The organism is Colwellia asteriadis, assembly GCF_039523295.1.
Lineage (GTDB): Bacteria > Pseudomonadota > Gammaproteobacteria > Enterobacterales > Alteromonadaceae > Colwellia > Colwellia asteriadis.
In genome coordinates, this window is sequence record NZ_BAAAFA010000007.1 from 1 (window position 1) to 57671 (window position 57671).

Consider the following 57671-nt stretch of genomic DNA (forward strand, 5'->3'; position numbering starts at 1 on the left):
GCTGTTTCGAGCCTAAACTCTGCGCTATAAGTTGGTCGTTTCTTCTTTGTCATTTGTATCACCTAAGTAGTTATGAGATGCATGATAACATCTCTAATTAGGTGGCCAAATTAACTATGCCACTTCAAGGTAAAAAGTGCTGTGGACGAACTCCGTTAGAAACATTACTTGATGGGAAATTGAGTTGGGCTGAAAAGAATTTAGCTCAAATCTAAGCTGACAAAGCACCCTAAAAATCGGGTAACTGTCAGATCAGGTCTGAGCTACTACAAGTAAGCTATTTTAAACTTCCTTTTACGTTATTTACAATCTTCTTTATAAACTACGTTAGTTAATATTAAAAAGATCAAGTTTATATTCTTGAGCCGCGAAAGTCTTTTTTAAATCCGCGGATCTAACATCAGAGAACATAAACCAGCCAAGTGCCGCCTGTTTACCATCGTTTGATAGGGTAGAGCTTAAGTGGACGATTCTTTTTGTATCGAAGCTATCAGCGTTTGAACTGTCAGAAGATCTATAACTTCTCGCCAGCTTAGCGCTTAGTGTTAGGCTATTCGTCGAAGCATCTAATTTATAGATAAACGCTTTAGCAAATATAGTATCACGTTGCTCTTTTGCATCAATGCCGGTTAATAAGGTATCACCGGCTTGATTTAGTTTAAAACCTCTATTTAAGCCTAATCCATTGAAGAGTTTAGAGTTTCGCATAAATGACATCTGTGCTTTAGCGTTACTAATACTTGCCGGTACTTTAACTAATACTTTTGTTGGTTTTCTTTGTTTTGGTGTGATTCGCATAGTTTTTCCGTTAGGAGTGCTTATTGGCTGCCATCCCAACGTGGTTTTTTTCCACAAGCTGATCATCGGGTAGGCTAGCGCCACTTCAACAGGGTCACCAAAAAAGGTATATTTATCATTATTTATTTCTTCTTCTGCGTATTCTCCTATCGCTAAAATATCACCAGATAAGTTCGTCGCAATATCTACGCCCGACATTGAGTTAGCATTAGGTAAGGTCGAAAAGTCAGTTGTTACCTGATATGAACCATCAGTTAACGTGAGTTCAACCACAAATCCTTGGTAGTTTACACCGTATTTTTCGCTTTTTGCCAAAGACAGTAGTAATCGTTGACCTCCATCAATCGTTAACAACCGTGTAATATGCCAATCTTGCCACTTGGTTGGTAATTTTTGCTTTAATAAAGGCTCTTTAGGATTATTAACATCATAAACCACTAACTCGAAATTGCTCGCCATTATTAATTTTTTGCCCGAAGACGTTAAACTAAATCGCCAAGGACGATAACTATGCTCTGTTTTTTCTGTCGTATTATCCATTAATATTCTTTCAGCACTGAAGGAGTTAAACGTATAGGTAACTTCTTCACCCATACCTACTTGGCTAACTCCAGTACAAATACTCGGATTGTATTTACATTTATAAACATAGGCAGTTTCAGTATTATTATCGTATTGCCAATCGTTTAATCGGTATAGTCTATCATTTTGCTTTTTAAGTTGGCCTAGCTCCTTTCCCATCATTTCAAAATTAATCGTTTTTAAGCTGATCTCAGCTGAGCTACTTGGAGATATCACTCCAAAAGGAAAGTAATTTAGTAATGGAAAATTAGATGATGAGTCAAAACGAGTGAATTGATGAAAAGGTATTTCAGCTAATTTATTAGCTTTAGATTGAAACCCTCTTTTTATTTCACGGTAAGTTATATTACCTGATAATGAATTAGCCACTGCTATGGTAGGTGCTTTGCTCAAGGTAGATATTTCTGAGCTGACAGCCGAAATTTCGCGTTGTTTAACTTCTTTTTTAGGTACATTTACGCTAGTGGGGGCAGAGTTAAAATCTATCGAGGTAAAGATAACCACAATAAAAATAATGGTGAAAATTACAAATAATAATGTTGAGGGTGCCATTTTTGAAGGAGCACTTGCCACTACATTACCGGTTGATAAGTTTTGCCTATTAATTGTTTGGTGTTTTCTTTTTGTTGCCTTCTTCTGAGTTTTTGCCTGTTGTTGTATGTTGGCTCTGGTTTGACCTAGCTTACAATGCGGGCAATTTTTTTGCCAATAACTATGGCTGGTATCTTGTTGACAGACCTTAAGGTTGAGGCTCTGCTTTGCTAGTAACTGCTGCCATGCACTGGCTTTTATGCGGTGAGTGCTGGTTAAACTTTGGCTGAACGCTTGTAGTAAAGCATCAGGAAAATCGTCATGTATACTCCACGGAGACGGCTTTATTTTTTTATGTGGCATTTTAGCGTAAGCATAAAGGCCTGCGGTAATTTTTGCTTGGTTATCGGTAGGAAGTGGCTTACCGTCTTTTGAAACGCCTTGAAAAGGGTGCAAGCCATTATTTAACAGTTGAAACAATATCGCAGCTAAAGCAAATAAGTCTTGTGCTTCACCTAACTTTTCAGGAGCAAGTTGGGCAGCAAAGGCTTCTGGGGCAATATAACCTGCGGTGTATTGATGCCCTAGAAATTGCTTGTTGTTACCTTGTATAGAAAAGCCGTCACAGTCGAGAACGACTACTTCTGCGTTGCGTTGATCAAATGACAAGTTAGCTGGCTTTAAATCAATAATATGATGACCAAGTTGATGCAATTCAGCTACTTTTTGGGCTAAATTAACCGCAACTTTTACTCTAAATTGATAGCTTTCGCTGATACCTAAAGAAGAGCGTAAGCGCTTTGAGAGTAATATTTCAAGCGTATGGCAGTGGCTCAAATCAAGTAATGGCATCGCGTAGCCGATGAAATTACTCTTCTGATCACTAAGTATGGCTACTGGCCAACAAAAGCCGTTGCCTTTGGGAGCATGAGATAACATTTGCCACAATTTATCTTGCCGTTGCTTATCTTTAAGCGGATCATGATAAATTTTTAAAGCTAATTTTTTATCAACACTCGCATAAATAGTGCCATCAGCACCACTGCTAATTGCCTTCTTGTTGTAGCGTATTTTTTGGGTCTTGCCATCAAGGTAGATCAGGTTTACGTTATTACTCATTAAACAGCCAAACTAAGGTTTTATCATCGCTGGTAATAACGTCAGTACGAGGATCTTTTAAGGTATTAGCTAAGGCCTGTTCGCCAGTCATGCTATCAACACTTTTTAAGTATTGGTGTACAGGTAATAAAAAATTTTCTGTTGGACGATAAGGGTTGGTTAACGCGGAAAAACTAGCAGCACCATCAGACATTAAAAACCAAAGTTTGTAACGCTCAGGGGCACAAATATAGCGCAAATGTGATTGCCAGTCAGGTAGCGTAAAAAAGTAAGTTGTTTCGGCAAACTCGCCATTTTCAGGCTCACTCACCACAAAGTCAGACCAATCATCGGGATTGACACCAATAATTAAACCATCGCCAATATGAAAAACTAAACTGCCATTATTATTAGTGACTATGCCACATAAGGTTGCGTGATAATCAGATAATGGTCCTTGTTTGCTCACCTCATCTCTGACTTGACTAATAGCGCCTTCAATACGGCTTAGCGTATTTTCATCCGTTGATATTGTTTGAGCTAACGCTTGGCAAACGGTATCGACTAATAGTCTAGAGCCAATGTGAGAGTGTACTGCAGAGCCCGCACCATCAGACAAGCAAGCCACAACACCGCTTGATTTTTTGGTTACTTGCCAAGCGTCTTGGCAAGGAATATCCTTAGAAAGATGAGACGTTCCGGTAATTGCGCTACCTAAAAAACGTGTAGACATTAAATTTCAACCTCTGCCCATTCATCAGGAGCAGGTAAGCGAACTTTTTGCCCAGGAACACTAGCAGAAACCGTCGCCATAGAACGACTTAACCACACAAACAACTCACTAAAGTTTAAACCTTTTAATTTTTTAGCTGACTTATTTGAAAATTGGCTTAAGGCTTCAAAGTCTGCACCATCAGTACCAATTGGAAAAACAACAACTTGTTTATTTGACTCAGCCTGACGGCATGCTTTTGCTGAACTTTCCCAGTCAATATCGGTTGGACAGCCATCAGATAAGAGAATTATCCAAGGTCTAGTGCTGGAAATGCCATTGCTATCATACACCGACTTTTGTTGTTGTACTTCAGTCAATGCAGCGTCCATACCGGCACCTAAAGGTGTTAAGCCACCAGCTTTAATGGTTGGCGCTTTAAAATCGACGGCATCTACCCAAGGTTGTAAAACTTCAACATCGTCATGACCGCCAACAGCTAACACCAATACTTGTATTCTTAATGCGGTTGAGAGGTCGCTCTTTAATTGCTCTTCAAAAATTTTAAGACCAAGATTAAGCTGTTTAAGTGGCTCACCAGACATAGAGCCTGAGGCATCTAAAACGAGTACACAAGGAGTTCTTTGATTGGCGTTATCGATAAATTCAACACCAGGAATAGCATTATTAGACATTTGAAATTAAATCCATTTAGAGTAAAAGCTTATTAAATCAAAAAAAGTTAATGAATTCTAACGATATTTTAAAAAACCTTTTGATGTCTCAATGCTATAGCAAGTAATGTCGTCAATTAGCTTTATTGCTTCCATATTATTTTTTTATTACTACTAAATGCTTAGAAGATTGATGATGGTCGATAGGTAAAACCCTAAGCCAGCTTTCGATGTGTAATAAAACTACGTATACGGGCGATGTTAGGTTTAGGCTTTTTTTGTCGCAGCTCCTAAACCTAAGCAAGGCTGTAGTAGCAAGTCAGGAAAAATAGCCGTAGCTATTCAAAAGCAATATGCTACGCCTTGCCCGCAGTTTAATAAAATGTTGCGAGTTGCTAGCTGAAAAATTAGAAAAGCGCCTTAATAAAAGGGTTTGTTAACATCCCTCCCTGATTAACTGACGGACTATTGGTAAACATTTTAATCCGGCAGTAACATCGCCTTCGACCGAGGCTGAAACTATTGCGCCTTCTTTAAGTAAGCAAATAGTTTGTGTTAACTGCTGACACAGCTCTTCATTTTTAATAAACAAAGACAGTTTTGCTTGTATCAATACCTTAATTTTATTTTTGTGTGCTTTACATAGTTGGCGTGCAGGGGCGTTATGATCCCCATATTCGGCAGCGGTATTGATAAAAAAACAACCTTTAAATTCGTCAAGCTCGATCACTCTGTTATTAAACCAATCATCTAGAGCATAAAATATTGCAAGCATTGCATCAGTGCCTGTGCTTTGATCATTAAATATAGACTCAAACCATTGACAAAAAATCATATCGCGGTAATGGAGTGTTGCCAAAACCAACTCCTCTTTACTGGCAAAGTGGTTATACAGGGTTTTTTTAGCGACTCCAGATTGCTTTAATATTTCATTGATACCAATAGAATTAATGCCGCGAGCGTAAAAGAGTTTCAAGGCCTCGTTAATTAACAGCAGTTTTTTATCATTCATATTACTTTCTCCAATTGAGATATATGTTGACAGAAGTAGAACGACTTGTCTACCATGGCTAAGTAGACAAGTCGTTCTACTTTTTTTGGAGGTCTTATGAAAAAAACAGTATTTGCTTTTACCGCAGGAGTTGCGGCCACTTTGGCGATAGGTGTACTAACTTACCTTGATAGTTTTTCAGTACATTCAGGGCTTTGGCTTATGGCTCCCTTTGGCGCTAGTGTAGTATTAGTTTTTGGTGTGCCAACTAGCCCCTTAGCACAAGCTAAAAATGTAATTTTGGGGCATTTTATAACGGCGCTTATTGGTGTTGTTTTTATTAACTATATTGGAGTAACGCCATGGTCTTTGGCATTAGCGACAGGGGTAGGGGTTAGCACAATGTTATTGACTAACACCACTCATCCGCCAGCAGGCGCAAATCCGTTATTAATTATGCTATCAGGACAGAGCTGGTCGTTTTTATTTACACCAGTACTACTTGGCTCATGTGTGATTGTACTGCTCGGTTTGTTGTTTAATAAGTGGCGTGCTTCACCTTTTGAAACCGCTAAACCTTAATTCGTGATATTTAAAATATAATAAAGCCAAGGGTAAATTTACTTTTCATTCCCAAGCTTATCATGATAAAAACACCACTATTCTTAGCAACTGAGACATTGACCTTGCAAACTATTTTAAATGAAATTGCTGACACGATGAATGCAAGTACAGAGCGCGGTACCGTTGCTAACTATATTCCTGAGCTAGCTGCTGTTGACCCCAATCAATTTGGTATATCAGTTGCTTTACCTACGGGAGAGGTTTTCAATGCGGGCTGTGCGCAACAGTTGTTCTCAATTCAAAGCATCTCTAAGGTTTTTAGTTTAACGTTAGCGTTAGGGAAAATTGGTGATGCTGTTTGGAACAAAGTAGGTCGAGAGCCTTCTGGCGATCCTTTTAACTCAATAGTACAACTTGAACATGAGCATGGTAAGCCACGTAACCCATTTATTAATGCCGGTGCAATTGCCGTTGTAGATTCCATTATGATGGGGCATGAGCCTAAAGAAGTCCTCGCAGAAATATTACAGTTTGTTCGCTATATTGCTAACGATAACAGCGTAGCAATTGATGAAAAAGTTGCTTTGTCGGAGTTAGCTACCGGACATCGTAATGCATCATTGGCCCACTTTATGGCGTCATTTGGCCGTATTGAGCATGATATTAATAAACTGTTAGGCGCTTATTATCATCAATGCTCTATTTCTATGAGTTGTGAACAACTGGCAAAGTCAGGACTTTTTTTGGTTTCTGATGGCGTTAACAGGGTTACAGGGAAACAAATTGTATCGTCGCAACGAGCAAGGCGAATAAACTCATTAATGTTAATGTGTGGACATTATGATGGCTCGGGTGAATTTGCTTATCGTGTCGGGCTACCAGGTAAAAGTGGTGTTGGTGGTGGTATTTTAGCAATTGCACCTGGTAAAGCATCTATTGCGGTTTGGTCTCCAGGACTTGATACTATTGGTAATAGTAAGTTAGGTACATTAGCCTTAGAGTTACTGGTTCAACGTACAGGTTGGTCAGTTTTTTAACATTCACGATTTAGCATTGAAGTTAAAGCCAAACCAAGTAACAAACTGTGACCACTACTTTTAAAGAATAAAGCTATAGTGGTTCCTTCAGTTGATGAGCTGAAAGCCTAACGACGTTCATTATATAAGGACAATTATGATCGATTATGTCTCAACCTTTATTTTCTTTTTTGCTGTTATCGACCCTATTGGTACCGTACCTGTATTTATCGCCGCGACAGGGCATTTCGATGAAAAAACTAAAAGAAAAATTGCAATTAAATCAACACTTTTTTCAGCGCTGATCTTATTATTTTTTGTTGTCGCGGGTGAAGTTATTTTAACATCGATGGCAATTCCTTTATCTGCATTTCAAATTGCAGGCGGTATTGTTCTGTTTATTTTTGCATTATCTATGATTTTTGGTGAAAGCAAACCAGAGCAAGAAGTGAAGCTCGCTACAAACAGCAACGAAACAGCTATTTTTCCGCTTGCGGTTCCTTCAATTGCCGGACCTGGTGCTATGCTGGCCGCAGTATTAATGACAGAAAATGCTCGTTATAATTTGATCGAACAAACTCAAACGGCAGCGATGATGCTAGCGGTATTAGTTATTGTACTCATCTTACTATTATGCGCGAGTTGGACACATCGCATTATAGGTAATAGCGGCGCAAGTATTATAAGTCGAATTATGGGGCTTATCTTAGCATCAGTAGCAACGGCTAATGTGCTATCAGGTATTAAAGAGTATTTTACTTTATAATTCACTTATCGTTGAGAGACTATCGCTTTTAGCGAGCATAAAAGCATGACAATAACAATTGCCATTAAAGATATTGTGTTTAAATGCAAAACAGATGAGCAAATTTTCTACGAGCGTTTAACAAAAACCACAGGACTAACAAAAATAACCTTAGATGGAGAGGTTATATACCTTTTTGTTGCCTGTGAATATCAGCATAGTGCCATTGAAGAGCTTACCGCTTTATGTGACATGTGGCATGGAACATATGCAGTAATGCCGAATATTGTGTGAAATAAAAACAAGCTGACTATTTTTTTATCAAACAAACCTAAAATCAACAAAATTCGTAAAATAGTGCTTTACAACATATCAGAGAGACTTTAATATTCGCCCCGTCTTCAGGCAAGCATTGATTTACAAGGTTTGTTTAAAGCAACTCGGTGAGATGGCTGAGTGGTCGAAAGCACCGGTCTTGAAAACCGGCATGGGTTTGTAGCCCATCTAGGGTTCAAATCCCTATCTCACCGCCACATTAAGAAAAAGCCCTAACAGAAATGTTAGGGCTTTTTTTTGCTTGAAATTTAGGCTTGAGATTATCAACTTTTTCTAAGCACTATTTTTCCTGAGTACTATTTCAAATTGTGTACCTGTACCTAATTGGCTGCGCACCTCAATATCGCTATGAAGTAGTTTTAGTAGTTGTTTGCAAATAGCCAACCCTAAACCGCCATGAGTTTTTTTGCAGCCTTTGGCATTACTGGCGCGGTAGCGGGCATCAAAAATATAGTTAATTTCATCGGCATTAATGCCAGTACCCGTGTCACATACTTGTAAGTTTATTGCATGTTCTTGGTTGCTTACTTTAATGATTATATTACCTCCAGAGGGAGTGTGACGCAGTGCATTGTCAATTAAGTTGCTCAAAATACGTTCTAGTTTAGCAATATCGCTAGAGATCATAAAATCACAAATTTTAGGTTCAACGTTAAACGTCACGCCTGACTGCGTTGCTTTTAAAGTAAACTTAGCTAGACAGTCGTAGATTAATTCACCTAGGTTAAAGCGTTCATTGTTCACTTCAACATGACCTGACTCAAGGTGAGCTAATTCAAAAATTTGGTCAATTAAGCCTTTAAGCTGTTTAGTATTATTTAAGCTAATAGCAAGGTAGTCAGCTTTTTGCTCTGGGGTGTCAGTTACTTTCGCATGTGTTAATAGTTCTAAATACCCTTGTAAAGATGCAAGAGGCGTTCTTAAGTCATGAGAAAGATGGGTGAGTAATTCGCGGCGTTGGCTGTCGTTTTGTTTGAGTTGTTTAAATTGACTATCAATACGTAACACCATGTTATTTATGCTATTTCCGAGTTGATGAACCTCGTTACGGGTATTACTTGGCCACTGGGGAAGAGTTATATTGGTTAAGTCAAAGCGAGCTGATTCAATAGCGGTTAACTGTTGTACAAGTTGCTGCATAGGCTGGGTGAAATAGCGAAATAATGCCAATAAAAAGAGTAATAAAAAAATAAAACCAGCAATAAACCACATAGCGGTAACACTGAGTGTTTCACTGGCTTTGATACGATTAAAAATAGTATCGTAAGCCTCACCACCAATAATGACATACAAGTAGCCTTGTAGATTTTTTTGTGTCTTATCTTTTGTGTTTTCATGGTTATAGACTGGTGCGACCGAGAATATTTTTGTTTTATCAATATTGCGTGGATCTTGACCATAAATAGGGAGTTTGTTGTTTTGTTCAATAAGAGATAACAAAGGAGCTAAATTAATTTTTTTACGTTTCACCTTACCTTTAGGGGCTGAATAAGTCAGAATTTCGCCATGAGGATCTACAAAGTAAAACTCAAATGCTGGGCCCAGTAACATCAAGGTATGAAATAGGTTTTTAAGCGCGTCGTAATCGTATACCCCTTGTTGCAATAATGGGTTGTCTTGTACTAAGTGCGTGGCAAGTTGTAAATGAAGCTTTTGCTGTGCTTGTTGCTGAGACACTTGCTCTAGTTGTTGACTCCAACTGACAATCATCATGATCACTGCGCTAAAAATAACAAAGAGCGAGGCAACAATTTTTTGGTAAAGTGAAAATCGATTAAACAGCATTATCAGTCCATACAAGTTAATGTTGAGGGGTTAAGTTTATAGCCTACGCCCCATACGGTTTCTATTACGTTATCTAGCTGGTAGGGCTCTAACTTAGCGCGCAGCCGATTGATATGTGAATTTACGGTATGCTCGTAACCACTGTGTTGATAGCCCCATACTGAGTCAAGTAATTGCGTACGACTGAATACTTGGTTAGGGTGACTGGCAAAAAATATAAGTAAATCAAACTCGGTTGACGTTAGGTTTAATGTTTCGCGTTGAATAAATACGTCGCGTGACTGTTGGTTTATCAGCAAAGGGCCTAGGGTTACAATGGTTGCAACTTCTTCTATTTGCTGTTTATTACGAAGCAAGTGCACATGACGTAATTGTGCTTTAACGCGTGCTTGTAATTCACGGGTGTTAAAGGGTTTACAAATATAATCATCAGCGCCCATTTCAAGGCCTATCACACGGTCCATTTCAGCGCTTCTTGAGGTTAACAGCACAACGCTTGTTTCGGGGGAGCTATCTTTGAGTTTTCGACACAAGGTTAAGCCATCCATTGTTGGCAGCATAATGTCGAGTAATACTAGCGCACATGCGGTATTTTCAAGGTAACTAAGTGCCGACTCGGCGCACCCTACATGGTGGCTTTCGAGGGATAATTCACTTAAATGTACTTGCACCAATCGTGCGATGTCACGGTCATCCTCAACAATTAAGACCTGATCTCTCATTTTCCTCACCTTACACGAAGTTGAGGAAGTCACCCAATGTGAGCGACCGTAAGAGATTGCTTTAAAAGATTAATACAGGGTTTAGCCTAAGGTATTACTTTCAAAGCAAACTTACAGTCGTTTTCCTCGCTTATTGCATCCGCGTTATAGTGATTGTCATTATCGGGTTATCAAATTTATGATTACCGTTTAATACCGACTGAGTTAAACCGTCATCTTGTCCTACAACACCAGAGTGTGCGGAAACAATTTGGCTATCATTACGTTCACTGTTAAAGCCTTCGCCGCCATCAGCAGGCCCAGGAATGGTTCCAGAGCTTTCGCTATTAGCTTCAGTGCCCGCATCATAGGCCATTGTATTAACGTTTAACGCTTCACCGACTGCTAACTGAGATACGTCTATAGCATTAAGACCTGAGAAACCGTCATTGGTATTCACCATCATGGTAAATAAACTGAGTTTTATGTTATTAAGCTGTTCGCTATCAACCATCAAGTCAATAGTATTTCCAGGGGGCAAAGGCATGCTATCGCTGGTTGAAGTCATCACTATTTCTTGCGCGAGTAGTGCTGAGTTATCACCCGATTCGGCCATTTGCTCAAGTGCCTCAGAAGCTGGCGAGCCAATCTCCCAAAAAGCACCGTCTTGGTGAAGTGCAATGCCAATGGGGGATAATGGTTGTGCGTGGGTAAGGTTAGTAATCGACACAGAAAAGCTATAAACCATTGCAGCAGGCACAGGCGTTTCCATATCATCAACTCTGGTATTATTATCACTACCGCAGCCATAAAGACCTGCTAATAATAGCGGTAAAAAAAGTTTTTTGAACATATTCATGACAATACTCCTATTTTACCGTTACAGTAACTTTCGCTACAGGGTTTAACCATCTGTGCACCGTGTTATGAAGGTCGCTGTTACCACTTTCAGGTTGATCGTCACCTAAACTGCCACGGTGAATATGAACACTTTGATTGGCTTCGGTATTAGTAACACCAGTGCCATTTATGCCAGAGCCTCCAGGGGCAGCAGGAATACCCGGCATACCGACAACACCAGAGCCTGCTAGAATTAGCTCATTGTTAGCTTCAGTGCCTGCATCGTAGGCATTTAGGTAAATATCATAACTACCCGGTGCTGTTGGGATCATCCAACTGTTTAAGCCAACAAAACCATCATTGGTGGGTAACATCATTGCGGTAATTGATAAGTATTGATTACCGTCAGTTGTTTCAAGCATTGCCATGGTAGATTGTGAAGGTGCAAGCAAACCGTCGGCAGGGTTTTCAACTTTGTTGCCTGAAACAGCGTCTACAATACCTGCAAGGCCAGTAATATTACCACCTTCAGCCATTGCCTGTAGTTCAGGTGTCGCTACTGTACCAGACATAAATAGCTGGCTGTCGCCATTATGTGCGGCCACTAAAAGTGGCGTGAAATAAATACCTTGCGTTAAATTAGTGATTTTAATATCAAGTGAAGCTGATGAGGCTTGTTGGCTAGCAAAAGCTAATAGGCTTGTGAGTAATAATGGCGTTACTTTCATGTTGTTTTCCTTTTTAGTGAACGTATAAATCATGGGTACGAAAAAGAGTATGCAAAACAACTATCAAGAAAGGCTCACGGAGTTATCACATTTGTATCACAATTTATCGCTGATTTTGTCACAGTGATAAATTGACAGCCGTATTGATTTTGCCCCGATTAATGTAAAACTAGCGATAAATAGTTAAAATGACCAAACGTTATTTTACACCAACACAAAAGGACTCGTTAATGACAAGGCTTTTAGGGAAAACTATTGTAATTACTGGCGCTGCTCGTGGCATTGGGCAAGCAACAGCAGCACTATTTGCACAAAATGGCGCAACCGTCATCATTACAGATATTAACGATGAACTTGGTCAACAAGTTGCTGCAGATATTGGTGATAAAGCAAAATACTTTCATTTAGATGTTGCCCAAGAAGCGCATTGGGAAAAGCTGTCAGCAATACTCATTGAGGAATATGGGCAAATTGATGGTCTGGTTAATAATGCGGGTATAACGGGATTTTTTGAATCTGAGGGACCACACGACCCTGAAAACTTACACCTTGATAGTTGGCATAAAGTACATCGCACTAACCTTGATGGTGTCGCCTTAGGTTGTAAATATGGTATTCAACTGATGAAGTCAGCCCTAAGTGCTAGCATTGTGAATATTTCATCACGCTCAGGTATGGTCGGTATTCCAGGCGCCTGTGCTTACGCTTCAAGTAAAGCGGCAGTGAGAAATCATACTAAGTCAGTGGCGCTATATTGCGCTGAGCAAGGTTATGCTATTCGTTGTAACTCTATTCATCCAGGAGCCATTTTAACGCCTATGTGGGATGCGATGTTAGGTGAAGGGGTAGCCAGAGAGCAGGCAATTAACCAAGTGGCAAAAGATATACCATTGCAAAAAATGGGGGAGCCAAACGATGTTGCTTATGCCGCATTATATTTGATCTCTAATGAGTCAAATTATGTCACGGGCATTGAGCTTAATATTGATGGTGGAATTTTAGCTGGCAGCAGTGCTACGCCAAGTAAAAACTAATTTACTTGGCGTTAACCAAAATGATTATTGTAAAGCTTATTGCTGTAGCCATTTATCAATTTCAAGTGACATAAAGTCACGAATAATAGGCTGAGCTTTGGCATTAGGGTGTAAGTTATCATCTTGCATTAAACTTGGTTCAATGGCGATATCGAGCATAAAGTAAGGCATTAAATAACTATTGGTTTCATTAGTAACTTTGCCATAACTGTCAGCAAACATTTTGCTATATCGTGGCCCTAAATTAGGAGGTATTTGTATTGCCATTACCGCAACTTTAGCGCCCGCTGCTTGGCTTTTAGTGATAAGCTCGGTTAAATGTTTTTGCAGTATGCTAACAGGAAATCCGCGAATGCCATCATTGCCGCCTAATTCAATTAATACATGACTGGGTTGGTGCGCCTCAAGCCATGCGTCTATTTTCAATATGGCATTGTCAGTGGTTTGACCGCTAATTGCGGTATTAATTAAAGTGATCTGTTTATTCTGGGCATCGTATTCATTTTGTAACAAATGAACCCAGTCTTGGTCTTGCTTAAGCCCGTAACCAGCGCTTAAGCTATCGCCTATCAGTAAAATCTTAGTTGAGGTTTCGCTTGAAAAAGTAGAAAAACTCGAAAAGGTTAGTAATAAAATAAATAAAAATTTTAGGGAAAAATAATTCATGTCAGCTCTTTCTCAGTTAAATGTAATTCAGGTTGCTGGGCTTACTAAACGCGTAAGTACCCTTGAAGGAAGCCTAACTATCCTTAGTGATATTAACTTCGCTGTCAAGTCAGGTGAGTCGGTTGCTATTGTTGGTGCTTCTGGCTCAGGTAAGTCAACCTTGCTTAGCTTACTTGCCGGTTTAGATATTGCAACCGAAGGTGAAATTCACCTTGATGGCGACGCATTAAGCACCTTAGATGAAGAAGCTAGAGCACGAGTAAGGGCTGAAAAAGTTGGCTTTGTGTTTCAATCATTTATGTTAGTGCAAAGCTTAACCGCACTTGAAAACGTGATGTTACCTGCGGAATTAGCAGGGGATCATGATGCTAAACAACAAGCTGTTGATTTACTTAAAAAAGTAGGCTTGTCGCATCGCCTTGAGCATTACCCATCGCAATTATCTGGTGGTGAACAACAACGTGTCGCTATTGCCCGTGCGTTTATTGGCTCTCCTAAAATACTCTTTGCCGATGAGCCATCCGCTAACCTTGATAGTAAAAATGGTCATTTAATTGAAAAGCTGTTATTTGACTTAAACAAGCAAAATGGCACTACACTGATTTTAGTGACACATGACGAGCAACTTGCCCAGCAATGCCAGCGTATTTTACATATAGAAGCTGGCGCACTAGAAAATATTAGCCAAGGGGTAACGGCCAATGTGGGTTAAATTAGCCTTTAAGTTATTTGCTAGAGAATTTCGCCGCGGTGAATTAACCATTATTTTTGCCGCGATTGCGCTGGCGGTATTAACTGTATTTAGTTTGTCGTCAGTCACTGAACGTATCGGTTTAAATATAGAGCAAAAAACCAGTGACTTTATTGCCGCAGACCGACGCCTTTCCAGTAATCACAACTTTGATCCCGCTTTACTTGAAAGCGCCACAGGCTATGGTTTAGAAACCGCGCAATTACTGTTTTTTGATTCAATGCTTTTCGCTAATGATGAGTTAGTGCTAGGGTCAATCAAAGCGGTGACTTCATCATACCCACTCAGAGGGAAAGTCATCGTTAAAGACAGTTTAACTAGCGAGGCTTACGAAGCGCAAAGCGTTCCAGCCTCAGGTAATGTTTGGTTAAGTGAGGGGATGTTTTATACCTTAAATGTTGATGTTGGTAGTAGCGTTGAAGTCGGTGCAGGAGTTTTTACGGTCAGTAAAGTATTAGTAAGCGAACCTGATGCGCCGTTTTTCTCATTGTCGGGTAACAAGCGCGTTTTACTCAACTATCAAGATATTAGCTTAACACAAGCGGTTCAGCCTGCTAGTCGCGTATTTCATCGTTTACTTTTCGCAGGTACTGACCAGCAACTTACCGACTATTACCAATGGTTAAAACCACAGCTAAAAAGTAATCAAAACTGGCAAGGGATCAAAGACAGGCAATCACCATTGGGTGAAAATTTAGAGCGCTCAGAGCGTTTTTTACTCCTTGCTGGTTTATTTGGCATTATGCTCGCAGCGGTTGCCATGGCGGTTTCAGCAAAGCGCTATTGTGAGCGACAGTACGACCCAGTAGCCATGATGAAAACACTCGGTGGTAGTCGTCAGGTTATTCGCAATATATTTTTATTACATTTAACTTTAGTTACCGTCTTTTCAATTGTAGCGGGTTTAGCGATAGGCTTTGTATTACAACATATTGGCGCAAACTACTTAGCGCAATTTATGGGCACTGAGCTACCCGCAGCAGGGCTAAGACCTTGGTTACTCTCTGCATTTATTGGTGTTGTTTGCGCACTCATGTTCTCACTTAAGCCGTTACTCGACTTATTTGATATTCCACCACTTAGGGTATTGCGTCGTAATTTAGGTGATACCTTAGCAATTAGCCGTTTGCATATTGCTTTTTCATTAATCACTATTTTTGTATTAATGTGGCTCTTTAGCGGCGCGTTAGTAACCACGCTGATTTTGTTTGCTTCAACATTACTGGTTATTGTTATTTTATTTGGCTTATCACGCTTGTTATTTGCAGCAGGTAGAAAAATGGGATTACGCCCAGGCTCAAGTTGGTCATTAGCCATTGCTACGTTACAAAAACGCGCTAACGCTAATGCTATTCAATTAATTAGTTTTGCTTTGGCGATTAAATTAATGTTGTTTTTAGTGGTATTGAAAAACGACATGATTTCAGACTGGCAAATGCAAGTGCCTGCAGATGCACCCAATATGTTTATTATTAATATTGCAGAGCAAGAAGTTGCGCCACTACAACAATTTTTTGAAGAAAAAGAAATTCCTCACGAAGCTTTTTACCCTGTATTCACCGGTCGTATTGATGCGGTTAACGATGAAGCGTTTGCGCGCAGAGTATCAAAACAAGAAGGCGAGGAGCAAGATGAAGAAGCGCGCCGTGGCGTTAATCGCGAGCCTAACCTCACTTGGTTAACAACGCTGCCAGAGGGCAATGAAATTATTGAAGGGCAGTGGTTTAGCGATACTAGCAGTGATAACCAAGGTGAAATAGAAGTATCAGTATTTGATGGCTGGCGTGATGCATTAGACTTAAAGTTGGGTGACACTATTACTATTTTGGTTAATGCACAGCAAATTAAAGCTAAAGTAACCAGTTTTAGAACGGTTGACTGGGGCACAATAAAACCTAATTTTGTGATGATATTAAGCCCTAATATGGCGGGTAAAATTCCAGTTACTTACTTTAGTGCCGCGCAATTGCAAGATAAGCACACTAAAGCAGTTAGCCAATTATTACAGCGCTATCCAACTATTAGTATGATAGATATTAAAGCACGACTTGAGCAAGCTCAGTCTATTATTGCGCAAGTATCACTCGCCATAGGTTTTGTATTATCAATTGTTTTGGTCAGTGGTGCTTTGGTGCTTATTTCGCAAGTACAGGCAAGTTTAGCGGAGCGCATGCAAGAAGTGGTTATTTTAAGAACCTTAGGTGCTCGAGGGCGCTTAATTAAGCTAGCCACTTTGTATGAGTTTTTATTATTAGGAGCCATTGCTGGTTTAGTAGCGGCCATTGTTAGCGATATCGCCTTGCTGATTATTCAACAGCAATTGTTTAGTGTTGCAGGGCGACTACATCCTTATATTTGGATTTTAGGACCGATAACGGGGGCATTATTTGTTGCCGCAATAGGTTATTTTATGGTTGCTAATACTATGCGCCAAAATACCCAAGGTTTATTAAGAAAAATAGCGTAAGTAACAGTAATTACACTTATACCATAGAGAATATAGCAATAACCCCTTAAATTTAGCGCCAAAAGAGTTAATCTTGCGGCGCTTTTTTATTGCTGTTATTTATGTTTTTCAGCCCGCCAGTAATTATTTGCTGTGCTACTGGCTTATCAAGCGTATCATTAACGCATAAGTTGTATGAGCTGTATAAGTTATAGGGGATGTTGTGCCAATAAAAGAACAATCAGTTAATAACGAGGCCGTAAAAGAGGTTGTAACGGCCAGTATTGAGCCAGAATTTAATAAAGAAATAGGACCCAATTGGTTTGCCTCGGTTATGGGCACTGGCATTATTGCCAATGCTGCAGTTGGTTTACCCATTATTGGTGACAGCTTAACGATTTTTGGTATTACGGTATGGCTGTTAGCTTCGTTAATGCTCGTTGTTATGTTAGCGATTAAAATCGTCCAAACAATTCGCCAACCGCATATTATTAAACGACAATTTAACGATCCCATTATGGCGCAATTTTTTGGCGCGCCTCCTATGGCGTTATTAACTGTTGCTGGTGGTACCTTGTTGTTCGGACATTTTATTATGCCGCAACCAAGTGCTTTGACTATTGCTTGGGTTTTATGGAGCCTTGGCACTTTAGGCGGTTTAATTACCGCGGTACTTATTCCGTTTCGCCTGTTTACCCATCATCAAGTACGCAGCGATGGCGCATTTGGTGGCTGGCTAATGCCTATTGTGCCACCAATGGTTTCTGCCGCTATTGGCGCTATGTTAATTGAGCACACACAAAGTTTAGTATTACAGCAAAGCTTACTGTATGGCTGTTATGCTATGTTTGGTGTAAGTTTATTAGGGGCGATGATCGTTATTACCCTGATTTGGAGTCGACTGGCACATTCTGGAAGCTCGGGCAGTGCGCGTGTTCCAACACTGTGGATTGTACTTGGCCCGTTAGGGCAATCAATTACCGCAGCAGGCTTGTTAGGTACAGCGGCAATCATGGTGGTTGAACCAACGCTAGCCAGCGCTTTAAATGTTATGGCGGTACTTTATGGTGTGCCAATTTGGGGTTTTGCCGTTTTCTGGTCAGTGTTAGCAACCCTGTTAACAATGCGAGCTTTACGCCAAAAAATGCCTTTTGCCTTAACATGGTGGGCTTTTACCTTTCCTGTTGGTACTTGTGTTACAGGAACCACACAACTAGCGCTACATACTGGGCTTCCTGCCTTTGAATGGGCGGCTATTATTCTTTTTGGTACACTTATCTTTGCGTGGTTTATTGCCGCAATAGGAACCATAAAGGGTATGAAAACCGGTAATATTACTAAAAACCCCTTAACCACACCGATTATTATCGCTAAAAAAGGTCCTTAACTTTTATATGATGTATTGATTCGCACCAAGCATTCGCCAGTAATAAGTACAAGCATTAGTTGTCTTTAGGTTAATCGTGTAAACTAAGCGCTCTTTCAGCGATTAAAGCTATTATATTTATGCTTGTTCTCTCTTTATACGCGCTCAATAATGAGCATTAATATTGTTAATGTTACGCCAGTAACTCCTCAGCTTGAGGTCAGTTGTAGTAATTGTGCCGCCTGCTGTTGTCGCCTAGAAGTTATGCTATTAAGTGAAACCGGTGTACCTAATGCGCATATTCGTGTTGATGAATACGGCGGTGAAACCATGAAACGTCTTGATGACGGTTGGTGTTCAGCACTCGATCGCGATACCATGATGTGCACTATTTATGAAAATCGCCCTTGGGTGTGTCGTATTTTTGAAATGGCATCCCCGGAATGTATTGAAGAGCGTGACGAACATTTATAACTCCCACTCATTATCCTTTGCCTGACTCGGTAATACGATTATTTGCTGTTTACCTTAGTTTACGGTTACTTGGTCTTAAATAACAAAAGACTCGCTGCGCTAGGTCTGCCATTATCTCCTTATTTACTCTATAGTTTGTACTTTGCATAGTATACGTTGATTCAATAGCCATGCTTACAATCAACGTAACAACTAAAATAGTTAACACCAAAAATAACCCAACATTATAGTGGATATCAGCATGTCTAAAATTCATATTAAAAAATCCCTTATCGCTTTATCACTAGCGCTTGCTTTTAATGGCGCTAATGCGATTGCCTCTGAAGATACCAAAGCTGAACCAGCTAAATGGTCTGTTAACGAGCCGCAAGGACAGTTCCTTAATGCCAATATTGATGTAACTTCAGGTACATGGATGAATATTGATATCAGCCCAGACGGTAAAACAATAGTTTTTGATTTACTTGGTGATATTTATACTTTACCAATTAGCGGTGGTGAAGCAACCGCGCTAATGACGGATATTGCGTGGCAAATGCAACCAAAATTTAGCCCCGATGGTAAACATATTGCTTTTACTTCTGATGAAGATGGCGGTGATAACCTCTGGATAATGAATATCGACGGCAGCAATGCCGCCCCCGTAAGTAAAGAAACTTTTCGTTTACTTAATAGCCCTGCATGGTCTCCTGATGGTGATTACTTAGTAGGGCGTAAGCATTTTACAGGCACTCGCTCACTGGGTGCAGGTGAAGTATGGCTTTATCATAAAACAGGTGGCAGTGGCGTTAAGTTAACGACCCGTGCTAATGATCAAAAAGATTTAGGTGAGCCTGCGTATTCTCCCGATGGTAAATATGTTTATTTCTCACAAGATGCAACACCAGGTAAAACTTTCCATTACAGTAAAGATTCGGTCAAAGGTATTTATAAAATTAAACGCCTTGAGTTAGAAACCGGTGAAATTAAAACGATAATTTCAGGTAAGGGCGGCGCTATTAGACCAACACCATCACCAGATGGTAAATACTTAGCATTTATCAGCCGTGACGATTTTGACTCAAACTTATATTTATATAATCTTGAAAGCGGTGAAGAAACCTTAGTTTACCAAGGTTTAGAGCGCGATATGCAAGAGACTTGGGCGATTCATGGTGTTTACCCAACACTGGCTTGGACGCCAAATAATAAAGGCATTGTTTTTTGGGCTGGCGGTAAAATACATCATTTAGATTTAGCGAAAAAAGCGGCGAAAGAAATTCCATTTCATGTCAAAACCACTAAAAAAATTCAACAAGCATTACGCTTTCAACAAGACATAGATCAAAATAACTTTGATGTGAAAATGCTACGAGACGTTGAAATATCGCCTGATGGCAAAAAAGTAGTTTTTGAGTCAATGGGCAATATTTATATTCGCACCTTAAGTAATGGCAAAACTAAGCGCTTAACGAGACAAAAAGACCATGTTGAACTCAACCCAAGTTTCTCTCGTGACGGTAAAAAAATTGTTTATGTTACTTGGGATGATAAAGCGTTAGGAAAAATTAGAACGGTTTCTGCCCGTGGTGGCAAAGGTAAAGTTATTTCGAGCGCACCGGGTAAATATATTGAACCAAGCTTTTCACCTGATGGTAGCAAGGTAGTTTATCGAAAAGTTAGCGGTGGTAGTATTTTAAATCCAAACTGGGGATTAGCGCCGGGTATTTATGTGATGTCAGCAAAAGGTGGGGAGCCTACCTTAGTGACTGACAACGGGTTAAAACCACACTTTGGTAGTGATTCAGATAGAATTTATGTAACGCGTAACGGTGAAAAAACTAACCTAACCCGTATAGACCTTGACGGACAGAATGAAACAACATTGTATCAAGGAAAATTCACCACAGAGTTTAGCGTATCACCTAATGGCAAGTATTTAGCGTTTAGCGAGCGCTTTAAAGTGTTTGTTACGCCACTCGTTGAACGTGGTAGTGTTATAGAAACGGGGCCAAAAGCTAAAAACTTACCCGTAAAACAATTGTCAGTTAGAGCGGGCGAAGGAATTAATTGGAATGGTAACTCGAGTGAAATTTACTGGAGTTTAGGTGCAGATTTATATCAAGCAAGCGCTAAAGATTTATTCGCGCTTAGTGCTTCTGAAAAAGATAACGCTGACAGTGACAACAGCAAAAAAGCTAAAACTGAAGCGGTTAAATCCACTTATTTAGGCTTTACGCAAAAAGCAGATAAACCATCAGGAAAAGTTGCTTTTGTTGGCGGTAAAGTGATCACCATGGAAGGCATGGAGGTTATTGATAACGGTGTCGTTATTGTTGAAGGGAATAAAATAATCAGTGTCGGTAATAGTGACCTTAGTATTCCAAGCGATGCCACTGTTATTGATATTCAGGGTAAAAGCATTATGCCAGGCTTAGTTGACGCCCATGCTCACGGCTCACAAGCAAGTAATGAGATTATTCCACAGCAAAACTGGAAAAACTATGCTGGTTTAGCCTTAGGGGTAACTACTATTCATGATCCGTCGAACGACACGACTGAATTTTTTGCTGCCAGTGAAATGCAAAAAGCGGGTAAAATAGTTGCGCCGCGTCTGTTTTCAACGGGTACGATTTTATACGGTGCAACCGTTGCTGGATATACCGCACATGTTGATAGTTTAGATGACGCAAAATTTCATATTGAGCGTTTACAAAAAGCCGGCGCGTTTAGTGTAAAGAGCTACAACCAACCACGTCGTAACCAACGTCAACAATTTATACAAGCAGCTCGTGAAGCTAAAATGATGGTAGTACCTGAAGGCGGATCATTATTACAACATAACTTAACGATGTTAGTTGATGGCCATACCACGTTAGAGCACTCAATTCCTGCCGCTAATATTTACAGCGACATTAAACAGTTGTGGCAGCAATCAGCGATGGCATATACGCCAACGTTAGGGGTTGCCTATGGTGGTATTTGGGGGGAAAACTACTGGTACGATAAAACACAAGTTTGGCGTCATCCACGTTTAAGTCAATATGTACCGAGCGAAACTTTAGAGCCTCGCTCAATGCGTCGTCCTACTGCGCCGCACAACCACTACAACCATATTAATGTTGCTACTACCGCGAAAGAGTTACAAGACTTAGGCGTACATGTTAATGCGGGTGGTCATGGTCAGCGTGAAGGTTTAGCGATGCACTGGGAAATGTGGATGATGGCACAAGGCGGTATGTCACCGTTGCAAGCGATTAAAACCGCCACCATTTCATCGGCGACCTCGTTAGGACTAGATAACAGCATTGGTTCAATTAAAGCGGGTAAATTGGCTGACTTAATTGTTGTTGATGGTGATGTTAGCCAAGATATTCGCCTAAGTGATAAAGTGAGCTACACCATGATAAATGGTCGCTTATATAATGCTGAAACCATGAATGAAGTAGGTAATTACGATAATAAGCGTGAAAAGTTCTACTTTGAAAAGTAGCACTAAGTAGTACTGCTATTATAAAGCCATTGGTATTATAGTTAGTCAATAAAAGCCGCAAGTATTAATGTACTCGCGGCTTTTTTAGTATTAACCTTTACTCAGTAAAATAGTTATCGGTATAACTGTGTAAGAATTAAGGAGTTAATATGGTTACGGTTAGTCAGTTATGGCAATACCCATTTAAATCAGGCAAGGGAGTATCATTACAAACAGCACGCTTTGATGAGGAAGGGTTATGTGGTGATCGCCGTCTAGTCGCGCTGGATAAAAATGGTTTGTTTATAACTGCGCGTAAATATCCGCAGCTGTTGCAATTATCTTGCACTCAAGTCAGCGATGGCTGGTTACTAAAACACCCACAAGTGAGTAACGACTGTTTTATTTCAGCTAATAGTATGAATTCAGCGACCATAGTTGCCGGAAAGTTATGGCGTGACGAATTACAAGCTATTGATGGCGGACACGAAGCGAGTGCATGGCTCAGTGCTGCTTTAGGTATAACCGTGACCATTGCGCTATGGCAAAAGCACGCACGGGTTTCTGGCAAGTATCAACTTGAAACCAACTTTTCTGACGCAGCGCCATTGCTTATTACCACTGAAGCGAGTTTATTAGCCGCATCAACATTTGCCAACATTGCACCAGACATGCGTCGTTTTCGACCTAATATAGTCCTTAGTGGTTGTGACGCTTTTGCAGAAGAGGGCTGGCAACAACTTAAAATAGGACAGGTAACTTTTACGTTACTAGATACCTGTGTTAGGTGTATTTTAACAACCCGTGATCCTGAAACCGGCACTGCACATCCTGACAAACAACCACTACGTGCATTAAAGCAATATCACACGAATGAACAAAAGCAGCCAATTTTTGGCGTAAACGCTAAGCTTTTAATGCCGATAATAAGTAATGCAGAAATAACTATTGGCGATGAAGTTACACTAGATTAAAGCGCTTACTTTGCGGATAAGCTGATGAACTCGCGACAATAGCCCTCTATTTGAGCGATTTTTGTTGTTGAAATAAACAATTGAATTTAATTTTAATTTTTCTTCATTTATCCCTTTACAAGTTAGCTTTAAGTATTTAATATTCGCCTCGTCTTCAGGCAAGCATTGTTTAACAACGTTAACTGATTACAACTCGGTGAGATGGCTGAGTGGTCGAAAGCACCGGTCTTGAAAACCGGCATGGGTTTGTAGCCCATCTAGGGTTCAAATCCCTATCTCACCGCCACATAATGATAAGCCGCTATATTAATTTATAGCGGCTTTTTCTTATTGGAGCTTATCTAAAAATTAGACTTTACTTAGGACAGCTTGAATTTTAAAGGAAACGACCGTTGATTAAGAATATACATTCACTTAAATTAAAATGCGTATCTCTGACAGTAGCCTTAGCTCTGTTACCCTTTACAGTACAAGCTAACGATATTAGCTCTAATAACGCCTCTGAAATAAAGCTTACCCCAGCAGTAACAGCCGATAATATTGACCATATTTATCGTGAAAGACCAACCAATAGTGTTTGGGAACATTTAACTCCAGCCGAAAATTATTATGACTCGCCATTTCAAGTCGCTTTATTTTCCCCTAAAAGCGGTGAAGATGGTGAGCGTTTATGGTCACAAACCAGTTCCATTTTTGCCTACGGCTTTGGTGTTATTGGTTTAATTGCTTTATTACCCGAAGATATTTCTAACTGGGATAAAGAAGAAGGCATTTTTAACAAGTGGTCAGATAATGTTAAAGACGGCCCCGTATGGGACCGAGACACCGGTATGCTCAACTTTGTTGGCCACCCTTACTTTGGCGGTGTCTATTATCAAGTAGCGCGTAAATCGGGTTATCGACAATGGGATGCTTTTGTTTACTCAACCTTAATGTCGACTTTTTATTGGGAGTATGGCATTGAAGCATTTGCTGAAACTCCTTCGATACAAGATTTAGTCATTACACCAGTATTAGGCTGGGCTTATGGTGAGTGGGCTTATAATACCGAAATGGATATTAGGGAGCAGGGTGGAAGTGTTTGGGGCTCCGACTTTCTAGGTAGCACCGCATTGTTTTTTCTTGATCCCGTTGATTACATGAGTGCTGGTATCAATAATATTTTTGGTAAAGAAATCATTAAAGCGGGTACCGGTTATTTAAGCTTTAATGACGTACCGCTTGGCGATAATGGCCATAGTGAAAACCAAGTAAAGTTCAATATATCGCTTCAACTCGGCGATGGTGGCAGCTACAGCGGCAATAAAGCAAAACATGTAAAACGTACTAAAGACCCAATTCATACTGGAATTATAGGTATTACTTATGGTGTTGGTGCGGTTGACTTTGATGAGCAATGGCAAGCTGACAACGATAAAACCACTGAATACAGCTTAGGTCTATACTTTACCCGCGAATTCTCTAGCCGTGTTACTTACTCAAAAGCAAAAGTTGATAATTTAGCGCTTAATCGCGAAATAAATTATGAAAACTATAGCCTAGATAGCCAGTACTACTTCAACAGCGAACATGATTTTAGACCTTATGTTACTGCAGGTTTCGGTGAAACAATGTGGCAAAAAGAGCAAGAAAGTACAGTATTTCAAGTAAATGCTGGTGTTGGCGCTCATTACAAACTCAATAAAAACTTCGCATTACAGCTTGATTATCGCTACTTTCACAGTACTAGTGCAAAAACCTCTGATCAAAATGTTAGTGCTCGAATCGTCTATTTTTTAGGTCAAGGTGAGCGTTAATCCTGGCTTTAATAAACACCATTAAGCTCCTTATTAATTAAGTCTTCAGCGCTTGTAGTGTTCCGCAATATAGTTGGAAGAATTGCTAGAATTGAATATTTGACATAGTCTTATAATACACCTTATTTTGTCATTTGAGGTTATTATGAACTACTCAAAAATTTTTTATAGCGTACTTCTGCCTTGTTTGTTTGCCTGTCAAACACCTCCTTATCAGCTTGAAAAGCAATCATCCAATCCGCAAATATTATTCCTTGATAGTGCTTTTGAGCCATCAAATGAAAATATGATTTCCATAGAGAGCGAAGTAGATATTTTTTTATTAGACGATGAGATGAAAGCTGTCGTTGATAACAAATTGCGTAATCGCCATAGCTATCAACATAAAGCACGGATATTACTTGACCATCTTTTTAGTGTTGAAAATTTATCTTTACAGTATGAGGGTAATGCGAATATTGTTGCTCGCGAAGCGTTTCATAGTAAAACGGCTAACTGTATGTCGTTAACAATCATGGCTTACGCATTAGCAAAAGAAGCTGGGATGCATGTTCAATTTCAACAAGTTAATGTGCCAGAATACTGGCAGCGCGATAATAGTTATAGTTTTCTTACGGGTCATGTGAACTTACGTATTACGAATAAACCTAACTCTGAAAGTGTTTATACTTGGGGTGATAACGGTATTCAAATAGACTTTGATCCTTATATTGCCAAACAACGATTTTCAATTAAAAAAATCAGTAAAAAAACAGTTGTTGCGATGTTTTATAATAACAAAGGTAGCGATGCTCTTATCAGAAAAAACTATGATTTAGCTTATCAATATTTTAAAGCAGCAATTAAACAAGACCCTAATTTTAGCCCTGCTTGGGGAAACTTAGGGATATTATATCGCTTAAATAACCATTACCAAGTTGCAGAAAAGACCTACCGTTATGCACTTACTATTAATGATAAAAATTTAACGGTATTAAATAATTTGGCACTATTGATGGAAATCCAAGGAAGAGTAACTGAATCTCAACCAATTAGAAATTATCTACAACAACTTAGACAATCAAACCCTTACTACCATGCACTTTTAGCTGACGAAGCTTTTGATGCTGGAGATTTTATAACAGCTGAAAAACTTTATAAGTCAGCAATTGATTTATACCCACAAGGTTATGAATTTTATCATGGCTTAGCGAAAGCTTATTATAAACAAGGAAAAGTAAACTTATCTAAGCGAGCAATGCGAAAGGCGATCAGTTACAACTATGACAAAACAATCCAAAGACTATATGTTGCTAAGTTGCATTTTTTAAATGATATAGAGTGACTTTTAACTGCCTAAGCGATAAATTAGCACTATAAATAACTCTTTAATAAAGAAGCCAATAAATGAGAAATACCTATATAGCTCGACAAGCTATTTTAAATCAAAAATTAGACACCATAGGTTATGAGCTTTTATTTAGAGACAGTCCAGATAATAAATTTCCTGAAATAGAGCAGGATATTGCTAGTTCAAAATTGATTATTCAAAATCATATTCATGGTGATATTCAAACCTTAAGTATGGGAAAGCTTGCATTTATTAACTTTACCGAAAACTGTTTAGTACGAAAGTATCCATTATTATTTGACAAAAATAGCATTGTTATAGAGCTTGTAGGTCATGAAAAGCCAACTAAAGGCTTGTTAAAAATAATTATGTTTTATCGAGAGCATGGTTACAGTATTGCATTAACCGAATATGATTTGGCACCGCATTGGGAAGTACTATTTCCCTATATCGACATTATTAAAATCAATATTGAAAAAATTAACACTAAACGATTACCATCAGTTGTTGATAAAATGAAGCAACATGATATTAAAATATCAGCGGAACGTGTCGAAACCAAATTACAAAAGCAAACCTTAGCTGAGGTTGGTTTTGATTATTTTCAAGGTTACTTTTATCATCAACCTGAAATCATTGAAGGGAGAACATTAACCTCAATTAAAGCGCAAATGCTAGCTTTGCTTAACGAAAGCTTTTCTCATCCGTTAAACTTTACCGCTATATCAGAAATTGTTGGTCATGATGTTAATTTATCTATTGCATTGTTAAAAATGGTCAATAATGTCGCTACGGGTACAAAAATTGAAATAACCTCATTAAAACAAGCCGCATCATATTTAGGTGAAGATAAGTTACGACAATTTGTTTCTATTTTAGCTTTATCAAACTTAACTTCTGATTGCTCTGATGAAATTTGTCGCCAGGCCTTAATTACGGGTAAAGTCATGGCGGCTCTGAGTAACAAAGCAACGTTTACAACAATTAGCGATTATGCATTTATGACTGGCTTATTAAGCTCACTTGAAGTGATGCTATCAATGCCAATGGCTGAAATATTAAAATCGATGCCTGTGGCAAAACCAATAAAGTTAGCCTTAATATCTCGAGAAGGATTGCTTGGTGAATTGTTATCTTTAACAGTTTTTTATGTTTCAGGAAAAGATAACGATGACAATACCAGCAGTAATATGGCGAACTTAATGACTCAGCACGCTTTAACACAACAAGATCTACAGCAAGAGTTTTTATTAGCAAGTCAGTGGTGTAAAGCGTTAAATATTTAAGTTATTGCTTAAACTTTTAGTGGCAGAATTTCTTCAGCTCAAAAAATAAAATTTAAGCAGGGCGCTTCACTATAGATTTTTGAAGTACTCTTTTTACTTTTTTAGCTTTAGCTAAGGCTTATCTATTTAATTACAGATATAACAAGTTTGATACTGAGCGATTAAACTTTTAACCTTGTCGTTAATTGCAAATTTGGAAGTCCAGTTAAGTGAAAAATATAGGTGATGATAAAACACCTTAAAACCTAAAGTAAAAAAACGATAATTCACTCACTTAAAATAATAGCCAATTGAATAAAGTGCACAAACAAAACCTTGTGTGCGTAAAAACAAGAATCCTGCAGAGATATAAAAGGTAAATGAGAATAACGATAATAACAACATAAGCTAAAATGGCTGCTGATTACTTTACTTATTATTATAGTCTTTTAAAATAGTGATTTTAATAAGTAATAAATATCGTTATTTATCAATATATTGCTAAGTTACTTTGATGTGTTTAATGTTATTCCAGTAATTGGCCTATTAACTTATACATTACTGCTTATAAGTAGCTACTTATAATTTAGGCACTTAGCAGGATAAGTACTTTTATTTATGCGCTTTATCGTTTTTATTGGATAATTATTATACTTTTTTGGTAACGCTACGTGGCTAAAATAGTTTTTTGTGACTCCTACTGCGTTATTTTTTACGTAGCGTCACCTTAAAATCACTCCATTTTAATCTGACACTTTTTTTACGTTATTTCAAATGGTGTTTAGAATTACGCGCTAGTGTTTTCTTTATGGCAACTTTACTTTTACATTAGCTCTATGCTTGAGCGTTGTTCATTAAAGTATGTTGATGTTACTTGAATATTGTAATTACCGCTAAGCAACTCGTTATTAAACTCGGATGTGTTTTCTTGACTGGCAATAATATGTGCTTGGTATTTTGCTCGTGTTAAACCAACATAAAGTAAACGACGTTCTTCTGAGTTAGGAAAATCGTCAGCGCTTGGTAATAAAGCTTCAACAAGTACATCATTTTTATTCTTTGCGGGAAAACCGAAATCACTATTATCAAAACTTAATAAAATAACATAATCTGCTTCAAGTCCTTTAGCACTATGATAAGTCCAAAAAAATATTTGGCTTTCTAAAAAGCTATGACTGTTTGAACTTTGCTGTTTAAATTTTTCACGTAAACTCGTTAATTGAAATCGATAACGAGCAATTACCGCAATACTTGCTTGTGGTGATCTCTTCAAAATATTTTTAATTAAGTTAAGCGCTTTATCGTAATAGCTTTTTTTATTGTGATGCTCAATATAATCATCGTGTAGAAAAACTTGTGGCTGACTGACTTGTTCATGAGTAACTATATGCTTTTTATATTGCTCAGGGTTTTTCATGACAAACTGCCCAGCGACTTCTGCAATACTATTATTATAACGAAACGTTTTTTGTAATTTTGACAATGAATATCTGCCCACTAATTTTTCAAATTGAGTTGTTAGTGTTAAGTCTCCACCAGAAAAACGATAGATAGATTGCCAATCATCACCAACGGCCGTTAATTTTACTTGGTTTCCTTGTGTTATTAACGCATCCAATAGTTGATATCGCGCATTAGAAATATCTTGAAATTCATCCACTAATATATGAGACCACTGCGGCATTAACATTTTTTGAGTGACGACATCATAGGCATTATTGATCATGTCATCAAAATCAATAGCCTTTTGTTGGTGTAACTCTTCGCTATAAGCTTTTGTTATTTTTACTAATATATCAGTATGGATCTCACTGTTTATAATATTAGCATGAACAAAACGTGTCTTTATTTCACGAGGTGAAAGTCTTTCAGTACGCTGTGCTTGTAAGCACGGTTGGTAGCGATCAACAGCCAGTTTCATTAAACCGCAATCAGTAAAGTGCTTAATAAGCGTATTTTTGTAACGACTATTTTGTTGATATTGATTAACTAGCTCATCCGTATTTTTTAAGTGAGGAATAATTATTTTAAGTTGCTGTTCAATATTTTTTTGATCGAAACCTTTATTTTGATTAAAGCGGTTTATCATTTTCTTATTCGGATAATCTAAGACTATGATGCGCCCTAACCCTTTATTATTGTCAAATGCTACCTTGATATTTTCTGAGGTTAAATGAAAAGAGCCATGTTGTTGTAGTAACTCATATTTGAAATCAATTTCATTAATAAACAAAAGGTTAGAAATTAAAAACTCCTGGTACGTTCTCATTTTATCCCCGGACAAGGTAAGATAAATAGACGCTGATGAAGTATTGTCAGGTACATATAATGTGCTAAGTAACTGATAAAAAAGCTTTATGTTCTGATTTATTGCTTGGTTAAACCAAAGCGTCAACCAGCTTGTCTGTTTATTTGCATCATCGGCAAAAATCGATAGCGCAGTTGGTAAATTACACTGGGTTAAAATAAAACGCGCTAAACCATGAAAAGTCATAATGTGAGGCGTTAGCGGTGAGTTATTATTAGCGAGCTTATGAGTATTTTTATTAAAACGTGCCGTTAGTTCACTTGCCGCCGCTTTGTTATAAGCCAAAATTAAAATTTTGTCAGCTGAGGTTGTTTTTCTGTCAATTAAGTCGAGCGCTTTTGCTACCATAACCGAGGTTTTTCCAGTGCCTGCAGCGGCTAAAATTAAATTTTTATCGTTATCTCGTATTACAGCTAATCGTTGCTCGATGGTTAATGGGTTTGATTCGATTACATCATAAAATTGTTTTCGAGCTTGTAATGTCGCTTGCTCATAATTATGACGCAATGCAGCAGATAATTTTTCTATCGTGTTGAAGTTTAATAGTTTTTTAAATACATCAATACTTTCACTATAAATGTTTTTATGCCAAACATCTTGATTATTACGATAATTATTGAGTAATGGCAGTAATTGCTCAGCAAGTATATTAAGCGATGAGTCTCGTAAAAACTCATCAAAAGCAAGCTTTTTTAATGTTATTTGGATGGCTTTTAGTTTAGCTAATATAATAGGCTGTATATTTTTTGCTAGTGCTTCACTAAAGGCTTTGGCTTGAGTCGATTTTAAAAAGCGTATTTGCGTATTGTTATAATCGCCTAAATAAATAGTACTATGTAAATAGCTTTGTTGAATTTGTGGAAAGCCAACAAAGGTTGAAAAATGATAGGATTTACTTGCGCCTAACTTAAAGTACGCAACAACAGCATTATCATTCAATTGTGCATACTTTAAATAAGTAAAAAAATTACCAATACTTGATGGGTAAGCCGTTATTACAGACATTGAAATAGAAAAGCCTTGGGGGAAAGAAAAAAGGATGGCTTAACCACCCTACTTTTACCGGTTTATTCCCATCATAAGATTATAAATAAAAATTTATGATGGGTTTTAGATAACGTTTTAAATGAATTATTATTGATTGTATGCTTGAGATATTGCCTCATCGACAAGTTTTACTAACGGCTCATAACCAAAGTTAATCAATGGCTTACCATTAACAAAGAACTGTGGCGTTGCTCTTACTTTTAACATTTTACCATCGTTAATATCCTTAGCTATCGCCTCACTTACTTGCTCGCTTTGTTGGTCAAGTGTTAGTTGAGTAGCGTCTAACTTCAATCGTTGCAAAGCGATTAACGCTAGCTCTGGCTGAGCAACATGATGTTGCACCCAATTATTCTGGTTTTTATATAATAATTCAACAGCTGGCCAAAACTTGCCTTGTAAATGTGCGGCTTCAAGTATTTTAACCACTTGATCTGAGCCTTGGTGTAATGGCGCATAACGCTTTACTAGCTTAATTTTACCAGGGTTATTTTTCATGATGCGATTTACTAAAGGGTAAAACTGGCGGCATGTTTCACAAGCGGGATCAAAAAACTCAACAATAGTGACTTTGGCATCAGCACTGCCTTTAAAAGGTGCATTATCACGCGTTAGCCATTGTGCGTTTTGTGTTGTTTGCGCTTGTATTTTACTTTGCTCATTATTAAATATACTTACCGCGACAATAAAAGCAGTACAAAGAATAATGATAGCGCTAATAAAAAGTGTTTTTTTATTCATGGTTGTTTCTCGATGATTGAAGGTAAGCAATAAACAATAATAAGCCGATTAGCGTAAACGTTAATAAAGACATCAGTGGAATATTTAAAAAACCCAATAAATTAATATGTGTTTCTGAGCAAGGTATTCCTTGTACGCAAGGTTGTGCTGATTTAGGGATAATACCAGCAACTAGCAGCACATGATATAAAGCGACAAGCCAACCAAAAGTAACTAAGCCACTAATATAACGAATAATTTTTACATCATAAGGGAATAATGCCAGTGGCATTACAATCACTAATGGGTAAAGTGCAATACGCTGATACCAACATAATACACAAACAGGTAGCTTAACTATTTCGCTTAAAAATAAGCTGATGAGTGTGGCTGCTGTGGCAATAATCCATACAGAAAACAGCAAATACCAGGCAGTAGCGGCTTGTTTATTTTGTGCTATGTTGTTCATGTTTTCTCAGTGTTTTTTTACAGTGATTTTTCCAAAATATAGCGGCATATGTACTCGCATAATTTTAATATACCTTCTTGATTGATAAAGGCATATTAATTATTTGAACGCTATATTAACATAACTTATTTATGCTGATGTAGCATTTACTGAATTAACTCCTGTTTGAACTAGCACGGGCATATATTAATGATTTCTGTTAACCTATATTTAAAAGTAAGCGGTATAATTCAATAGCTTTTGGCGTTAAACAGCTTGCTTGACCTACTAAAACTTAAGAATATTAACAGCCATGACCTTTACCTCATTATCAAATAAAACAGCCTCTGACATTTACTTGTTATCTCTGCAATCAAAACAAAGTCGGGTCACTATGGCATCTTTATTAAACGTGGTTGCTTATAAGTTTGATAAGAAGAAGAACCATCAATCTGTTGATTGGTCAAAACTTCACTATGAAAAAATTCTGATGTTGCTATCTGACTTGTCAGATGAAGGTAAGTCCCCTGCTACGATTAATGTTTACCTATCAGCCCTTAAAGGCGTTGCTAAAGAAGCTTGGCGTAAAAAGCAACTTGATGTTGAAAGCTATCAGCATATTAAAGAAATTAGACGTATTAAAGGCTCTCGAAGTATTAAAGGTCGCGCTCTTGAGCTTGATGAATTAAATACGTTAATTGATTATTGCATGTCACAAGAAGGCGTTATTGCGATGCGTGATGCTGCCGTTATTGCTTTAGTATATGGCGCAGGTTTGCGACGACATGAGGCTGCTGGTCTAATGTTGTCAGACTTAGATGTTGATCAAGGCACTATTAAAGTACTCGGTAAAGGTAACAAAGAACGAGTTAATGCCTTACATAACCGTAATTTAGATATTATTCATACTTGGTTAGATGAGCGAGGTTTAGAGCCTGGGCCATTATTTTTACGAGCCCGAAAAGGTAATCGTTTAGTCAATGAGCCTATTTCTGGGCAGACTATTTACGATATTATTATTCGTCGTTATAAAGAAGCTGGACTAAAACGGTTAACTCCCCATGATTTGCGTAGAACCTTTGCCACTAAGCTATTAGAGAATGGTGAAGATGTTTTTCTGGTACAAGATTTGATGGGACATTCGTCGGTGGAAACAACAAAAAATTATGATAGACGTGATGAAAAAGCGAAAACAAAGGCAGCAAAAGCGCTACCTTTTTAAGTGATTTGATCAGTTAATCTAGCTTAGGTTAGTTAACCGAGGTGTTAATTGGCTTAATTTTTAATGCCAGTGCAGGGTCTATTTTTACGTCGAACCAATTGATTCGCCAATCTAAATGAGGTCCTGTGGTGCGTCCGCTGTTACCGACGGCAGCAACAACTTGCCCTTGTTCAACCGTATCCCCTTGTTTTACATAAGACTTACTTAAATGTAAAAATGTTGAGCTGATGCCATGACCATGTTCAATAATCATAGTACCACCCGAGTAAAACATATCGGGCACCCAAAGTAGTACTTTACCAGCCGCAGGTGCTTTTACCGGATCGCCAATTTTACCAGCATAATCTAAACCAAAGTGTGGTCTTTTCTTCACGCCGTTAAAAACGCGTTGACTGCCATACACGCCAGTTATGGTGCCATCAATTGGCGCAATAAAACCACCGGCAAAGCTAGTTAAATCGGTACTAATAGTACGCGCTGCTTTTACTTGCTTACTATCTTTGGCTGAGCGCTTTACCGCTTCAGGGTTCGGCTTCATAATACTTTTTTTAATACCTTCAATACGCTGAATGTTATATTCGCGTTTTTTCGGCGTAAGTATTTTTTCTACCCGATCACCATTAACATTACTAATAGCTAAGGTATAACTATCAACATCATCACGAGAAAAACCAAAGGTATAATCTCCATCTGCTGATAGAGGCAATTTCTTATCGTTTAAAGTGACGGTATTACCAACCGATGTTTTACCTACAAGTAAGCCACCTTGCTCAACAACACCTGCGAGCTTAATACTCGGCTTATTATTATCTAATGCAAAAGCACTCGTACTGATAGCTAATGTACTAATACTAAACGTTGCAATATAAGCAGAAAAAGCGATGTTTTTAGCGACTTTTGTTAAACCGTTAAATTTAGCCATTAACAATTGCTCCTTTTGCTACCCCTTCATAAGCAATTACCTTAACTGCTTTATTAGCTAATTCAGGCATTGCTTTTAATTGCCTAACAATAAAGTCAGCAAGTAGCTCGACCGTTGAATCACAATCAACCACATCTAAAATATTACTTGGTACGGCAATATCAAAACGACCTTGCGGCGCATAATAACTAAAGTATTGGTGATCGGGTGTTAAATCATTTTTTGCCTGAGTAGATAACTGAATATCAGCAGCATCAATACGATCAGCCTCACTAGCAATATAGATATCTTGCCAGCGTTGACACCATAGCTTTTCAAGCGCGGTGTCTTTAATACCATCAACAAAAATTTGTATTTTTGAGCGATGACCATGAGCAATACGCTGACAATTACCATCATGAAGCTTTAAACCATGAGTGTAATGGTAATAGTCATTATGCATTACCTCTGGTCGCAACGTTAAAGTTAAGCCTTCAACATTGGTTGGTAATTGCGCTTTAATAATGGCAGTTAAATGGCGAGTTACATCAGTAATATTAATGGTTAAACTATCAACTGGCGCAAATGCACACTGAGGTGATTGCAAATGATAACTACCAACAGCACTGGTAAAGTCAATCACTTGATGGTTCTCATTATGTGGTGACTCAGCCAATATTACTGATTTTTCTTGCATCGGTAATAAAAGTTTATGATCTACGGCATCATCAATAATGGCTTTTATTTGCTTTTTAACAACGGCAAAATCAAGCACCATGCTCATTTCATTAAGTGAGCCGTCAAGTAATACATCAACTATCCAACTTTCACCTACAATACCGCGCTCTACACACAAATATGAAAAATCAATAACGGTAAGATCATCTACAAATAATTGCATTTTTTTCCTTAATTTACGTTTGGCTCTCTACTTAAATATTTTTGCACAAACAGTGGTTAACGATAACGTTAAGTCTATTTTAATTGTTATCGCAAACGTCACTTAACTATTTACTCGACCAAAGTTAGTCTTGTACTTGCCATAATATTTCTTCGTTAGCACGCACAGGGACAACAACATCACTACCAAAGCTCATAGTTTCAGGCACTGACCATGACTTTTTAACGAGGGTTATTTTATCGTTATTTACAGGTAATTGATAAAAGTTTGGTCCATTTAAGCTGGCAAATGCTTCTAATTGATCGAGCGCGTTCTCTTGCTCAAATACTTCAGCATATAACTCAATTGCAGCGTGAGCAGAATAAACACCAGCACAGCCACAAGCTGACTCTTTAGCATGCTGAGCATGTGGCGCAGAATCTGTGCCTAAGAAAAATTTATTGCTACCACTGGTAGCCGCTTTAATTAAAGCGTGTTGATGAATGTTACGCTTTAAAATAGGTAAACAAAAATAATGTGGGCGAATACCGCCAACTAACATATCGTTACGGTTATAAAGTAAATGGTGCACCGTAATTGTTGCGGCAATATTGTCACCGGCACTTTCAACAAAATCGACAGCATTCTTTGTTGTAATGTGCTCTAACACGATACGTAGTAATGGGTATTTTGCGACTAAAGGCTGTAAAATTGTATCAATAAAAACTTGCTCACGATCGAAAATATCAATTTCACAGCTGGTTACTTCGCCATGAATAAGTAATGGCATTCCTACCGATTGCATCGCCGCAAAAACATCGGCTAACTTAGCAACATCAGTTACCCCTGATGATGAGTTAGTTGTAGCACCTGCTGGATATAATTTAGCAGCAAAAACTAAACCTGACTCTTTTGCTTCAATAATATCTTGAGCACTGGTTTGGTCGGTTAAATAAAGTACCATTAGCGGCTTAAAATGGGCGCTAGGGTTTTGTGCCATAATGCGTTTATAATAAGCGGTTGCTGCTTTCACTTCAGTTACTGGAGGCACTAAATTAGGCATAACGATAGCACGTCCAAAGTAACGGCTAATATCGGTAACGGTGTTATTTAGTACTTCGCCATCACGTAAATGTACATGCCAATCATCAGGACGTGTAATAGTTAAAGTTGTTGTACTTGTCATTTTTTGCTCCACTTATCTGTATTCAATTCTTTGGCAGTAAATGAGTGCAAAGCCAAAGAATGTATTTTGTAATGAATGTTTAACGAATATTTTTTACTACTTCAAGGGTATATAATAGTTTAACGCACCACTTCACCGACATTGTTAATAATTTACTTACCCGTTAACGAGAAATAATAATCAATTGATTTTAAAGGTAATAAAAAGTAACGCATAACCTATTGGTAATGTAAAAGCGGTACTATGCACAATAAATGTGCTTAAAAGTCTTCATTATTTTCAGGTGATTTATTACTTTCTAATAATGCCAGTAACTGCTCTTTTAAATTTGGCGGCACTTTATAAATGGTTAATGAGTCATTATGCGGATTATACACTACATCTTCGCCAAAGTGACTACGCTCAAAGCTCAAACTGATGCCATTACCATACCCTGAGTACTTAGTGATTTTATTGACCACAGCTTGCTCGTGCGGAAACGACTCTTCAATAGGATATGACTGCGCTTGACAGAATTGATAAAAGTCTTGTTCGCCATCTCCTGATTCAATCACTTTACCTAATTCTTGTATTGATACATCTTGCGAGCTCGCTTTTTGCTCTTTACAGTAGTTAAGTAAATCTTTACGGGTTTTTTGTTTTTCACCTGCGTCTAATTGATTAACCGCCACATAGTCTTCAACCGCTTGTACTAATGTTTGGGTTTGTTCTTTAGCATTTAAGCCTTCTTCACAACCTAAAAAATCTAAGAAAAAGTCTGAAACTTTACGCCCTGCACGACCTTTAATAAATGAAATATAACGATTACCCGTACTATTTTGTTGGTAGTCAAACAAATCAATACGTGCTGCTAATTGCAGTTTATTGGTATCTAAATGCTGCGCTGCTGAAATATTAAGTTCACCATCAACGCTGTAATGCTCTGAAATAGGAATAACGGCAACCAGTAAATAGCGCCCTCCCATATATTCATAATGACAAACCACTAAATAGCCTGTTTCGGCTAAATCGTATTTCTCAATTTCATTTTTTAAGACATTTGCCGCTTGCGTACTGAAAGTGTAAAAGTCTTGTTGCTCACCTAAGTAACTCTCCATTAAATCGACAAAACGTGCGGCATCACCTTCGCTCGGCATAGCGTTAAAGCTACCATAAGCTTTACTGCCCTTTGCATTATAAATGGCATGTAAACCGTCAACAAAATTACTAATTTTCTGATTATCTTGATTTAACTCACCGTCCCCATTATGCAAACTTTTAGGACCTAAGCGCAGTACCACTTCACCGGTTTCTTCTTTTTTAGTGAGAAAATGTAGTGCAATATTTGAAATAATTAAGCTCATAGTTATATTTTATCTTCAATTTTAGAAAGTATGTGTTGATGTCGACGCTAATGTTTATATTAAATTGTGCAGGCATTTGATAAACTAGGATAATTAAATTTATCATTAGCGAACTACTTATTATGCCTATTGTATCGAAATATTCGAATGAACGTGTAGAAAAAATTATCCAAGAGTTATTAGACGTGTTAGTAAACGAAGAAGCGACACCCGATTTAGCCCTTATGTGTTTAGGTAATACTATTACTAACGTGCTTGCTAACGTACCTGAAGCCAAAAGAGCTGCGGTTGTTGACAACTTTACTCGAGCATTAAAGCAATCTATTTAAACCTCGTTATTTAATAAGCTTTATTTTATAACGTTTAATTAGCGTACTTATTTCACTTACCTAACACAGAGAAAATACAGTTCAATGGTTTCTTTTGACACAAAAAGCTATAGCAAAAAACTATTACAATTAATCAGTTGGAGCCATTGGTTCACTTTTTTCAATATTATCGCCGCAATTGCCCTTTCTTCTTATTATGTTTTCAATGAAACGGCACCAACAACGATTTTAGGTTATTTGTATGTATTAACCACTTGGGTCAGTCATATCGCATTTTTAACCTTTATGAGCTTTGTGTTAATACTGTTTCCGCTTATATTAATTTTTCCTCATACACGCTTTATACGAACAAGCGGCTCCATTATATTTACCATTGGTTTATTGCTGCTAATACTTGATGCCTTTATTTATAGCCGCTTAGGTTATCATTTGAATGCCTCATCAAGTGAACAAATTATTGGATTAATTAAAGATATAGCGCAACAAAGTGTTATGTTTTATGCCATTAGTGGTGCTCTCGCCATTATTATTTTAAGCTTTCAGTTCACGGCCAGTAATTATGCGTGGAAACACTTAAAACAATTACAGAAAACCACCTTTACACATTTTGTAATTTTTGGTTTTGTTGCCTCTTTCTTTTTTAGCCACTTAACCCATGTTTGGGCCGATGCTAATTTAGAATATGATATTTTACGTCAAGATACGGTATTACCCTTATCGTACCCAGCTACCGCTAAAACCTTATTAACCAAGTACGACTTATTTAATATTGATGATTATAACGAGCGAAAAAACAGCCCGTTATCGTTTACAAAAACAATACCTAATTACCCTACGTTAGCCTCAAGCCAATGCAGCGCGGTTGATACCCAGCATTCAGTTTTTCTTATTTTAACTGACGCGCAAATTTCAGCAGAACAAATTCAGCACTTTACTCAACGAGCAACGGCTAACACCTTGGAGCTAAGCCAAAATATAGATACCGGTTTAACTGAAGAGTCTTGGTTTAATTTGCTCTACTCCTTACCGAGTATTTATCAGCAAGATATTCTCAAACAAGGCGAGCAGCCGTTACTGTTTCAACAAATTGCGCAGCAAAAATTAGCAACTAGCTTAACAATTATCAATAAAGATACTCATGAAAGTACTCGAGATAGTGCTAATACCACCAATGAACCGTTATGGTTTAATGCCCTATTTACAGACATATCAAAATTAACGGATGTTTCAAGTTTATTATTTGCCAAAAAACTGAATAATAAACCCGCTGGTTTACACGTTTTTTACTTTAAAAATTCACCGAATAATAACCAGTACCAGTTTGAATTATTTATTGAAGCATTATTACTTGCGCAGAAGCAAAAAACTGATAAAGATACGGTATGGATCAGCGCTATTGGTAATGCTCGTGATGAAATGCGCTTAGCGACTAAGCCTGCTTTACTTATTCAACAAAGCTCTTTAAACACCTCAACACAACATAAAAAGCTTAGCCACAATACAAGTCTTATGGATTTACAACCAACCTTAATGAAAAATTGGTTAGGATGTGATTTACCCGTACCAGCATTTGCTAATGGCAGTGATTTAATAACGTTAAATAAAGATCGCATTATCGCCAATACTACTGCACAAGGTATTATTGTTTTTGATAAGGATAAGTCGGCATTTATAGATCAATTGGGTAATTTTCAAAGTTACTCTACGCAATTATCTGCACCAATTACGATTAATGCAGACTTTCCGTTAATGATTGATGGTGTACATTTTATTAAGCAATTTAGCGCGCAACAATAAAAACGAGCAATACGAATAAAAAGCAAACAAAAAGTAAGTTAAGATGATATTTTTCATTGCATTACCGATGTAAATCATTATGATACCTCTCACAAATGCAGCGACAGTTTTTCTCCCCAGCTTACTGTAGTATTTGTATTTCGGGGTATAGCGCAGCTTGGTAGCGCGTGCGTCTGGGGGACGTGAGGTCGCAAGTTCGAATCTTGCTACTCCGACCATATAAATCAATAGGTTACGTGATTTCACGTAACCTATTCGATACATAAAAATAAATTATATAGCATATTTAGCTTCCATAGAAATTAAAATACAGATAATCAATTAATTCGTTTTATAAATAGATTAAAAAGAATATGTTCAGGTTGTTTGTAAATAACAATGTTTGTATAGATTATTGTGTTAGTTAGTATACCCAACTTAGAAGCTGTTAATAAACCACTGACAGCATGACAGCTTATTAATCTTTAAATTTGTTAAAACTGATATTTAACAAAATGTTAGTTATGACACATAAGATCATTTAGGCACTATGTAGTCATCACTTGAAATCTATTTAGAAAAATCATTTATTGCCTCTCGCATTTCTTGGCTGATTTCTGACATTGATTTTTTAAATTTAAGGAATGCTTTCTCTTTTATGCTTTGAATATGCTCTAACTCAAAATCACTCTCACATACAAAACCAACCCCAACTATAGATACATATTTTTTGATGGATTCAAGATTCAAATAATAAATTCTATTTGTGCCATTCACCTCTATAACTTTTCCAAGGTACTCCCCTATATTAGTTTCACCATATGGATATGTACCAATCAAAGGGATACCCCCTTTTGTTTTATGGAATATATGTTTTCCCAATAATTCTAATTCTGGCTTGTCTTGCCATGTTAGGTAAATCATAACTCTCCTCAAAAAAATACACCCTGTTAAGGCATATCAAATAAAATATAAATACAACAAATATAGTCACCTAGGGTTAACCTTTGCTTTTTTTTACTCTCTTTGTAGCAAATATGTAGCAACGGTGAATATGATTAAAAAGTCAAAATAATGAACTATATCACACGAAAAAAATATAGTTCATTTCATGGCCGACTACGGTTTTTAGTAAAATAGACTTAATAGTGATTTATTCAAAAAGACACATACCCATTCCTGATATAGCTTCCAATCTCAACTTTAAAGCCGCTCATGCATTTTAAGAAACTTATTGCTTTACCTTATTGAATTTATTGTGTTTTTATAAATAATGCCAGTTGGATATTACTGAGAAGTCTCAGTAATATCCACTTCATTTAAAAGGATTAAATTTTTATGTAGTTAAATCATTGAAATTATGGGATATTAATGTCAATTAAATAAGAATATGGGACGGACATTACTGAGAAGTCTCTATAATAAGCTGTTATAACTCTATCAAATTTACGTGTATATTTATTTAGCAAGGAATGAAAATTGAATCCACATATAAAAAACGCATTATTAAATGGAAGATTAGTCCTGTTGTTCGGAGCTGGTGCTTCTATCGGCTGCATAAATAGTCTCCAAAAAGATCCGCCGCTAGGTTGGGATTTGGCTAAAATACTTGCAGAAGAAATAGGTGAAGAATTTTCGGATGAAGACCTATCAGATGTTTATGCTGCAGCTAAAGAAGTATTGGGTGAACAAGTTCATAGGGTTTTTGAAAAACATTATAAACACTGTCGTCCGTCAAATGAATTCAATGACCTACTGAAGTACCCATTTTTTCGAATCTATACACTAAATATAGATGATGCTTTTGAGAAAGCAGCACATCAAGTTTCAGGTCTAAAATTTAATGTAAAAAATAGAGACGACAATATTACTGAAGTCGATCAATTTTACCAAACTCTTGATTACATTAAATTGAATGGTGATGTAAATCATCCTTCAAAGGGGTTTATATTTTCTAGTCAAGAGTATGCAAAAGGCTCTTCATCTGAACCTCTTTGGTATAGTGAACTAGCTAAAGATTATCATAAATATACTTTTATATTTATAGGGACAAAACTTAAAGAATCACTATTCTTCCATCAAATAGAAAAATATAAAGCCAAAACAAAAAGTAACGACTTAAAGAGTTATATATTAATCCCTTCTCTCACAGGCATTCAAAAAAAGAGCCTTGAAACTTCCAATATTGAACATTTAGAAGGTAAGTTGAGTGACTTTACTGACTGGCTTGAAAATGAATTTGAAAAACCTCCAACTGGAATTGATATCGTTTCAAATACCCGACCGGAACTTAACCTAGAATCTCAAGAACAAACAAAACATTTATCTTTATTTTCAGGTGTAACTCCTGTGAATAGATCTTCTTTATCATTAATTGGTGATAACGTTAGCAAGTCAAAAATTAGAAACTTTTATAAAGGGTTTAAACCTACTTGGCTTGATGTGCTAGATAATGTCCCTGCAAACCTTTCAAATATTGAAAATTTTTATAAAGATACCCTCGCAAACAACCAAACATGTGAATTAGAGTTGCATGTGTTATTTGGAACTGCTGGTTGTGGTAAAACTACCGCCTTAAAGCAGCTTGCATTAAGAACCGCTGATCAAGGCATTCGAAATGTATACTTTATTGAAGAATACAAAGATAACTTTCAAGAGCTTATAGTAGAGTTAGATCATAGGCATAATGAACCTTATTATATTTTCATTGAAAGAATTGGTGATGTTGCACCACAAATCGCTGAAATAATAAAATCAGCTAAATCTACAAAAGCGATTTTTATCAGCTCCGAAAACCCCAAAATTTGGACAACAAGAGTAAAGGAACATTTAGGTGAGTATTTGACATCCTCACTAGATATATCTCATATAAGTTCAGATGATGCTGATTTAATATTAAATAAATTAGAAAAGTTCGGTAATTGGACTCGCTTATCGAAGATGTCCGCTAAAAATAGAAAAATCGAGTTAATTAGAAAATCTAAAAGGCAACTTCTAATTGGGTTAATAGAAGCAACTTCTGGTGAGGGTTATAATCAAATTATTCAAAAGGATTATAAAGCTATAACTTGTGAATCAGAAAAAGCATTATTACTTTTAGCGGGGTTAGCCACTACACAAAGAGTTCCTGCAAATGAAGCCACATTAACCAGAGCGTTAGCGTACTTAAACCTTAGCCCTAATGTTCATCAGTTAGCTTCACAAATGGATGGTATTGTTACTTATATTAATGGGAGTATTACCACACGGCACAGGGTATATATCGAGCGATTATTTAATCTTTATGTACCTCAAAAGGAACTATTAAAAATAATAGACTCCTATATACAAGCATTTTCTGTTTATCAATTTCCTATTGTAAAAAACATTTCTAGAAATGAAGCCTCGATTTATAAGCATCTAGTTAATGCTAAATCCTTAAAGCGTATTTTAAAGAATGATAAAGATAGTGTTCTTTCTATTTATGAAGAATATGAAAAAACTTTTGAGAATGAAGGTTTGTTCTTACTTCAATATGGTTTAGCTCTTAGATCTTTTGAGGAGAACCAACAAGCTTTTGAAAAGTTAAGAATTGCTCATGATGCTTTTCCTGACTCTCCACACATTGAGCATGCCCTTGCACAACAAAGAATTATTTTAGCTTGTAATGAGAGTGATGAAACTGTAGCAATGGCTCATTTTTCAGAAGCTGAAACTGTTTTAAATAGGTTGAACTCAGCAAATGTAAGTGCATTTGACAGATATCCGATAATTACTTTATCCGAAGGTCATGTCAAAGTAATGGAGAACTTAGGGTATGTCAAAGAGGCTAAAATCTTAGCTAAACAATACCATGATCGAATAAGTAAGAATAAAAACTTAGATTCTAATTATCGTTTAACTCAAACTGTTGCTAATCTTACAAAGTTTTACCTAACCGGAAAATGGCCTGATAAAGCACAATTAGATTTGGGGAATTAGAGTTATAAGTTGCTCAAACGGACAAAAACAGCTGGCTTTTACTCGTTTCTCGCTAATTTTAGCCAGCTATTTTATTGCCGCTTAGCAAGGCGTTATTTTCAGTGTTAGAATCCTTAATTACTCAGTACAGTTATTTACAGAACTCCAAGTAAAAGCATCTTTGCCACTCTGGCAGTCGACTAACTAAAGCCTCTTTTGAGATGAACTTGTGTAATTCATGTTTGCAGTTTTACGACTTAAATAGGCTAGTGCCTAATTTTGGACGAGTTTATGCTTTAGCCTTAAACGTTTATGCTTTTTCTATTTTCCATTGGTAGTGCCTTGTTACGATAGCTCTACCCATGAACCATAACCCTTTAACTTTGAGTATCAGCTCACCATCATAATAACTCTGCAAGCACTCGCCTGTTTGTTCGTTAACATTTAAATCAGAATATAATTGAATAGGTCTATCTTTTTTCTTGATATGTAATCCGCCCATTGCAAGCGTGTAACTTTGCCAATCGCTATTGTCTGCAGCAAAACGCGCTTGCTCTAGTAGCGAGTCTTTTTTATCTATAAATTTAGTACGTAATCGCCTTAGTTCACGCCAAATTGAAACACTCGCACCACCAATTTGTTTTTAGTCGTGGTGTTAATGACCTATATCAAGAATTAAACGAATTTAATTAATCGTTTTAATCACTTAGCCTTCTTACCAATGTCTTCTTAGGTATTAAGTTTATTAATGAGCAAATCAGCCCTAGTGTAAGTAGCGTTGCAATACTTGCACTATTACGTCTTTATTAATGGGTTTGCTAATATAATCATTCATTCCCGCTTCTAGACATTTTTCTTGATCGCCCAACATCGCATTAGCAGTCATTGCTGTAATTGGAATTTGTTGATATCGCTCGCCGGCATCACCTTGTCGTATAGCTCCAGTTGCTTGATAACCGTCCATTTCAGGCATTTGGCAGTCCATAAAAATAAAGGTAAATGGGGTATCTTGGCTTGACCCATTAAGTGTATTGATCGCATCAATACCATTGACAGCAATTTCACATTCAAGACCGATTTTTTGCAGCACACCTTTAGCGACCATTTGATTCACTCGGTTATCTTCTACCAGCAAGATCCGGGTATTATCAGGCCAATCATAAGCTAGTGCTAGATCGGTTGGCTTTTGGTGCTCGATAATCTCGTTCGTTTGTTGCTCATTATCTGGCTCAGCGGGTATTTTGTCTGTAAAAAATCGTTCAATGACACTATGTAAATCTTTAATGGTTACTGGTTTAGGGAAATAATAATCAACACCTAAGTCACTTAAGTGTTTAGGCGTAACCAATGCCGACATAGGCGTCATCAAAGCAACCTTAAAACTAGGGATAGATAAGTTAGCGCGCAGTTTGCTAATAACATTTTCACCGCTAACAGCAAACAAATCATAACTGATCAATATCAATTCAATGGGTTGTTTTTGCTCAACTTGCTTTTGACAAAGATCCATTACACTTTGTTCGTCATAAGCGGCTTGTGCTGGCATTTGCCACTGCTGTAATTGCTTGGTAATAATATCGGCATTATGTTTATTAGCATCAACAACTAACGTAGCTCGTTTTTGATAGTCAAACTGCGGTTGACTCCCCTGAGCTTGCTCTGGTTTATCAACGACTAAGACACAGGTAAAGGTTGAACCTTGATCAGCAACACTACTCAGCGTAATACTTCCCGACATTTTTTCACACAGTTTTTTTACAATGGCTAAACCTAAACCTGTACCACCAAACTGCCGAGTTGTTGAAGCGTCTACTTGGCTAAACGCTGAAAATAATAAATGATGTTTTTCCTGGGGAATGCCAATACCACTATCAGAAACCGTTATGGTTAACTTATACTTTGATGAGGTGTGTTCTTGTTGCAAGACTCGCAACATCACCTCGCCTTTGGCGGTAAACTTAATCGCATTACTGACTAAGTTAGTCAGTATTTGTCGAATACGGTAGGCATCGCCAATAATGAGACGTTGTTTAACGTCAACCATATCAAGGATAAGTTCTAAGCCTTTATCTTGCGCTGTTTGCGCCATTGAATCGGCAAAGCCACCAAGCAAGTCGATTAAATCAAATTCTCGCTGCTCTAAGTTTAACCGATTAGCATCAATTTTAGAAAAGTCGAGCACATCATTGATTAAGCTAAGTAATGATTCGGCACTGTCTTTGGCGATTTCAATTCGATGACTTTGCTCTTTCGTTAAGGTGGTACCTTTTAATAACGACAACATTCCAATAACACCATTCATTGGCGTACGAATTTCATGGCTCATACTAGCTAAAAACTCATTTTTAGCTTTCACAGCCAATTCAGCCATTTCTTTTGCTTGTAGTAAAGCTTGCTTATTTCTCTCTGAAGATAATTCTGAATTAAGCCAGTTTGAAAAGAGTTGAATAAACTCTAATTCACGCTCACTAAATGGCCGGCCCAAAGGCTCTGGCGATGAAAAATTTAATGTACCAAAACGTTTACCTTCAACAATTAACGGCACACCAATATAACTTTCTAGTCCGAAATTTTGATAACACGGATGAGTATTTATATGGCTATTACCCGCATGATGAAACGCTGTAGGTTGATCGGCTGATAATGTATGTACGCAATAGGTATTACCAAGTTCGAAGGTCATTCCTGTCTTCAATTCATCATTAGGAGACTGACAATAGACTACTTTATATTCTTTATCGGTAATTTCACTAACAATAGCCAAAGGGAGGTTAAAAATTTCACGGCCCAATGCCAATAACTTTGTCACTTTTTCGTCAATATTTAGTGCAACTGAAGAGGTTATTCGATGTAGTTGGTTAAGTGCAAATTCCGTTTGCTTAATGCCACTAATATCATTTTGAATAACAATAAAAGAAGCGATGCGCTTATTAAGCTCTTTTAATGGCACAATAGTTGTGTCTAGCCACAGTTGTCGACCACCTTTGATCTTATTGAGTGACTCTCCACGCCAATATTCTTGCTTAACACACACTCTGAAAATATCTTCGTAATCTTGTTGTCGATAAATGTCGCCACACACTAAAAATACGCTTTTACCAATAATTTCTTGCGGTTGATACTGATAAAAATCAGCAAAACGTTGATTAGCATAAGTAATATTCCCTTTCATATTAACGCGATAAACTATTGCATGTTTATTGATCGCAAACTTAAACTCTTCATTAAGATTTTTACTGATTAATAACTCTTGATAGTTACTGGCAATATGGCGCTGCATAGGTAAAAACACCAGCCGATAAATCAGCAGCAACAATACCAAGACACTAAACCATATTACTACTTGAGTATTTTGTAGGGCATCTTGATTGGCAGTAGCTTCTTGTTTCAATAGTTGGACAGCATGGTCAAGGTTGATCAGTAATTGCTCTACCAATTTATCGTCAAATTGTTTTTTTATGATTAAATAGGCCCGCTGTGGCTTGTTTTCTTTAGAGAGCCGCTGTGCCGCATCTACATACATTTTTACTTTTTTATCAAGGTTTTCTGGATTATCAAAATATAGCAGAGTCAGTTTTTCTGGTATTGTACTTTGATTTTTTTTGGCATAGTCAGCCAAAAACAACTGATTAGCGGCAAGTTTATCTGCGGCATAAACTAAAGTTTTTCGCACCTCGTTATTTTGTACGCCATCTTTAATCGCTTGATAGTGGCGTACAGCATTAAGCGCAATTTTTTGTGAGAGCATGCGTTGACTACCTGCAATATCAATAATCTGAGCGACTTTACGCTGTTGCTCAGATAAGGTAATTACGCCATAAAATGAGCCACTCACTAAGAGAGCGACTAAGGTAGTCGCAATCCATATTTGCTTTTTTACTTGTTGTTGTAATTGTTGCGTTTTTGCCATATCAGGTAAGTTAGATTAGCTCATTAAGCTATTATTTAAAGAGTATGATCAAACTTTAGCTTAGTATTAACTGCTTTGCAGTAAAAAGTATCTATATTATTGATAAAGCTAATAAAGCTCTTCGAGGTAAAACTGGACTGACTATATTGAAAACTTTACAAGGTTGAAAACGATTCGGGGCGAAAAATTTAGCTCAAACCTAAACTGACAAGGTACCTAATAACTAACTAAGTAAGTAACTGGGTAACTGCCAGCTTAGACCTGAACTTATATCATGTTCGCCTTAGAAACTGCGGTGCTCAAAACTAAATGCTGATTCAGTGATAAGCTCGCCACTGCCGTTTTGTGGCGTTGAATAAAACGTGACCTGTAAGGTATCATTTTTATTATTTAAGGTGACACTAGAAAAACCCCAAGTAAAACTTTTAGACCACAGTAGCTGATATTGTGGATAGCGCTTCGCTTGTTGCTCTGCAAATGGTGTATGTTTACCACGCATTTTTGATGCTGCACCACTGATAATAAGCGGTAAAGGTGAATTTTCTGTTTCGCTGTCATACAGTGAACAATCATCACTCAGTAGTTCCAAATCATGTTCATGACCCGCAATATAAGCATCGGCATACTGACAAAGGTTAGGTAAAATAAGCTTTCTTAATACATGCCCTTCATCATATTTAGTGCCTCCAATTGACCACAAAATATGATGACCATAAACAATTTTCCACTTTGCGGTTGAGCTTTTAAGCCCTTGCTCAAGCCACTTTAGTTGCGTTATATCTTCACCATTAAGCGGTAATTCGTGGGAGCTATGATGCTCTAGTTCAGCTTTACCTTCTTTTACAGCAAGCGCTATATTCTGTTCACTACCGTCAGGGTTTAATGGCACTTCATAAAAAGTTTGTCCTGACAGTAACATGTTGGTATCAAGTACAAAAAACTCAACATCATTACCAGGTTCACCTTGAGTATAACTGTAATACCCTTTGGCATCTAAATGAAAGTTAGCCTGCTCAGCCATCCACTGGGTTTGTAAAGCAACACCTTTGCGCGATGACTTCCAATCATGATTTCCTAAGGCTGAATAAATAACTAGCTCAGGGCTCTGTGATAATAACGGTTTAAGTGGCGCTAACAATAAATCATCCATGCGTTTTTGATCGTCTTTACCATCATTAGCATCAGCGCCATCAGGATAAATATTATCTCCCAACTGTATCGCAAAATCACATGCTTTACGTTGACATAAACTTGCCATAGCTTGACCTACCGCATAAGAGCCACCTTGCTCAATAGTACTATTGGTTTCTGGTATTATGTATAACGGTGGCGTTTCAAATTCCTCAATAGGTCTATGCTCCTCAAGCCATTCTTGGCGCTCATTATTTATGTACTGCTGTTTGCTAAGGCGTTTTTCAACGTCCTTTAATTTAGGGTAGTCGACATGATAGCCGCCATCACCAAAAGCAATAAAGGTGATGTTTTTAGGGTTATTACTAGTCGGCTCCTCTACACTACTTATTGTTTGCTCAGTACTACAAGCAAGCAAGTTAGTCGTTAATAAAACAGCGTAAAAGCTCATTAACTTGGGAAAGCGTGTCGTGTTAACGATATGGTATTTTGAAGTGTTCAACGTTGTAGTGCTCTGTTTTGATATATTGAATATAGATTTGGTCATAGTGAATATTGTTAAGTTTAAAAGTAAAAAATTAAAAGCACTGAATGGCTAGCTTAATGAGTATTGATTAAACTAGCCAACTGATTTTGGTGCTATGAAAGTGTCGTTACAACACTTATAACGAGGTGATTGTGAAACCTAGTTCAAATGAGCTACCGTATTCTTCATATTGATAATTGAAGTTTTGCTGACCATGGTAAAGATAGTACGGTTCATTGGTTAGGTTAACCGCATTGAAATACACTTGCATGTTTTGTGAAATATAGTATTTGGCACTAAAGTCTATTTGCATGTGTGTATCTTCATAAACAGCACTATCACCATCATCAAACTGATAGTTTTCGCTGGTGTAGTTAGCACTCAAACGTGTACTAAAATGATTGTTTTCAAAGCCAACAATAATATTGGCAATAGTATCGGCTTGATTAGGCAATTTATCATCAGCATCAATAAAGGTGCCATTTGCGCCTAACATAAGGCCAGATTGAAAGTTTTTATTCCATGCTAATTCAATGCCGGTTAATGAAGCGCTGCCACCATTAACATGTTGAATAACTTCATCAAATCCATCCCAATCGCCATTATCTTGTACTTCTTGTTGAATAATAAAATTATCAATGTCTTTATAAAATAATCCTGCTGATAAAACACCAATATGACCCGGGTAGTATTCAATTGAAAAGTCTACATTATTTGACTCATAAGGGTTTAACTCAGGGTTACCTACTTCTGCCTTACGTTCAGTTTCAATAACACCGTCATCTTGTGCTACTTCCGTTTCAATAATTTGATAAGCGGCTGAGTTGCCAAAAGAAGGACGCGCAATAGTTTGCGTTAGCGCAAAACGCGCAACAAGTTTGTCGCTGGCATCATAGCGAATGTTTAAGCTAGGTAAAATATGGTTGTAATCTTTGTCGACCAACCATGGGGTAATATTGACGGTATCATCGCCATTAACGTCATCAACGGTTAATTCAACTTTATTACCTTGGGTTTCAAACGTGGTGCCTTCATAACGAAGCCCTGTAACAATATGCCACTTTTCAATATCAAGAGTTATCATCGCATACGCTGACAATATATCTTCGCTACTTTGATAACTTTGCCCTGCTGTATCAATACTTGAGTCGAGCTCATTTTTTTCAAACTGACTAATATTGCTCATAACATAACTATGCACTGCCGATTGCGAAAGGCCTGGTCCAAAATCACCCAAGCCATAATCAGGGCTATTCGCGCCAAACGCTTGAGCAGTCACATCATTAAATCCACCATCGTAAACGGCAAGGTTAACACGGCTGAATTTATCTCTATTTTGGTATTTTGCTCCAAATTTAAATTCACCATTGTAATTATTAAAAACAAAGTCTTTTGATAAGTCTATGCGTACGCTAATTTCTTCATCTTCTGTCAGGTTATTTGCATACTCAACGCTATCAAGCTCGAAATTGCTCAGTTGATGAGCCGCTGCAGATTGTGTTAACTGTGGATAAGGGCCACTACTGATATAGCCTAGGGTTAAATCTTTAGCCGAAAATGAAGCATCTACTCGGTCTGGCTCACGCTCTGTTGATTTTGAATAACCCGCACTGTATTCGATTAACCAATCATTTAATTGATTTTCACCGCCAACCACAAAAGACAAAATATCTTGCTCTTCGTATCGATCTTTGGTGTCACGATCCATGTCTGCATCAACAAATTGTGCGCTTGAGTTAGTAACTGAGTTTAAGTCAACATTGCCTTTAGCAAATTTGTATTCATTTCGTTGACGGTATTCATCATCTGAAAATTGGCTGTAAAGTGTTCTCAAATAATATTTATCAGCCGATGAAGTGTGTAAATCAAAGTTTAGTGCTGCGCCAAGTCGCTCTCTTGTTATTTGATAATGACGCTGCTCAACTTCTTCTGCGCCAAATATCTCAACTTCATTACCGGTGTTAGCGTCATCAAGTTCATAGTTTGCCCAACCACCATCGGTTTCAGCATTATGTGAGCCAAAAGTGCGCTCAAACCAAGAAACAGCAGTAGCCACACCTAGTTGATAACCCGATGAAAGCGCAAAAGTATCGCTGAAGCTGCCTGATAATTTAGGGCTGTAATCTTCGGTTTGTTCGTTGTATGAGCCTTGCGCCGTGAAACTGTAACTTTTCCCTTCGCGATCAAATGCACTTAAGCTTTTTACTTCAATGGAGCCACCAACAGCACTGGCGTCCATATCGGGTGTAACCGTTTTACTGACTTCTAAACTTTGTATCAGTTCACTTGGGATAACATCCATCGCGACACTACGAACACCTGACTCGGGTGAAGGTACATTAACACCGTTAATAGATACGTTGTTTAAGTTAGGGTCTATACCGCGAATGCTAACAAAGCGCCCTTCACCTTGGTCACGTTTAATTAACATACCCGGTAAACGCTGAAGTGCTTCTGCTGCATTTTGATCAGGTAATTGTCCAATAGCGTCTGCACTGACAACCGATTTAAGGTTGCTCGCATTTTTCTGACGGTTTATTGCCCCTGCCTGCCCAGCTCTTTGTCCATAAACAATAACATTTTCCATGTTTGAGTTTGATGAACTAATCGCATAATTTTGCTGTGTTATTTTGCCATCAACAACGGTCACCTCTCTTTCAATGGTCGATGCTCCAATATATTCAATGCTCAGCGTGTAAACACCTTCTGGAATGTTATTAAAACGGAAGGTGCCATCACGATCACTAACGGCCGTAAGTTTCAACTCTTTCAGTTGAACTTTAGCGCCTTCAAAATAAACGGTATTATTTTCATCTGTAATACGCCCTTCTACCGACGATGGTGCACCAAAAACGCTAGGTGAAAGAAGAGCCGCCGAACAAGCTAAGGCAATAGCGGTTTTATGAAAGTTTTTTTTCGGTTGAACAGTAGGCATAGTGTGCTCTCAGTTTTATTTAGTAATGTGTATTTAGAGCGCTCGCTTTATTATCAGCAAACGTTCTCACTGCTTTATTGTTTGCAGCAACTTACAAAATAAAAGTGACAAATTTATGTCAGCATAATGTCAACCCAGTCTATTTTAATGATTTGCCACCTTTTAATGAGTCTGTAAATACATTTTGAGCTTTTATGACCTGAGAGTGTTTGCCCTAGATGCCGCTACGTTCAGCGAAAAACTAAATAGCTCTTAAAAAATTATTAATAATTACAGGTTAACAGTAAAAAAACTGTCACTTAGCTGAGCTAATATGACCCTTATCAGTAGTTAGCTTAACGATTAGGCTATCAAGCATTACCTGATAATCGCTTCTTACGTAATACGTTGTCATTTATTGATATTCACCCACTTTGCTAAAGTAATAGGTTTTATGAGTCATTATTTTTTTACATCCAATAAATATTTAGTTGCCATATTGTTATTCACCTTGGTAACTATTTGCTCAACCGCTATAACTATCGGTGAGTTTAAAGCTATTAACAGTATCGCTTGGGTCGATATTATCGGCGAAGGCGGCATGATGTTGATGATATTTACTTGGATCGTTTTTACTTTAATAAGTCGTCCTGCAGGTCGAGTGACTACGTGGCTTTTTACGGGGCTTTTACTAACCGAAATTTCAATGTTGCTCGACTTTCTTGATGAGTTTATTCACTACGCAGCCCATAACAGTTGGTTTACAACGGTTGAGTCATTTCCAGCAGCAATTGGTATGGTGCTGATGACTTTTGCTTTATACCAATTACACTTTGAACAACAAACTATTAACACACAGCTTAAAAGAACTGAACGCTACTACCGCGAGCATAGCTTAACTGATTTTGTTACTCAGCTTTATAGTGCTCAATATATGAAGCAGCAACTCAAGTATGAACTTAACCATGTTAAAGCACACCACTCGACCTTCAGTCTTATCATGTTAGATGTACGTAAATTTAATGATTTCAATCAAAGGTTTGGTTACGCACAAGGGGATTTTTTATTAGGTGAAATTGCGAAATTACTGCTGATGAACATTCGCGATGGTGACTTAGCCTGTCGTTATGCCAGTGATAGATTTATTGTTTTATTACCAAATACTACCGCAAATGTTGCTCGTGTTATTTCAGGACATATTGAACAAGCTGTTGCACATTTAGCTTATAAGTCAGGTGACTCCAGCACTGCTATTTACCCTAAAATATCAAGTTGTGTTAATCAGTACCAAGGACAACAAAGTTATCAAGAAATACTGGCTCAATTAAACCATAAAATGTCGGTGGTGAAGTATGAATCGACTGCTGCTCGATCTGATGTCACTTGCACTAATGTGCCAGTTACCAATTAAAAAGACCGTAAATGAAATCTTATTTTGAGCAAAACGATAAAGTATTATCGAGTCATCATATGCTGTTATCACTGGTTGATATTGCTAAACAACGTGGAGTTCTACCCGATGTTTTACTTAAAGGCAGCAAAATATTTTACAGCGATTTATTACGAGAGCCCCTAAAAATATCAAGCGAGCAACTACAGAAAGTAGTTCTCAACAGTATTAAACTACTGCCACAAGGAGATGTGGCTTTTTTATTGGGTCGACGGCTTTTCCCAAGTCATTTAGGTAATACGGGTAACGCCTTAATGAATTGCCGGCATTTAGCTGACATGGTGCGAGTGATTCAAACTCAGCAAACACCGCTATTTCCACTGCTGTTTATGACAATTAAACGTCACAAACAGCAGCACTTTTTCGCTTTTAATCAAAGCTTAACAACACTTGATACGCGTTATTATCATTTTCTCTGTGAAGTTTTAGCCAGTGCATTGGTTTGTGCGATAAAGTGGCGCTTAGGTTACCTGCCCAAATTATGCTTTATGTTTCCTTATGCTGAGCCCGATTATATTGAGCAGTACCAGGTCAACTTAGGAAGTGATATCTCCTTCTTAAATAGTGTCACTCAACAACCTTTGCAAATATCAATAAAGTCTGATGATTTATATCTGCGCTTTTGTGATCATAATCAAAGCTTAAAACGGCACTACTTAAACCTGAACTCATCGTTATTACCCTGTAATCAAAAGGCTCAAGCTGTTGGTTTAATTCAATACATTTTACATTTCATTGATAAAAACAACAGTGCCACACTTGAGCAAGTTGCCAGTTCGTTACTCATAAGTACTGCTACCTTAAAGCGTAAAATATCAGCACACCAAAGTAGTTACCAACAGATTATTGACCAATATAAACAACAACAAGCAATGTTTGATATTACTACCTTAGGCCTTAACAATGACAAAGTAGCAAACAAACTTAAGTTTTCAGACACCACAAACTTCAGGCGCTCTTTTAAACGTTGGACTGGTATGACACCCAACGAACTTAGACAATGTTATATCACCAATAAAGGGCTAGCAGACTAGGGCCCGTATAGTCACGGGCTTTGTTCGTTTCGCGTTATAAAAACAACCAAGTCAAATATACCAAATTATCACTTGCTAGTATTACAACAAATCATAATTCCACTGTATTCCTAAACTAACCACATTATTCACTTGTGACGGCTCATTACTTTCATCGCGCATCCATTCGGTACGTAAGACGAAGTTCGGGTGAAATGCATAGCGCCAGCTAGCACTAATTCTATTAGGCTCAAAGCCACTATTATCTAAACCAGCTTGTGTTATAAATGTTGGGGTTGTTTGGGTAAACTTATTTTGTGTACTTAATATCTCATATTGTAAATGAATACTATGTTGCTCTCTTTCAATAAATGTTGTTAAACGGTATGAGTTTTGCGGTGCTTCAATATAAGCACTTTGGGTGGTACTGGCTATTTGGCCATCAACTTGCGCTTGCATCCATTCAAACTCTCCATGCACTCGCCACTGTTGATATTGCCAACTGGCATCAAAATATACACCGGTATTGAGTGTATCGCCTGAAAAGTAATACTCAGCAGTTACGTCTTGGCTTACACCATGGTTATGACCTTGGCTGTAACGTAAGTCAGCTCTTTTTTCAGCTTCACTATACATTACCCAAAACTTAGCTGAAGAATGAAAGTTATCATATTGAAAATTGAAATGACTGAATGCGGAAATACTTCCTTCGCCTGAGGTTGCTGGAAAGTTATCACCATTAAAGACTTCAAAGCCTATTTTATAGTCTGAATTACCCCCTAAATAGCGCGGGTTAATTTTACCAGTCACTGCCGCTCTCACACCAATATCATTAAAGTGACGACCAAATAAAATATCCGCTGACAAAGGTGCCTGACTAAAAGTGTCTGCTGATGCGTGATAATTTAAAGTATCTGTAACATCGGTTGTCATTTTACCCGCTTCAAGCTGCAATCGTTGCTGAGCGATATACATTTCAGTACCAAACCAAAGGTTCTCTAGCTCAACACTATTATCTCCCCCATGGCTATGCCCGCTTAATTTAGCCGCAACATAATATTGATGATTTACATTCAAATACCCTTGTAGCTGTACATCATCTAAACTGACGCCTTTTTCGGTAGGAATAGACTCGCCACCAATTAAAAAACCATTGGGTTGCCATATTTCACCATTTTCTACTATTTGATTATTACGGTAAGTAACCGCAGCTAATACTTTCAAATAGTTATCTTCAAATAGTGATGCTTTTTGGTGCGCTATCGCAGGAGTAGAAATAACCGAGAGCACAGGTAAAAGAAATATTAGCCTACTACATTGAATAGGTTGAGTTCGTGTTTGCTTAAACATTAATTTTCCTCGTGCGGGTTTGAGAATTTTTCATTGTGAATAAAATCATAATCCGTTAATGATTCTAAAAATGCGACAACCGCATCAATTTCTTCTTCGGTGGCCGAAAAGCCCGTGATTAATGCAGACTTATAGGGGTTGTTTTTACCGTCACCAGCATTATCTAAACCTTCGGGAGTTAACCGCCCACCACGCGCATAGTGCTCAACAACTTCGCGTAACGTGTTAATACTGCCATCATGCATATAAGGTGCGGTTAGTTCTATATTACGCAATGATGGCGGTCTAAATTTTCCTTTATCTGCAGGATCTGACGATAAATCAAATATTCCTTGATCTGATTCAGGGTAACTACCGTCTGAGTTAACGTTATATAAACCATTATTAAAAAATGGAAATAAGATAGCGTCATTAATTGAGTTGGCGTCTTTATAAGAGACGGTAAAGTTGATCCCCGTATGACAGTGAAAACATTCAAATTTTTCACCATTAAATAAACTAAAACCTTGCTTTTGTTGAGGTGTTAAAGCGCTTTTATCACCGAGTAAGTATTTATCGTAACTACTATTGGCACTAATCATAGTGCGTACAAAGCTTGCTAATGAAAATATTATTTTATTAATGCTAGCCCCTGAGTCACTCTCAGGAAAAGCTGCGCTAAACAATTGCTGATACTTTTCATCGCTGTTAAAGCGGTTTAATACAGTCTCAAGCTCGGCATCGGTTACACCCAATTCAATGGGATCATCAGCTCGAATAGGAACATTGAGCTGATCTTCCAATTCAAAAAAAGTGTCATTACTCCAAGTAAAGGTCGCATTATAAGCAACATTGCTTAGCCCTTGGCTATTTCGAACGAGCGCATGACCTGTTGAGCCAATAGGTGTTGCAATACCATCAGCAAAAGCATCACTCTGAAAATGACACGAGCCACAAGACTGGGTTTGATTGGCTGACAGCTTAGTGTCATAAAATAAAAAACGACCTAAGGTTATTTTTTCAGGGGTTAAGGGGTTAAAGTCTGGAATAGCCGGCAATGGCATATGCTCAGGCAATGCTAACAAACTACGTAAATCTTGCTCAGTTTCGGTAGAGGCTATTGTAGTGCTTGAAGATACTTTACAGCCAGTTACTAGCAGTGATGTAAATAATAAAGACGGTATTAACAGAAAACTCAATGCACTCTTTACAGAGGTTGTATCATTGAGTTTATTCTGTATTTTCCGATGGTTATGTCGATAAGTCATTTTTACTCTTTAATAAATACTAGGTTTGTATCGGCATCAGCGCTACCGTCCACTAAACTTAAACCAAAGTTTTCAAAAATAGCCGCGCAATCACTTTGCATTGGGCTAGAGTGACAAGACACTGTTGGCGTGGTTTCATCACCTGTTGCGGAAAACTTAACATTTTGTAGTAAAGCATCTAAATCAATAACAATGGTATTTTGCGTTGGATTAAAGTCACTAATTGTCACCGTAGGAGTATTAACAGCACCACAAGTGTCTTTTTCTTCTAATGCAAGTAAACCATCACCACCACAGTTTCTACTACCTAAGTGAACCAAACCTTTACCTGCTTCATCAAGTGAATTACTAATGGTGAAATTCATCACAAAGTGACG

Annotated in this window: 44 protein-coding genes and 3 tRNA genes (1 of these 47 running past the window's edge); 23 read left to right on the plus strand and 24 right to left on the minus strand. The window is 37.7% G+C overall.

Annotated features, from left to right (window positions below; translation table 11 throughout):
• Nucleotides 1–327 precede the first annotated feature (327 nt).
• The 4 genes from ABD005_RS10655 to ABD005_RS10670 all read right to left on the minus strand — a co-directional run bounded on the left by ABD005_RS10655 (nucleotide 328) and on the right by ABD005_RS10670 (nucleotide 5407).
• Nucleotides 328–3030 (minus strand): protein kinase domain-containing protein, encoded by a 2703-nt coding sequence (locus tag ABD005_RS10655; protein WP_343817383.1) that lies wholly within the window; start codon nucleotides 3028–3030, stop codon nucleotides 328–330.
• Nucleotides 3023–3742, minus strand: coding sequence for a PP2C family serine/threonine-protein phosphatase (locus ABD005_RS10660; protein ID WP_343817384.1), 720 nt, complete (start codon nucleotides 3740–3742; stop codon nucleotides 3023–3025). Before ABD005_RS10660 ends, ABD005_RS10655 begins: the two co-directional genes overlap by 8 nt.
• Nucleotides 3742–4416, minus strand: coding sequence for a vWA domain-containing protein (locus ABD005_RS10665; protein ID WP_343817385.1), 675 nt, complete (start codon nucleotides 4414–4416; stop codon nucleotides 3742–3744). Before ABD005_RS10665 ends, ABD005_RS10660 begins: the two co-directional genes overlap by 1 nt.
• Before the next feature lie 415 nt (nucleotides 4417–4831).
• Entirely contained in the window at nucleotides 4832–5407 is a 576-nt protein-coding gene (locus tag ABD005_RS10670; RefSeq protein WP_343817386.1) for a TetR/AcrR family transcriptional regulator, read from the minus strand.
• A gap of 96 nt (nucleotides 5408–5503) precedes the next feature.
• Between ABD005_RS10670 and ABD005_RS10675 the strand changes: the two genes are divergently transcribed.
• From ABD005_RS10675 to ABD005_RS10695, 5 genes are all read left to right on the plus strand, one after another.
• On the plus strand, nucleotides 5504–5968 hold the full coding sequence (locus ABD005_RS10675) for an HPP family protein (protein ID WP_215978364.1): 465 nt from the start codon (nucleotides 5504–5506) through the stop codon (nucleotides 5966–5968).
• A 104-nt stretch (nucleotides 5969–6072) separates the two neighbouring features.
• Entirely contained in the window at nucleotides 6073–6987 is a 915-nt protein-coding gene (locus ABD005_RS10680) for a glutaminase (protein ID WP_215978366.1), read from the plus strand.
• A gap of 136 nt (nucleotides 6988–7123) precedes the next feature.
• On the plus strand, nucleotides 7124–7732 hold the full coding sequence (locus ABD005_RS10685; protein ID WP_343817387.1) for a MarC family protein: 609 nt from the start codon (nucleotides 7124–7126) through the stop codon (nucleotides 7730–7732).
• A gap of 45 nt (nucleotides 7733–7777) precedes the next feature.
• Nucleotides 7778–8005 (plus strand): hypothetical protein, encoded by a 228-nt coding sequence (locus ABD005_RS10690; protein ID WP_343817388.1) that lies wholly within the window; start codon nucleotides 7778–7780, stop codon nucleotides 8003–8005.
• 148 nt (nucleotides 8006–8153) lie between these two features.
• Nucleotides 8154–8244 (plus strand) — tRNA-Ser (locus tag ABD005_RS10695).
• Nucleotides 8245–8320: 76 nt separating this feature from the next.
• Here the strand turns inward: ABD005_RS10695 and ABD005_RS10700 are convergent.
• The 4 genes from ABD005_RS10700 to ABD005_RS10715 form a co-directional block, all read right to left on the minus strand.
• Nucleotides 8321–9832, minus strand: a complete 1512-nt coding sequence (locus ABD005_RS10700; RefSeq protein WP_343817389.1) for a sensor histidine kinase — start codon at nucleotides 9830–9832, stop codon at nucleotides 8321–8323.
• A gap of 2 nt (nucleotides 9833–9834) precedes the next feature.
• Entirely contained in the window at nucleotides 9835–10554 is a 720-nt protein-coding gene (locus ABD005_RS10705) for a response regulator transcription factor (RefSeq protein ID WP_215978361.1), read from the minus strand.
• Between the two features lie 130 nt (nucleotides 10555–10684).
• Nucleotides 10685–11386, minus strand: a complete 702-nt coding sequence (locus tag ABD005_RS10710; protein ID WP_425544899.1) for a spondin domain-containing protein — start codon at nucleotides 11384–11386, stop codon at nucleotides 10685–10687.
• 16 nt (nucleotides 11387–11402) lie between these two features.
• Nucleotides 11403–12101 carry a spondin domain-containing protein gene (locus tag ABD005_RS10715; RefSeq protein ID WP_343817391.1) on the minus strand — a complete coding sequence of 233 codons (699 nt, stop codon included), beginning with the start codon at nucleotides 12099–12101 and terminating at the stop codon, nucleotides 11403–11405.
• A 230-nt stretch (nucleotides 12102–12331) separates the two neighbouring features.
• On the opposite strand from ABD005_RS10715, the gene ABD005_RS10720 reads away from it, so the two are divergent.
• A complete protein-coding gene (locus ABD005_RS10720; RefSeq protein WP_343817392.1) occupies nucleotides 12332–13135 on the plus strand; it encodes an SDR family oxidoreductase in 804 nt (267 codons plus the stop codon).
• Between the two features lie 36 nt (nucleotides 13136–13171).
• Here ABD005_RS10720 and ABD005_RS10725 read toward each other — a convergent pair whose 3' ends face one another.
• Nucleotides 13172–13801, minus strand: a complete 630-nt coding sequence (locus tag ABD005_RS10725) for an arylesterase (RefSeq protein WP_343817393.1) — start codon at nucleotides 13799–13801, stop codon at nucleotides 13172–13174.
• On the opposite strand from ABD005_RS10725, the gene ABD005_RS10730 reads away from it, so the two are divergent.
• The 10 genes from ABD005_RS10730 to ABD005_RS10775 all read left to right on the plus strand — a co-directional run bounded on the left by ABD005_RS10730 (nucleotide 13800) and on the right by ABD005_RS10775 (nucleotide 27675).
• A complete protein-coding gene (locus tag ABD005_RS10730; RefSeq protein ID WP_343817394.1) occupies nucleotides 13800–14513 on the plus strand; it encodes an ABC transporter ATP-binding protein in 714 nt (237 codons plus the stop codon). The two genes, ABD005_RS10725 and ABD005_RS10730, sit on opposite strands and share 2 nt — an antisense overlap.
• Nucleotides 14503–17019 (plus strand): ABC transporter permease, encoded by a 2517-nt coding sequence (locus tag ABD005_RS10735; protein WP_343817395.1) that lies wholly within the window; start codon nucleotides 14503–14505, stop codon nucleotides 17017–17019. Before ABD005_RS10730 ends, ABD005_RS10735 begins: the two co-directional genes overlap by 11 nt.
• Nucleotides 17020–17221: 202 nt before the next feature.
• Nucleotides 17222–18385, plus strand: coding sequence for a TDT family transporter (locus ABD005_RS10740; protein WP_343817396.1), 1164 nt, complete (start codon nucleotides 17222–17224; stop codon nucleotides 18383–18385).
• A 150-nt stretch (nucleotides 18386–18535) separates the two neighbouring features.
• Nucleotides 18536–18838 carry a YkgJ family cysteine cluster protein gene (locus ABD005_RS10745; RefSeq protein ID WP_215979388.1) on the plus strand — a complete coding sequence of 101 codons (303 nt, stop codon included), beginning with the start codon at nucleotides 18536–18538 and terminating at the stop codon, nucleotides 18836–18838.
• Nucleotides 18839–19079: 241 nt separating this feature from the next.
• The gene (locus ABD005_RS10750) at nucleotides 19080–22310 is read left to right on the plus strand and encodes an amidohydrolase family protein (RefSeq protein WP_425544897.1); all 3231 of its coding nucleotides are present in this window, start codon (nucleotides 19080–19082) and stop codon (nucleotides 22308–22310) included.
• 149 nt (nucleotides 22311–22459) lie between these two features.
• Nucleotides 22460–23263, plus strand: a complete 804-nt coding sequence (locus ABD005_RS10755; protein WP_343817397.1) for an MOSC domain-containing protein — start codon at nucleotides 22460–22462, stop codon at nucleotides 23261–23263.
• 195 nt (nucleotides 23264–23458) lie between these two features.
• Nucleotides 23459–23549 (plus strand) — tRNA-Ser (locus tag ABD005_RS10760).
• 106 nt (nucleotides 23550–23655) lie between these two features.
• Entirely contained in the window at nucleotides 23656–25059 is a 1404-nt protein-coding gene (locus ABD005_RS10765) for a DUF3943 domain-containing protein (protein ID WP_343817398.1), read from the plus strand.
• Nucleotides 25060–25204: 145 nt separating this feature from the next.
• On the plus strand, nucleotides 25205–26383 hold the full coding sequence (locus ABD005_RS10770; protein ID WP_343817399.1) for a tetratricopeptide repeat protein: 1179 nt from the start codon (nucleotides 25205–25207) through the stop codon (nucleotides 26381–26383).
• Nucleotides 26384–26445: 62 nt separating this feature from the next.
• The gene (locus tag ABD005_RS10775) at nucleotides 26446–27675 is read left to right on the plus strand and encodes an EAL and HDOD domain-containing protein (protein WP_343817400.1); all 1230 of its coding nucleotides are present in this window, start codon (nucleotides 26446–26448) and stop codon (nucleotides 27673–27675) included.
• A gap of 802 nt (nucleotides 27676–28477) precedes the next feature.
• Here ABD005_RS10775 and ABD005_RS10780 read toward each other — a convergent pair.
• The 3 genes from ABD005_RS10780 to ABD005_RS10790 all read right to left on the minus strand — a co-directional run bounded on the left by ABD005_RS10780 (nucleotide 28478) and on the right by ABD005_RS10790 (nucleotide 32198).
• Nucleotides 28478–30967 (minus strand): UvrD-helicase domain-containing protein, encoded by a 2490-nt coding sequence (locus ABD005_RS10780; protein WP_343817401.1) that lies wholly within the window; start codon nucleotides 30965–30967, stop codon nucleotides 28478–28480.
• A gap of 129 nt (nucleotides 30968–31096) precedes the next feature.
• Nucleotides 31097–31750, minus strand: coding sequence for a DsbA family protein (locus ABD005_RS10785; protein WP_343817402.1), 654 nt, complete (start codon nucleotides 31748–31750; stop codon nucleotides 31097–31099).
• Nucleotides 31743–32198, minus strand: coding sequence for a disulfide bond formation protein B (locus ABD005_RS10790; protein ID WP_343817403.1), 456 nt, complete (start codon nucleotides 32196–32198; stop codon nucleotides 31743–31745). Before ABD005_RS10790 ends, ABD005_RS10785 begins: the two co-directional genes overlap by 8 nt.
• 292 nt (nucleotides 32199–32490) lie before the next feature.
• Here ABD005_RS10790 and ABD005_RS10795 point away from each other — a divergent pair, with 292 nt between their 5' ends.
• Entirely contained in the window at nucleotides 32491–33399 is a 909-nt protein-coding gene (locus ABD005_RS10795) for a tyrosine-type recombinase/integrase (protein WP_343817404.1), read from the plus strand.
• 28 nt (nucleotides 33400–33427) lie between these two features.
• Here the strand turns inward: ABD005_RS10795 and ABD005_RS10800 are convergent, their stop codons facing one another.
• The 4 genes from ABD005_RS10800 to yejK form a co-directional block, all read right to left on the minus strand.
• On the minus strand, nucleotides 33428–34321 hold the full coding sequence (locus tag ABD005_RS10800; protein WP_343817405.1) for a M23 family metallopeptidase: 894 nt from the start codon (nucleotides 34319–34321) through the stop codon (nucleotides 33428–33430).
• On the minus strand, nucleotides 34314–35201 hold the full coding sequence (locus tag ABD005_RS10805; protein ID WP_343817406.1) for a 6-carboxytetrahydropterin synthase: 888 nt from the start codon (nucleotides 35199–35201) through the stop codon (nucleotides 34314–34316). Before ABD005_RS10805 ends, ABD005_RS10800 begins: the two co-directional genes overlap by 8 nt.
• A 124-nt stretch (nucleotides 35202–35325) precedes the next feature.
• Nucleotides 35326–36366, minus strand: coding sequence for a dihydroorotase (pyrC, locus tag ABD005_RS10810; RefSeq protein WP_343817407.1), 1041 nt, complete (start codon nucleotides 36364–36366; stop codon nucleotides 35326–35328).
• 260 nt (nucleotides 36367–36626) lie between these two features.
• Nucleotides 36627–37709 carry a nucleoid-associated protein YejK gene (gene yejK / locus ABD005_RS10815; protein WP_343817408.1) on the minus strand — a complete coding sequence of 361 codons (1083 nt, stop codon included), beginning with the start codon at nucleotides 37707–37709 and terminating at the stop codon, nucleotides 36627–36629.
• A 122-nt stretch (nucleotides 37710–37831) separates the two neighbouring features.
• Here yejK and ABD005_RS10820 point away from each other — a divergent pair, with 122 nt between their 5' ends.
• The 3 genes from ABD005_RS10820 to ABD005_RS10830 all read left to right on the plus strand — a co-directional run bounded on the left by ABD005_RS10820 (nucleotide 37832) and on the right by ABD005_RS10830 (nucleotide 40053).
• On the plus strand, nucleotides 37832–38038 hold the full coding sequence (locus tag ABD005_RS10820; RefSeq protein WP_215981581.1) for a YejL family protein: 207 nt from the start codon (nucleotides 37832–37834) through the stop codon (nucleotides 38036–38038).
• Nucleotides 38039–38122: 84 nt separating this feature from the next.
• Entirely contained in the window at nucleotides 38123–39835 is a 1713-nt protein-coding gene (locus ABD005_RS10825; RefSeq protein WP_343817409.1) for a DUF3413 domain-containing protein, read from the plus strand.
• A gap of 141 nt (nucleotides 39836–39976) precedes the next feature.
• Nucleotides 39977–40053, plus strand: a tRNA-Pro gene (locus ABD005_RS10830).
• Nucleotides 40054–40384: 331 nt separating this feature from the next.
• On the opposite strand, the gene ABD005_RS10835 is transcribed toward ABD005_RS10830, so the two are convergent.
• Nucleotides 40385–40738: a hypothetical protein gene (locus ABD005_RS10835; RefSeq protein WP_343817410.1), complete on the minus strand. Its 354-nt coding sequence runs from the start codon at nucleotides 40736–40738 to the stop codon at nucleotides 40385–40387.
• Between the two features lie 555 nt (nucleotides 40739–41293).
• Between ABD005_RS10835 and ABD005_RS10840 the strand changes: the two genes are divergently transcribed.
• Nucleotides 41294–43774 (plus strand): P-loop NTPase, encoded by a 2481-nt coding sequence (locus ABD005_RS10840; protein WP_343817411.1) that lies wholly within the window; start codon nucleotides 41294–41296, stop codon nucleotides 43772–43774.
• A gap of 289 nt (nucleotides 43775–44063) precedes the next feature.
• Here ABD005_RS10840 and ABD005_RS10845 read toward each other — a convergent pair whose 3' ends face one another.
• The 4 genes from ABD005_RS10845 to ABD005_RS10860 all read right to left on the minus strand — a co-directional run bounded on the left by ABD005_RS10845 (nucleotide 44064) and on the right by ABD005_RS10860 (nucleotide 52255).
• Nucleotides 44064–44255, minus strand: coding sequence for a hypothetical protein (locus ABD005_RS10845; protein WP_343817412.1), 192 nt, complete (start codon nucleotides 44253–44255; stop codon nucleotides 44064–44066).
• A 261-nt stretch (nucleotides 44256–44516) separates the two neighbouring features.
• Entirely contained in the window at nucleotides 44517–47663 is a 3147-nt protein-coding gene (locus tag ABD005_RS10850) for a response regulator (RefSeq protein WP_343817413.1), read from the minus strand.
• A 283-nt stretch (nucleotides 47664–47946) separates the two neighbouring features.
• On the minus strand, nucleotides 47947–49245 hold the full coding sequence (locus ABD005_RS10855; RefSeq protein WP_425544900.1) for a metallophosphoesterase: 1299 nt from the start codon (nucleotides 49243–49245) through the stop codon (nucleotides 47947–47949).
• Nucleotides 49246–49456: 211 nt separating this feature from the next.
• Nucleotides 49457–52255 (minus strand): TonB-dependent receptor, encoded by a 2799-nt coding sequence (locus ABD005_RS10860; protein WP_343817415.1) that lies wholly within the window; start codon nucleotides 52253–52255, stop codon nucleotides 49457–49459.
• Nucleotides 52256–52688: 433 nt separating this feature from the next.
• On the opposite strand from ABD005_RS10860, the gene ABD005_RS10865 reads away from it, so the two are divergent.
• Both ABD005_RS10865 and ABD005_RS10870 read left to right on the plus strand, forming a co-directional pair.
• A complete protein-coding gene (locus ABD005_RS10865) occupies nucleotides 52689–53645 on the plus strand; it encodes a diguanylate cyclase domain-containing protein (RefSeq protein ID WP_343817416.1) in 957 nt (318 codons plus the stop codon).
• Between the two features lie 11 nt (nucleotides 53646–53656).
• Entirely contained in the window at nucleotides 53657–54718 is a 1062-nt protein-coding gene (locus ABD005_RS10870; RefSeq protein ID WP_343817417.1) for an AraC family transcriptional regulator ligand-binding domain-containing protein, read from the plus strand.
• Between the two features lie 81 nt (nucleotides 54719–54799).
• Here the strand turns inward: ABD005_RS10870 and ABD005_RS10875 are convergent, their stop codons facing one another.
• The 3 genes in view from ABD005_RS10875 to ABD005_RS10885 are tightly spaced (at most 2 nt apart) and all read right to left on the minus strand, a layout consistent with a single transcriptional unit that may run on beyond the window.
• A complete protein-coding gene (locus tag ABD005_RS10875; protein WP_343817418.1) occupies nucleotides 54800–56047 on the minus strand; it encodes a hypothetical protein in 1248 nt (415 codons plus the stop codon).
• A complete protein-coding gene (locus ABD005_RS10880) occupies nucleotides 56047–57294 on the minus strand; it encodes an MbnH family di-heme enzyme (RefSeq protein WP_343817419.1) in 1248 nt (415 codons plus the stop codon). Before ABD005_RS10880 ends, ABD005_RS10875 begins: the two co-directional genes overlap by 1 nt.
• Before the next feature lie 2 nt (nucleotides 57295–57296).
• Nucleotides 57297–57671, minus strand: the final stretch of a protein-coding gene (locus ABD005_RS10885; protein WP_343817420.1) for an MbnP family copper-binding protein. It continues 579 nt past the right edge of the window; 375 of the gene's 954 nt are visible here — the last part of the coding sequence; the start codon falls outside the window, past its right edge; its stop codon occupies nucleotides 57297–57299.

What these genes read in the sequence shown, in the direction of transcription:
- ABD005_RS10735 (WP_343817395.1), top strand. Translation starts at nt 14,503, where the DNA reads ATGTGGGTTAAATTAGCCTTTAAGTTATTTGCTAGAGAATTTCGCCGC.
- ABD005_RS10745 (WP_215979388.1), top strand. Translation starts at nt 18,536, where the DNA reads ATGAGCATTAATATTGTTAATGTTACGCCAGTAACTCCTCAGCTTGAG.
- yejK (WP_343817408.1), bottom strand. Translation starts at nt 37,709, where the DNA reads ATGAGCTTAATTATTTCAAATATTGCACTACATTTTCTCACTAAAAAA.
- ABD005_RS10805 (WP_343817406.1), bottom strand. Translation starts at nt 35,201, where the DNA reads ATGCAATTATTTGTAGATGATCTTACCGTTATTGATTTTTCATATTTG.
- ABD005_RS10700 (WP_343817389.1), bottom strand. Translation starts at nt 9,832, where the DNA reads ATGCTGTTTAATCGATTTTCACTTTACCAAAAAATTGTTGCCTCGCTC.
- ABD005_RS10770 (WP_343817399.1), top strand. Translation starts at nt 25,205, where the DNA reads ATGAACTACTCAAAAATTTTTTATAGCGTACTTCTGCCTTGTTTGTTT.
- ABD005_RS10710 (WP_425544899.1), bottom strand. Translation starts at nt 11,386, where the DNA reads ATGTTCAAAAAACTTTTTTTACCGCTATTATTAGCAGGTCTTTATGGC.
- ABD005_RS10880 (WP_343817419.1), bottom strand. Translation starts at nt 57,294, where the DNA reads ATGACTTATCGACATAACCATCGGAAAATACAGAATAAACTCAATGAT.
- ABD005_RS10670 (WP_343817386.1), bottom strand. Translation starts at nt 5,407, where the DNA reads ATGAATGATAAAAAACTGCTGTTAATTAACGAGGCCTTGAAACTCTTT.
- ABD005_RS10780 (WP_343817401.1), bottom strand. Translation starts at nt 30,967, where the DNA reads ATGTCTGTAATAACGGCTTACCCATCAAGTATTGGTAATTTTTTTACT.
- ABD005_RS10705 (WP_215978361.1), bottom strand. Translation starts at nt 10,554, where the DNA reads ATGAGAGATCAGGTCTTAATTGTTGAGGATGACCGTGACATCGCACGA.
- ABD005_RS10855 (WP_425544900.1), bottom strand. Translation starts at nt 49,245, where the DNA reads ATGAGCTTTTACGCTGTTTTATTAACGACTAACTTGCTTGCTTGTAGT.
- ABD005_RS10730 (WP_343817394.1), top strand. Translation starts at nt 13,800, where the DNA reads ATGTCAGCTCTTTCTCAGTTAAATGTAATTCAGGTTGCTGGGCTTACT.
- ABD005_RS10775 (WP_343817400.1), top strand. Translation starts at nt 26,446, where the DNA reads ATGAGAAATACCTATATAGCTCGACAAGCTATTTTAAATCAAAAATTA.
- ABD005_RS10725 (WP_343817393.1), bottom strand. Translation starts at nt 13,801, where the DNA reads ATGAATTATTTTTCCCTAAAATTTTTATTTATTTTATTACTAACCTTT.
- ABD005_RS10835 (WP_343817410.1), bottom strand. Translation starts at nt 40,738, where the DNA reads ATGATTTACCTAACATGGCAAGACAAGCCAGAATTAGAATTATTGGGA.
- ABD005_RS10690 (WP_343817388.1), top strand. Translation starts at nt 7,778, where the DNA reads ATGACAATAACAATTGCCATTAAAGATATTGTGTTTAAATGCAAAACA.
- ABD005_RS10655 (WP_343817383.1), bottom strand. Translation starts at nt 3,030, where the DNA reads ATGAGTAATAACGTAAACCTGATCTACCTTGATGGCAAGACCCAAAAA.
- ABD005_RS10850 (WP_343817413.1), bottom strand. Translation starts at nt 47,663, where the DNA reads ATGGCAAAAACGCAACAATTACAACAACAAGTAAAAAAGCAAATATGG.
- ABD005_RS10720 (WP_343817392.1), top strand. Translation starts at nt 12,332, where the DNA reads ATGACAAGGCTTTTAGGGAAAACTATTGTAATTACTGGCGCTGCTCGT.
- ABD005_RS10790 (WP_343817403.1), bottom strand. Translation starts at nt 32,198, where the DNA reads ATGAACAACATAGCACAAAATAAACAAGCCGCTACTGCCTGGTATTTG.
- ABD005_RS10755 (WP_343817397.1), top strand. Translation starts at nt 22,460, where the DNA reads ATGGTTACGGTTAGTCAGTTATGGCAATACCCATTTAAATCAGGCAAG.
- ABD005_RS10665 (WP_343817385.1), bottom strand. Translation starts at nt 4,416, where the DNA reads ATGTCTAATAATGCTATTCCTGGTGTTGAATTTATCGATAACGCCAAT.
- ABD005_RS10860 (WP_343817415.1), bottom strand. Translation starts at nt 52,255, where the DNA reads ATGCCTACTGTTCAACCGAAAAAAAACTTTCATAAAACCGCTATTGCC.
- ABD005_RS10870 (WP_343817417.1), top strand. Translation starts at nt 53,657, where the DNA reads ATGAAATCTTATTTTGAGCAAAACGATAAAGTATTATCGAGTCATCAT.
- ABD005_RS10820 (WP_215981581.1), top strand. Translation starts at nt 37,832, where the DNA reads ATGCCTATTGTATCGAAATATTCGAATGAACGTGTAGAAAAAATTATC.
- ABD005_RS10800 (WP_343817405.1), bottom strand. Translation starts at nt 34,321, where the DNA reads ATGGCTAAATTTAACGGTTTAACAAAAGTCGCTAAAAACATCGCTTTT.
- ABD005_RS10785 (WP_343817402.1), bottom strand. Translation starts at nt 31,750, where the DNA reads ATGAATAAAAAAACACTTTTTATTAGCGCTATCATTATTCTTTGTACT.
- ABD005_RS10750 (WP_425544897.1), top strand. Translation starts at nt 19,080, where the DNA reads ATGTCTAAAATTCATATTAAAAAATCCCTTATCGCTTTATCACTAGCG.
- ABD005_RS10675 (WP_215978364.1), top strand. Translation starts at nt 5,504, where the DNA reads ATGAAAAAAACAGTATTTGCTTTTACCGCAGGAGTTGCGGCCACTTTG.
- ABD005_RS10875 (WP_343817418.1), bottom strand. Translation starts at nt 56,047, where the DNA reads ATGTTTAAGCAAACACGAACTCAACCTATTCAATGTAGTAGGCTAATA.
- ABD005_RS10795 (WP_343817404.1), top strand. Translation starts at nt 32,491, where the DNA reads ATGACCTTTACCTCATTATCAAATAAAACAGCCTCTGACATTTACTTG.
- ABD005_RS10825 (WP_343817409.1), top strand. Translation starts at nt 38,123, where the DNA reads ATGGTTTCTTTTGACACAAAAAGCTATAGCAAAAAACTATTACAATTA.
- ABD005_RS10660 (WP_343817384.1), bottom strand. Translation starts at nt 3,742, where the DNA reads ATGTCTACACGTTTTTTAGGTAGCGCAATTACCGGAACGTCTCATCTT.
- pyrC (WP_343817407.1), bottom strand. Translation starts at nt 36,366, where the DNA reads ATGACAAGTACAACAACTTTAACTATTACACGTCCTGATGATTGGCAT.
- ABD005_RS10715 (WP_343817391.1), bottom strand. Translation starts at nt 12,101, where the DNA reads ATGAAAGTAACGCCATTATTACTCACAAGCCTATTAGCTTTTGCTAGC.
- ABD005_RS10685 (WP_343817387.1), top strand. Translation starts at nt 7,124, where the DNA reads ATGATCGATTATGTCTCAACCTTTATTTTCTTTTTTGCTGTTATCGAC.
- ABD005_RS10865 (WP_343817416.1), top strand. Translation starts at nt 52,689, where the DNA reads ATGAGTCATTATTTTTTTACATCCAATAAATATTTAGTTGCCATATTG.
- ABD005_RS10845 (WP_343817412.1), bottom strand. Translation starts at nt 44,255, where the DNA reads ATGGGCGGATTACATATCAAGAAAAAAGATAGACCTATTCAATTATAT.